Origin of the sequence: Paenibacillus antibioticophila (assembly GCF_000455265.1) — a bacterium.
Classification (GTDB): domain Bacteria; phylum Bacillota; class Bacilli; order Paenibacillales; family Paenibacillaceae; genus Fontibacillus; species Fontibacillus antibioticophila.
In genome coordinates this window covers 561,500-618,903 of the sequence record NZ_HG005141.1, presented here as the reverse complement: position 1 = coordinate 618,903, position 57,404 = coordinate 561,500, and the positions used below count along the sequence as shown (strand labels likewise).

Below are 57,404 nucleotides of genomic sequence, written 5' to 3'. Positions count from 1 at the left end.
GATCACTTATCCTTTTCGTTTCCGCAAAAAGAACTATATAAAGATATTTCTTTTACGCTTGAAGAGGGACAGCATTGCGCTTTTATAGGAACAAGCGGCAGTGGGAAAAGCACACTGATCGATATACTGATGGATCCGGAAAGATATTTGTTTGAGGGCAGATTAGAGATAGACCCAAATTGCAGAATCGGACATGTCAGTCAGTTCCCGCAAGTAGACAAAGCTCAAGAAACAACCGTTTTTGAATATATAGGAGAAGAATTTATTAAGCTGCAAAATGAAATTACATCGATTTGTACGGAAATGGAAACATCATCGGATTTGGACTCGTTACTGGAGAAGTATCAACTGGCTTTAGATGCATTTCAATCTATGGGTGGCGATGATTTTGAAAGCAGTATAAATAAGAAGCTAAATCTAGCAAACCTCATGAAGCTAAAAGATCAAAGGGTATCCGATTTAAGTGGTGGGGAACTCAAGCTCATTCAAGTGATGAAAGAGATGCTTAGTAGTCCAGACTTAATGATTATGGACGAACCCGATGTATTTTTAGACTTTGAGAACCTAAATGCGCTTAAAAAACTCATTAATTCCCACAAGGGAATCCTGCTGGTTGTTACGCACAACCGCTATCTGTTGAATCATTGCTTCAATAAAATCATCCACCTCGAAAACATGGAGCTCCAAGAGTTTGATGGGCGGTATATCGATTATAACTTCTCGCTGCTTCAGACCAAGATCGAGCTGCAAGAAATCGCGGTCGCCGAGGCCGAAGAAATCGAGCGATACGATCACCTCATCGATAATCTTAGAGAGATCGCAACGAATGTTGCAGACCCGTCCGGAGGCCGAGCGTTAAAAGCCAGAGTCAAGCTCCAAGAAAGACTGGAAGCGCGTAGAATTAAAGCGCCGTTTGTTGATATTAAGCAGCCGAATATTAGCTTTGGTATAGATCATGAAATGGAAGACACCATGGTTGTAAAGGTCAATCATTATCGTGCTGCCTTTGATGAGCTGCTTTTACACGAAGTTAACTTTGAAATAAAATCGACAGATAAAGTAGCCATTATCGGTGCGAACGGTACCGGAAAAACGACTTTACTCCGAGACATCTTCAAAAATAATCATGATTCAATTGAAATAAATACCGATATGAAAGTGGCTTATTTATCTCAACACCAAGGTGAAACGTTAAAGGATTCGAATACCATACTGGATGAATTCATCGATGCCGGATTTAACGCTTATGATGAGATTAGATCGTATCTTTCAGACTACGGCTTTGAAGGAGAAATCCTGAATCAAAAGATCAAATCTCTATCCGGTGGAGAGAAAAATATGCTTCAAATCGCTAAAGTTTCTGCCAGTCAAGCAAACGTACTGCTTCTTGATGAACCAACAAGCCATTTAGACATCTATACACAGATCGCACTGGAGAAAGCCATTCAAGACTACAAAGGTGCAATTCTTATGATTTCGCATGATTTCTATTCTGTTGTAAACGGTATGGATTATGTTTTACTCATTGACGATAAGAAGATTAGAAGAATGAGTATGCGCAAATTCAGACAGATGATCTATGCCAGTCATTTTAATAGAGATTATTTAGAAATCGAGCAGAATAAAAAATCAGTTGAAATGAAAATAGAATTGGCATTAAAAGACAATAACTTTGAACTTACAAAAGTATTGCTAGATGAGCTGGAAGATCTGATTAAGCTGCTTTAAAGAGCCCTGCCCTTTAGCGCGGTCTGAGTGTTACCTGAGAGCCTTTTCCACTTGTCTGAATGCCTGTTTCCTTACTTCCGACTTCCTTAAGTTCACTCAATAGTTGCTCCAGCACTTTCTTGGCTGCTGCTCCCTCCTTCGCGCCGGAGGCCTTAACTACAAGCTGTACTGGCTTGCCAGAGCGCAGATGCTTATCCGCTTGCCGTAACTTCGTGTCGTAATCATGCTGTTCGATATGAGCGGTGAAGCGCAGCTCCTTGACCTTTTCTTGTCTACCATTACCGCCAGCTTGCTGACTTTTACCTGATTTGCGTGCAGTCGCTGACTCTTTCTGTGCTGTTGCTTTCACTTTGCCTTTAGCCATCAGGCTGCAGGGCGGGGGACTGCTCATCAGTGAGGTGCAGACCAGATCAACCTTTTTGGACCGGGCCATAGCCAGCGCCTCCTCTCTGGTGACAATGCCGATGGCCTCACCGCTCAGTCGGGTAAGCATTACCTCGGACGCTCGAATTTGTTCGTTCATTAAGACTGCCACTGTAACCCAACCTCCTGTTGTATAAATCCTCATATGGTTTATCATATACGGAAGCTGCTGGGGGTTCAAATTATGCCGAGAGCATTCAGGAGGAGATGAGAAGCTGATGAATATTAACGGAACCCTTAGTGAATTTATGGCTTGGGCTACGCAGTAGCCTGCCCGAAACTTTTTTTTATAAAGGGAAAAGTTCACAAATGACGAATGTAGTCATTACGACAATTCGAGGAGTGAACCCATTTTGCGTAAACTGATCAAACTTCAATTAATCACTGTACTTGCTTTCTTGCTAAGCATCGTTTCTATTTCATCCGCATTTGCAGAGACCTCCCTGATCTCAGACAAAAATTTGGAACAAGCGATTAGAGTCGAGCTAAAGAAGCTGACTGGCCCCATTACCAAAGAGGATCTACAAACCATGACGTCGCTCTATCTCAATGGTCCAGAGCAGAAAATTAGCAGTTTAAGCGGACTAGAGCATGCTGTTAATGTAGAGAGCCTGATGCTCCCGGATCTTGGAATTACCAATATTGAACCGCTTAAAAATCTGCATAAAGTCACCTTTCTAGCTCTGAATGACAATCAAATCACTCAAATTGAGCCGCTAAAAGAGTTATCCCAACTGGAGCAGCTCATTATCGATTCGAACAACATCGAGAAGCTTGATGCAATAGCGGGATTAACCCATTTAACGGACTTGTTAATCGGCCATAATCAGCTTAAGGATCTGTCACCGATCCAATCCTTAGTCAAACTGAATTGGCTGGACATAAGCAATAATCAAATCCCGTCTCTTGAACCTCTAAGAGATCACCCGGAACTGGAACATTTATACTTTGAGAATAATCAAGTCCAAGATATCAGCGTCTTAACAAGTCTTCCGAAGCTCAAAGAGGTTTCACTCAGCAATAACCCTCTGAATGGGAGTGCAGAGAAAATTCTGATTGAACTCGCTGCCAAAGGCGTCAAAGTGTTTAAAGATGAAGATGAACAACCGGTATCACCTTCAGATCCTGACGAAATCATGGTGCTGCTGAATGGGGAGATCGTTACATTCCAAGTCCCACCCATCAAGCAAAATGGATCTGTACTTGTTCCGTTCCGCGCTATTTTCGAAGCATTGGGATTGAAGGTTGACTGGGATTCAAAAACCCAAACGACCACGGGAAGTAAATCGGGTACGTCTATCAAGCTTAAAGTAGGTTCAACTACTGCTGAGATCAATGGCAAGCAGAAGAAACTGACAGTAGCCCCTTCTACCATCAAGGGCAGCACCTACGTTCCATTACGGTTTATCGGCGAAGCAGTGGATGCGAAGGTGAACTGGTTTTCTGAGATTCAAGCAGTCACAATTTATACGTTGGATTAGATCGCATGATCGTTTGGCTAATTATTTCTAATTTAGTGGAATCATATTGCGGCTTTAAGTAATACGCTGCAACTTCATACGATAACCCAGATATTCTCGATTCCTTACTTCATAAAGTATAAATCGGACTTTAGAATCAATTTCCTGGCCCAACTTGCATGAATCGTGCGGCGTACTCTAAAGTAGAGGGAACGACATACGAACGGAGTGGTAGGGAGAAATGGAGAGCGAACGCGTTAGAAACACGATGCGGGAACACGGATACTGTGTCGCCAGACGACGCATTGTCGTCGTTTGCCGTAGAGGCTTATAAAGTAGCCTATCAGGAGGGAGAGCTGCCGGCTCAGGTTATGATGGCAGACGTTACTCCGTTTAATCAGGAGACGATTACCGACATGGAGCGCACTCAGTTTTGGACAATGCCGGATGCGGAGGATGTTCTGCAGGAATGTCACTATATTGATTTTGATGGAGCCTGTAAAGGCAACTGAAAACTAGGAGCACAAATAGCTAAACAGAATAAAAACGGAGTCGGCTAAATATAGCTGTCTCCGTTTTTTATTTACACAGAACCGCAGCTCGCAGACCGGGTACCGTATCATTCTGGTTCAGAGTCATCTTTAAAACTTTTCTTGTGAATACTTTCCGTCCCTGCATTTAATGCAGTCTTGTAATATGAGCATTTATGCTCGATCAGCTCCATGGTTTTCTTCAGTTCTTCCATTTGTGCCTCTACCGTAGCTTTTCGTTCCATGAACATGTCATATCTTTGCTGTAACGTGGAATCCCCCTCTGAGCACCAATCAATGAAGTTCTTAATCTCCTTAATGGGCATCCCGGTTGATTTTAGACATTCAACAATTTTTAAAGCTTCGATATCGGATTCCTTAAATATTCTCGTTCCGCTGGGAGCGCGTTCTACAAAAGGCATCAGCCCCTCTTTGTCATAGTAACGCAAGGTATATGCTGTCAGATTCAATGCTTGGGCGACTTCGCTGATCGAATAGGCTTTCATCATATGTCTTCCTTTCACTTCGATATAAACCTCGAGCTAACTCTAAGTATAAGGAAAGTGTATCACGGTGTTTGCCGGATATCAAAGTCATTATAATTCCCATTTGACCTAGAGTTAACTCTAAGGGATATGATGCTGAATAGGCCTATTTCTTTAGAAAAATTTATTAGGAGGTATTATTTTTATGATAACTGCAAAAGCAAGAGCTGTAGATGGTCCGGACAAATCGTTTCGAGCTGCTGAGATTAAAAGACGTGATCTTGATTCCCATGATGTTCTGATTGAAATTAAATATGCGGGCATCTGCCATTCCGACATTCATACTGCTCATGGAGAATGGGGTCCGGTTAACTACCCGCTCGTGCCTGGACACGAGATTGCCGGGGTTGTTACTGCTGTAGGCCCTAATGTATCAAAGTACAAGGTGAGTGACCGGGTAGGCGTAGGATGTATGGTTGGTTCCTGTGGCGAGTGTGAGAACTGCCGTAATGGAGAAGAACAATATTGTCTCAAAGGAAATATACCAACCTATGCGGGTGTGGATCAATACGGCGAGCCTACACAAGGAGGCTATTCTACTCACATTGTCGTAGAGGAAGATTTCGTACTGCGGATTCCGGATCATATTGAGCTTGACGTGGCAGCACCGTTGCTTTGCGCTGGCATTACGACCTATTCTCCGCTAAAGCATTGGGGAGCAGGCCCAGGTAAAAAAGTAGCCGTAGTAGGTATGGGCGGTCTAGGGCATATGGCGGTAAAAATCGCACATGCTATGGGAGCAGAAGTTACCGTCCTGTCACAAACCTTGAATAAAAAGGAGGATGGCTTGCGATTTGGTGCGGATTACTATTATGCAACAAATGATCCGGAGACATTTAACAAGCTTGCCGGCCACTTCGACTTAATCATAAACACAGTAAGTGCCAATATTGATATTAACGCTTATTTCTCACTGTTGACTCTTGATGGTACCCTGGTTATCGTGGGTGCACCGGGAGAGCCTTTATCGGTCCAGGTGTTCGCTCTTAGCAGTCGGAGACGTTCATTCGCAGCTTCCATGATAGGGGGCATCCGCCAGACGCAGGAAATGTTAGATTTCTGTGCCCAACACGACATTGTTCCTAAAATTGAAGTGATCTCGGCAGATCAAATTGATGAGGCTTATGAACGAGTGTTATCTTCTGATGTGAAATACAGATTCGTCATTGACATTAGTACCATGTGAGCTACCTTGACTTTAGAAACGACATTCATTATAATTTCCAGTAACTTGAATATGCTCAAAAGCTAAGAAGAGAAAGAGTACCTTGGTGACGTCTTTTTTACAGAGAGCTCCGGTAGCTGAAAAGGAGTAAAGAATAGCTAAGGGAATATGGTCTCAGAGCTGCGCATCGAAACCTCATGTGGTTGTAGGCTGCGCCGGAACCCGCACCCGTTACTGTGCTAGGGTATACACGCGAACAGCGTCGTACCTGAAGAGGTGAATGCCGTGAGGCATTTGATGAAATTGGGTGGTACCACGTGAGCACAACTCTCGTCCCTTTGGGATGAGGGTTTTTTTGTGTGCAAAAATGAGGAGGGAATCTCATGGCAAAGGTATTTATTGGCGGGGCATGGCCGTATGCGAACGGTTCATTGCATTTGGGACGATTGGCAAGTGTATTACCGGGGGATGTCGTGGCACGTTATTTCCGTGCAAAGGGAGATGAAGTTTTGTATGTGTCGGGCAGCGATTGTCATGGAACCCCTGTAGCGGTTCAAGCGATTCAGGAGGGAGTCTCGCCAAGTGATATCGCGGATCGATATCATCGGGAATTTGTCGAGTGCTTTGATCGTATGGGCTTTACTTATGATTTGTACACGCGTACCGATCAGGAATTTCATCATCGTGTCGTCCAGGAATTGTTTCTGAAGCTTCTGGAAAATGGTCATCTATATAAAAAGACCGTTCTGCAGACGTATTGTGAGACCGATCAAAGATTCTTGCCGGATCGATACGTTGAAGGGAATTGCCCTGTTTGCGGTCATCGTGCCCGAGGGGATCAATGTGATTTTTGTTCAACAATACTTGATCCGGCAGACTTATCAGAAAAGACATGCAAAATTTGTGGAAATCCTCCTATCGAGCGGCCAACGGAGCACTTTTACCTTGCACTGTCTCGATTCCAGACTGCACTGACTGAATACGCAGAAAAGGCCCAAGGATGGAAAGAAAATGCGGTCCATTTGACACGGAGATACTTGGAGGAGGGGCTTCAGGATCGGGCGGCGACTAGAGATTTAACGTGGGGCATTGACGTCCCGGTTGAAGGATTCAACGAAAAGAAAATCTATGTCTGGGTTGAAGCTGTCAGTGGTTACCTTTCCGCAAGCAAGCAATGGGCAAGTCAGACTGGCAGCAGTTGGGAATCCTTTTGGCTGGACGAAGAGAAGGATCTGACCGCTTACTATGTTCATGGAAAGGACAACATCCCTTTTCACACCCTGATTTGGCCTGCCCTGCTCTTGGGAGTTGGAGGGCTGCATTTGCCGGATCGAATCCTCTCATGTGAGTACATGACACTAGAAGGGAAAAAGTTCTCAACAAGTCGTAACTGGGCAGTCTGGGTGCCTGACATTCTGAAGAGGTATCAACCGGATTCCATACGCTACTTTCTGATTGCAAATGGGCCGGAGAAGCGGGATACTGATTTTTCATGGAGGGAATTCATTCACAGTCACAATGGGGAGCTGCTTGGTGCGTTCGGAAATTTTGTCAATCGAACGTTGGCCTTTATCGACAAAGCCTTTGGAGGACGTATTCCTTCAGGAGAGCTTAGTGAGGAATGGACAAGGGCAACTGAAGATTTGTATCGAGATGCCGGCGTCCTAATTGAAGACGGTCGTCTAAAAGAAGCCATTGAGTTGATCTTTACCTACGTTCGTCAAGCGAACAAATATTTTGATGAACAAAAGCCTTGGGTGCAAATCAAGGAAAGCCGAGAGGCATGCGGACGCACACTATATTCATGTGTTCAGCTGATAGCCAATCTCGCCAATTTGCTTGAGCCCTTCATTCCTTTCTCTTGTGAGAAAATAAGAACCTTCCTTACGCTTGAAAAACCAAGCTGGCAGTTAATCTTTGTTCCGGCTGACTTACAAGTTCAAAAGTTAGAGCTTTTGTTCGAGCGCATTGACGTAAGTCGGATTGAAGAAGAGCTGAGTTTGCTGGAGAAGCAATAATTACCGTTACAGACAATGTACTGAGCCGTATTCTAAATAAGGCAAGCTTCTCAGACAAAACAAAGCATCCGCGGACAGGAATCTATTCGGAGCTTCTTCTAAACTGAAAACAGAAAGGAGTTGGAAGCGAGTGGAGGCACTTCGATTACTTCGGCAGGCGATTGATTACATGGAAGAGAATTTGCAAGCGGACATCAAAATCGAGGACGTGGCTAGAGCTGCGATGTCATCTAAGTATCATTTTCAGCGAATGTTTCATGTATTGACGGGCTTTACGGTGACCGAATATATCCGCAATCGTCGACTTACGTTAGCGGCGGAAGAATTGGCAGGCACGGACGGCAAAGTCGTCGATATTGCCCTGAAGTATGGTTACGAAAGCCCGGAGGCATTCGCCAAAGCCTTTCAACGGATCCATGGCGTAACGCCGCTTGCGGCGAAGAAAAAGAACGTGAAGCTCAAGGCGTTTCCTCGGATCTCCTTTCAAATTCAGATTAAAGGAGAGACTGAAATGAACTATCGTATCGTTGAAGAACAGGCATTTAAGGTCATTGGCAAAGAAGTCATTATTAAGAAAGACGCATTTACGGAGATACCGGCCTTCGTGGAGGAAATTTGGAAGAACGGCACGACTGCACGGATTAATGAGTCGGCAGGCAGAGAAAGCGACGCCTTGCTGAACGGCTATCACTACGATTTTAGAGAAGATGGAACCAGACGTTATCTCTTTGGGGCCGTTCTGCCGGACGAAAATGCGGTCCGCCCTGAATTTAAGGTGTTGGCTATCCCTGTCCAGACTTATGCCGTATTTGATAGCCGTGAGAAAGCGCCTGAGAATGAAGAATTGGGCCTTGAAGTTCTAAATGTCTGGAAACGTATTTACTCGGAGTGGTTTCCGTCAGCGAGCTTCGAGCAGGTTGAAGGACCGTGTTTAGAGAAGTATAGCTGGACGGACGAAAGCCAAACGGATTCGATTTGCGAAGTTTGGATCCCAGTTAGAAGAAAGGCGTAATTCGAATTACTGGCTGCCATCTTGGCGGCCTTTTCCTATAATGAATGCAAAATTGAATATTTGGCATAAAGGCGCCTATCGGGCGCCTTTGGATGGTGTCTACGCATTATTCATTGCACTCATAAAGCCAATCACAAACGAGATAACAAAAGCAAATACATTGAGAGCCGTCGCGACGATTCCGCATACCAATCCTGCAATGGCCATACCGCGTCCTCGCACCTGTACTCGCTTGATTTCTTTAAACGCTAAAGACGATAACACAATCGCAACGATACCGCTGAAGAAGCCAATGGTTCCAAGGAATATGATTCCTTCTCCTAACGGCAAAGTAATTAAGGATACGATACCTAGTATTAAAGAGGTAATTGCTTTGCCGCTCGTCTTCGCCTGTGCCGGAACGTAAGATTGATTTGGCGGAGAAAATCCGTATTGCGGGTCTTTGTAATTGTTATCCAAGGAATACCCTCCTAATTAATGAGTCATTATTTCCATTATACTTCGCGTAGTAAATTACTGTAAGGCTATCCCGTAAATTAAAATTTTTTCCCCGAACCTTATACAACGCCCTCTAACTCACAAGCAGTTTGTATGTAAAAGATCATGGAAATTAATTACAAGCTATTTATAAAATACTTAATAATAAGACAGAAACTAAACGTGAAAGGTGATTTCTTTCTATGAATGACAACCGGCGAATCTATTTGGCCAAGGTGAAAATGTTGATTGTTAACTTTTTACTGCTTGCACTGATTGTTGTACTTGCGGCTTGCGACAGCTCTTCCGTGAGTAAGACAGCAAATAAGTCTGGACAACCGATCAAGGATACAACTGTGATGACACAGGCATCCAGCCATATCTATCTGTACGGTGAAATACATGCCGAGGCTAAGATTATGGATAAAGAATTTGAATTGTGGTCTGATTATTATCAGAATGAAGGCATGAGACATTTGTTCGTCGAGCATCCCTATTATACTGCCGAGTATTTAAATCTATGGATGCAAGCGGATAATGATGATATTTTGGAGGCCATCTATAAGGACTGGGAGGGGACAGCGGCTCATACTCCACATACCAAGACGTTCTTCAAAAAAATAAAAAAGGAGTGTCCGGAGACTATTTTTCACGGCACAGATGTCGGACATCAATATGCTAGTACTGGAATTCGCTTCTTATCTTACCTTGAAGCAAACGATCTGACTGAATCGGAGCAATATACTCTAACTGCTGAAGCGATCCAGCAAGGTCGTTTGTATTACAGCAAAGAGGACGATGTATATCGGGAAAATAAGATGACCGAAAACTTTATCCGCGAATTTGAAAAGTTGGACGGCGAGAGCATCATGGGTATTTACGGCGTAGCACATACCGGGCTTGATGGAATGGATTACCACACTCAATCCGTCCCTAGTATGGCTAATCAACTACAAGAGCATTATGGAGACAGCCTTTCTTCTGAGGATTTGAGCTGGGTTTTTAGAGATATTGAGCCCCTAAGAGTCGATTACATTACCTTGCGGGGGAAGAAATACGAGGCAGCTTATTTTGGAAAACAGGATTTGACCGGGTTCAAGGATTATGCTTATCGAGAATTTTGGCGACTAGAGGGCGCTTACGAGGACCTCAAGGATCTGACGTTGACGGAAAATGTTCTCCCTTATAATAACTATCCGATGTTGATTGAAATAGGACAGGCTTTTGAGATCAAGTACACCAAAGTAGACAACTCCATAGAAATTGAACACCATCTGTCTACCGGGAAGGTTTGGGAAGGCATGGATTCAACTCAACAGATCATAGTAGAGTGATATTGTAAATGAAAATAAATTTCAAATTGAAACGACACCCAGATCATGAGAGGTGCCGTTTCTTTTTTACCACTTAATTAGCTGTCTTATTGATAAAATCAATCTCATTTCTGATCCCTTTGTGGGCGTCATTCCACAGGCCCTTTGTCAGGCGTATGCGCAGTAGGCAGGTGTTAGGGTCTTCGTCGTTATTGGCTTCGTAATACCATGCGGCGAATATTTTGCGCAGCTTTGTCATTATCTCCGCGTTTTTCTCGTCACACACCCAGCCCAGGTTTTCGCCGATACCATCGGCCGTAAAGTTCTCGACAATGATACAAACGGCCACTTCGGGGTTTTGGGCGATCTGCTGCATCTTGTTTGAGGTCGCATAGGTAACGGTGTAGAACGCGCCGTCCTCATAATAGGCGTCCACAATGCGGGCGGCGGGACGGCATTTGCCATTGGCCCCCGGTTCCAGCGCGATGGTGGACAGCGTGATCAGACCGTCCTTGTTGCCCGCTTGATCTTCCAGCAGCTTCATGGCTTCGTCGTACTTGCTCACTTTATTACCTCCCAAAGTGGAATAAGACATACATTATCAAGCTTATCATTGTAAAGTCCTATTGCATGTGAAGAATAGTACGCTAAAAAAGTGAGCAAGTGACGGTATTTTAATCAGAGGTCCTTCGCATGAACCGGCTTGGCAAGGTACAGCGCAATTCTGCTAAGGTTAACGAGTATTGCTTTCCATGGGGCTGCACGTTAAGATTCATGTAAATACAATCATAGGAGAATGTTTCATGACGAAGACTACTGCCTTGCCTTGGAGAGACGTTCTGCCTGGCGATAAGCTGCATACCATTACCGGTGATGTCAGGGTGATTCAAGCTTTTCCGATTCCTCAGCTGCAGACAACGCGCAGGGTGTGGATCTATCTGCCGAGAAGCTATCATGAAGGTACTCGCCGTTATCCTGTCCTCTATATGCATGATGGGCAAAATGTATTCGATCAAGCGACATCTTGGGGAAACGAATGGGGCGTCGATGAGACGTTGGAGCACATGACAGTCCATGAGCCTGAGCTCGAGGTTATTGTGGTTGCGATAGATCATGGAGACAATGAGCGTAATAATGAGTATAACTTCGCCATAAATTCGGAGTATGGCTTCGGAGGCAAAGGCGGCGCCTATGCCGAGTTCCTTGCGGAGACGCTCAAGCCTCATATCGACAGTTGCTACCGCACATGTCCTGGACCGGAGCATACGATGATTGGGGGAAGCTCGTTCGGCGCATATATTTCGCTCTACACGGCCCTCCGTTTTCCGGATCGATTTGGCAGGGTCAGCGGCATTTCATTCGTGATGTGGCAAGACCAGGGTGCCATGATTCAACTGATTCAGCGGTCGGTTAGTTCTCCTGCGCTGCGCCTCTACCTAAGCATCGGAGAATTGGAGACCGATAATGCCGACTTTAATCGGACTGCCCATGAACACGTTGAGCTGGTAAGACAAACACTGCTTGCTGCAGGAGTAAAAGACAGCCAAATCCGCTGCGACTTCATACTAGGCGGAACGCATCATGAATCGACATGGGGACCGTTATTCACCGAAGCTCATCGTTGGCTGCTCGGGCTGCCGGGATGAGACGAGACCGGTATGCAAAATGTACAAGCCCTTCAGACCTTAGTCGTAATCAACGTATGCTTGGCTGAGGTCGGGCAATGGCAATAAGCGAGTGAAAAGGAGCATAATCCAATGGAAGTAACTGCGCAGGAAGTAGCAGAATGGATGGTCAAGGAGATCAGGTTTAGAGGGTCGCTATACCAGACCGATGCGATTGAATATGTGAAGACCCATTTCGGCGAACAATTCGTATTCGTGAATGAGAACGGAAATTCCTCGCTGTCGAAAGAGGTGAAGAAGGCTTTTCGCAAGCTTCACGGAGGCCGAATTGCTTGGGACCGCGACGGATTCTTTTGGGCTTGGACCTGAAATAAATGACCCGAGAAACCAGCACCTAGGCGTCACTCCCTTTCCGCCGGTGCATATGATGATTATGCCTATTCATTGAAGGGAGCGATCACATATGGGACTTTTTCCATTTCCGGGTACCGGCGGAGGATTTCCGGGATTCCCGAGCGGACCCGGCGGACCGGGTGGGCCAGGGGGATTTCCGGGGGGTGCACCGGGAGGCGTTCAAGCGCCGACAGCTCCCCCGCCGCAATTCGTGCCGCAAATGTCGGCCACTGCATTTGCCATCGACCCCGGTGCGATCAGAGGCTGCCTGTTCCGCAACACATACATTTGGCTGAACAATGGCGAGCAATTCTGGTTCTTTCCGGTATTCGTCGGGCCTAATTCGGTTGCAGGGTTCAGATGGTTCGGGTTCTTCTGGGGGTACTTCGGCATTGATTTGAATCGGATTAGCTCGTTCACATGCTTCTAGGACAGACAGCCAAAGAGGACAGCCGCAGGCTGTTCTTTTTTGTTTTTGTAGGCTTTAGCTGGTTGAGTGCGTGAAACGCGCGAAACAAAAAAACACCCGTTATGCGGCTGGGGGAACAAAGGTTGAACCAACAAGATTATTGCTCCAGTTTATATTGAACCTAGGGTTGCGGTTTAAGTGTAAAAGGTACACCTGATTTCTGAACTTGGGCTCTGCATTTAAACATAGCTGCATAGAGTGCAGTTAGATTCGTAAAAGACTCAGCTACTCTGAAAAAAACAGGCATTTAGCTGTAGGGGGTACACTTAAATCTGTGAAATTTATAAATGGCGAGATTTTAATTGCACTTTATATAATTCATCGACAAGGTGATCCAGCGATCAGCCACAATAGGCTTAAATGAGCTTGATTACCCAATCATTTCCAGCACAGCGTCTTTAGGCGCAGTTTGGCAACAGGGGGTTATACCCCAAGAGCAAACCACCCGTTGGACAGGTGGTCCTGATATGCCTGCTGGATTTGGCGGTTTCTCGGCAATTGAGAATTCGAAATGTAATCGGATCCATGTGATTTATGTGTTAATTAATATGACGCGATTTTTGACCGATTTGTTAACTAAACGCAAAATCGGCAGAATTTGGTGATATGTTAATTGACGCAGTCTTGACGTGAAACTATGATATAAATAAATTTTTACAGTTTATTCAAATTATTCGGGCCCGTTGATTTGGAAAGCTGACAATGAAGGAAAGGAAAGGAAAGGAGAGGGGCGCATGGATTCCGCAAGTGAAGCCGCCAGTTCATTCGTGAATGGGGATGTCGCCAGGCACCCCTGCTACAGCGAAGCTGCGCACCGTTATTTCGCGCGGATGCACGTACCGGTGGCCCCGGCTTGCAATATCGGGTGCCATTATTGCAACCGGAAGTTTGACTGCGTTAACGAGAGCAGGCCCGGCGTCGTCAGCGAGCTGCTGACTCCGGAAGAAGCGGCCCGCAAAGCGGCGGGCGTTGCCGCTCAGCTTCTGCAATTGTCCGTCGTCGGCATTGCCGGTCCGGGCGATCCTCTGGCCAATCCGGATAAGACGTTCGATACGTTCCGCCGAATCCGCAGCGACGTTCCGGATGTCACGCTTTGCTTGAGCACAAACGGCCTGAACTTGATGAAATACCTTGATCAAATCGTTGAACTTGGCATTGCCCATGTCACGATCACGATTAATGCGGTCGATCCGGACATCGGCAGCCAAATTTACGGCTGGGTATATGACGAAGAATCGGGCCGCAAATATGAAGGCAGAGAAGCGGCCAGCTTGCTTATCTCCCGCCAGTTGCTTGGGCTGAAAGCCTTAAGCGACAAGGGGGTGCTGGTCAAAGTCAACTCCGTGCTGATCCCGGACGTCAATGACGAGCATATGCCGGTTCTGGCTGGTATGGTTAAGCGCTTGGGGGCTTTTATGCACAACATTATGCCTTTGATTATCGCTCCGGGCAGCCGTTATGAACAGGAAGGACGCGCGGCGCCGCCGCCGAAGCTGCTGCACGCCGTCCAAGAAGCTTGCGGCGGGGCGGGGGCGCAGATCATGAGGCATTGCCGGCAGTGCCGCGCCGATGCCATCGGCCTGCTCGGCGAGGACCGCAGTGGTGACTTTACGTGGGAGAAGCTCGCGTCGGCGCCGCCGATTGATCCGGCAGCGCGGGAGCGGCTGCAAGCCGATCTGGAGGAGAAGGTGAAGCGTCTGGAGGAACGCCAAGCGGCGAAAGCGGCTGCCGGACGAAAGCCCGGGAGCAAGTGTGCTTGCCCGGCGGCCACCGCTTCGGGAGCACCCGCGGAAGCTGCCGGCTACAGGCTGCGCGCAGCGGTCGCCTCCCGGGGCGAGGGCCGGGTCAACCTGCATTTCGGCCATGCCAAGGAATTTATGGTGTATGAGACCGACGGACAGAACGTCACCTTCCTCGGGATTCGCAAAGTGCAGGCTTATTGTCACGGCAAAGCAAACTGCAACGGGGACAAGGCGGCGACGCTGCGGGAAATTATCGCCAGCTTAAGCGATTGTTCGGTGCTTTTTTCGGCGGGCATCGGTAAAGTACCCGAAGCTAAACTGAAGGCGGCTGGCATCATTCCGGTAGTCAAACCCGGGCATATCGAAGAGCTGATTTTGCAGCATGCCAAATATGACCGTTACCTGCGTCCGCGGCCCGAAGCCCCCGCAAACCCGCTCGCAGGCACGTAACACGTTAACTCATCCCGTCGCTATTTTTTCAACTAAAATCAAATTTCCCAAATGGAGGTCATTCCTATGAGACAAATCGCATTTTACGGAAAAGGCGGAATCGGTAAATCGACGACTTCGCAAAACACGCTGGCCCAGTTGGCCAAAAAATTCAATCAACAAATTATGATTGTCGGCTGTGACCCGAAAGCGGACTCCACCCGGCTGATCCTGAACACGAAAGCGCAGCAAACCGTTTTGCATTTGGCGGCGGAGCGGGGATCGGTCGAGGATTTGGAGCTGGCGGACGTCGTCCAGGAAGGGTTCGGCGGCATCCAGTGCGTGGAATGCGGCGGTCCGGAGCCGGGCGTCGGCTGTGCGGGGCGCGGCATAATAACGGCGATCAATTTCCTTGAGGAGGAAGGCGCCTATGAAGGGTTGGACTTCGTTTCGTACGATGTGCTCGGCGATGTTGTTTGCGGCGGTTTCGCCATGCCGATCCGCGAGAAGAAAGCGGAGGAAATCTACATCGTCTGCTCCGGCGAAATGATGGCCATGTACGCTGCCAACAACATTGCGCGCGGCATTTTGAAATACGCCAACAGCGGAGGCGTCCGTCTTGGGGGATTAATCTGTAACAGCCGGAACACGGACCGCGAGGATGAGCTGATCACTGAGCTTGCCCGCCGCCTGAACACACAGATGATTCATTTCGTGCCGCGGGATAACGTGGTGCAGCATGCCGAGCTGCGGAGAATGACCGTCACCCAGTATAACGAAAGCCATTCCCAAGCCGACGAATACGAGAAATTGGCCGACAAAATTCTGCACAACGACAGGCTGACGATTCCGACGCCGATCAGCATGGAGGAGCTGGAGGACCTGCTGATGGAGTTCGGGGTGATCGAAAACGAGGAAGAGGCCATGAAGCGGATGAAAACCGCGCTTTAAGCACGGCCGTGCGGCTGACTCCAGATTAAGAGATAAATAAAGGAGCGGGAGGTTGGAGAATGGGAACGACGGACGTGATCCAAAAGAGACAACTCATCGAGGAGATCCTGGAGATTTTCCCGGAAAAGGCGAAAAAAGAGCGCATACGCCACTACGAAGTCATGGAGGAGGACAACAAGCAGGATTGCAGTAAATGCGCCATCAAATCCAACGTCAAGTCGCGTCCGGGCGTGATGACGATTCGCGGCTGCGCCTACGCCGGCTCCAAAGGCGTGGTATGGGGGCCGATCAAGGATATGGTCCACATCAGCCATGGGCCGATCGGCTGCGGCCAATACAGCTGGGGCACGCGGCGGAATTATGCCAGCGGCATGCTGGGCATCAACAATTTTACGGCCATGCAGGTGACCAGCGATTTTCAGGAAACGGATATCGTGTTTGGCGGGGACAAAAAGCTGGAGCTCATTTGCCGGGAAATCAAGGAGATGTTTCCGCTGGCCAAAGGAATTACCATCCAGTCGGAATGCCCGGTCGGCCTGATCGGCGACGATATCGAAGCTGTGGCCAAAAAAATGAGCAAGGAACTGGGCATTCCCATCGTGCCGGTCCGCTGCGAAGGCTTCCGCGGTGTCAGTCAGTCGCTCGGGCATCATATCGCCAATGACGCCATCCGCGACTTTCTGATGGGTCGGGCGGAGCTGAAGGAGTGCGGCCCTTACGATGTCAACGTTATCGGCGATTACAATATCGGCGGGGACGCCTGGGCGTCGCGGATTTTGCTGGAGGAGATGGGTCTGCGCGTTATCGGGCAATGGTCCGGCGACGGCACGCTCCAGGAGATCATGACTGCTCATAAAGCAAAGCTGAACCTCATCCATTGCTTCCGCTCGATGAACTATATGTGCGAAGTGATGGAGAATGAGTACGGAATCCCGTCCTTGGAGTACAACTTCTTCGGTCCAACCAAAACGATCGAAAGCTTGCGCGAGATCGCGGCCTTTTTCGATGAGACGATCCAGGAGAATTGCGAAAAAGTAATCGCCCGCTATAAGGACGAAATGGATGCGGTAATCGCCAAATACCGTCCGCGCCTCGACGGCAAGAAGGTCATGCTCTTGATCGGCGGCTTGCGGGCTCGGCATACCATCGGCGCCTACGAGGACCTGGGTATGGAAATCGTGGCGACCGGTTATGAATTCGCCCACAAGGACGATTATTTAAAAACGATCCCCGAGCTGAAACAAGCGACGATCCTGATGGACGATCCGGGCTCGTACGAACTGGAGGAGATCGCCCAGCGGCTTGATATCGATCTGATGGGCGCGGGCGTGAAGGAAAAATACGTATACCACAAAATGGGTATCCCGTTCCGGCAAATGCATTCCTGGGATTACAGCGGCCCTTATCATGGATTTGACGGGTTTAAGGTGTTTGCTCGGGACATGGATATGGCCGTCAACAGCCCGGTATGGAAATTGGTGAAATCCCGGCAGAAAAAGGAGGTGACGGCATGAGCGAACCGGAGACGATTCTGGACCATAACAAGCTGTTCGCCAGCGAAAAATACGTCCGGCAGCGGGAAGGGAAACGCGAGTTCGAAAACGCCTGCCCGGAGGAAGAGGTGCTGCAGACCGCGGTATTTACCAGGTCGCAGGAGTATATGGACAAAAACTTTGCCCGCCAGGCGGTGGTTGTGAACCCGGCGAAAGCTTGCCAGCCGCTCGGCGCGATGATGGCCGCTTTGGGCTTTGAAAAAACGCTGCCGTTCATCCATGGCTCGCAGGGCTGCACCGCTTATTTTCGCAGCCATTTTGCCCGCCACTTCAAAGAGCCGGTTCCCGCGGTGTCCTCGTCGATGACGGAGGACGGCGCCGTGTTCGGCGGGATGCGCAATTTGATCGACGGGCTGGAGACAAGCGTCGCGCTCTACAAACCCGAAATGATCGCAATGAGCACGACCTGCATGGCCGAGGTGATCGGGGACGATTTGTCGGCCTTTATCGGCAACGCCCGGAAGGAAGGCGTGCTCCCGGAGGGGATGCCGATTCCTTTTGCCAATACGCCCAGCTTTTCCGGCTCCCATATTACCGGCTATGACAACATGCTGAAGGCAATTCTTAGTTATCTGTACGAACGTTCCTCAGGGCAAGCCGCCGATCCGGCCAGCAGCGGCAAGCTGAATGTTCTGCTTGGATTCGAGCCGTATACCGGCAACTTCTCCGAACTTAGGCGCATTCTGGAGCTGTTCGGGGCGGACTACACCGTGCTGGGCGATCACAGCGGCAATTTCGATTCCGGAGCGGACGGAACTTATGCGTATTATTACGGCGGAACCCGGCTGGCCGATGTGCCGGACGCGGCGAATGCGCAGGGAACGCTGGCGCTGCAAAAATACAGCCTGCGCAAAACGGCGGAATATATCGGGGAGGCTTGGGGGCATCCGGTCCAGTCGCTGCACACGCCGCTAGGGGTCGCGGCCACCGACCGTCTGCTCGAAACGATCGGCGAATTGAGCGGCAGGCCGGTCCCGGAAGCGCTGCTGCAGGAACGGGCCCGGGTGGTCGACGCGATAACCGATTCCCACAATTATCTGCACGGTAAGCGGGTGGCGATGGCCGGAGACCCGGACCTGCTTTTGGGCTTGATCGGCTTTTGTCTGGAACTGGGGATGGAGCCGGTTCATATCGTTTGCTCCAACGGTGACGCCGAATTCGCACAGGAGGCAAGCTTGGCTTTATCGTCCAGCCCTTACGGCGCGGAGGGTAAAGTGCATATCGACCGCGATCTTTGGCATCTGCGCTCCCTATTGTTTAATGAGCCGGTCGATCTGGCCATCGGCAGCAGCCATCTGAAATACGCGGCCAAAGAAGCCGGGGTGCCGCTGCTCCGGGTGGGCTTTCCGATATTCGACAGGCATCATCTGCAGCGCTATCCGATCATCGGATATCAAGGTACCTTAAATTTGCTGACCTTATTCGTAAATACGGTGCTAGAGCGGTTGGATGAAGACGCTCCGGCCCACAGCTTTGACCTTGTGCGTTAACGCACAGGGTCAAACGGTTATTCGCCGGGATGCCGGGACAGGAACATTTCGGATAGCAGGAGGGATCAGAACGGATGGAAGCGATCAGTATGACAGGTTATGCCGGAATGGGTGATTCCTGCGGCAAAGAGGAACCGCAAAGCAAGCTGTGTCCAAGGCCCAAACCCGGTGAAGCGGCGGGCGGCTGTTCGTTTGACGGAGCGCAAATTACACTTGTCCCGATCGCGGACGCGGCGCATCTGGTTCACGGTCCCAGCGCATGCGCCGGGAACAGCTGGGGGACAAGGGGCAGCTTGTCGAGCGGCCCCCGGTTGTCGGCGTACGGCTTTACGACCGATTTGGGCGAACATGACATCATTTTCGGCGGAGAGAAAAAATTGCGCGCGGCAATCGAATACATCGCGAAGCAATTTTCGCCGTCAGCAGTTTTTGTATATTCAACCTGCGTCTCGGCGCTTACGGGAGAAGACATCGATGCGGTATGCAAGCGGGCGGCCGCCGAGCTGGGAATCGCCTGCATTCCCGTCAACAGCCCCGGATTTGTCGGCAGTAAAAACTTAGGCACCCGCCTGGCCGGGGAGGCGCTCCTTCAATATGTGATCGGCACCGCAGAACCTGTCGAAGTCCTAGACACGGCCGTGAATCTGATCGGCGAATACAACATCGCCGGCGAAATCTGGGATATTGAACAGCTGCTGAATCAGGCCGGCATTCACATTCATGCCAAAATAACGGGGGACGGAAGATTTAAGGAAATTGCCGAAGCGCACCGGGCCAAAGTCAATATGATCGTGTGCAGCCGGGCGCTGCTGGGCCTCGGGGTCAAAATGGAGCGAAAATACGGGATTCCGTATTTCGAGGGCTCGTTTTACGGGGCTAAGGAAACGAGTTATTCCTTACGGCAGCTAGCCTACCTGCTGGGCAGCCGGGAGGTGGAGCGGCGCGTCGACCGCCTGGTCGAGCATGAGGAAGCCCGCGTGATGCACGAGCTGGCGCCGCTTCGCAAACAGCTCAAAGGCAAACGGGCGGTGCTGTATACCGGCGGCGTCAAAAGCTGGTCGGTGATCTCCGCGCTGCAGGAGCTCGGGATCAAGGTGGTTGGCGTCGGGACGAATAAAAGCACCGACGGAGAGATCGCCCGGATTGCCGAACGTGTCGGAGACGACGCGGTATACATTTCCGAAGGGGGAGCCGGGCGCATCCTAAAAACGGTGCGCGAACGCAAGGCCGACCTGGTCATCGCCGGCGGACGTAACATGTACATGGCCTTAAAGGAGCAAATTCCATTCGTGGACATTAACCAGGAACGGCATACCGCGTTTGCGGGTTATGACGGGTTAATCCGCCTTGCGAAGCAGGTGGCGTTTGCTCTTGAGCATCCTGTGTGGAACCTGGTGCGGACGCCGGCTCCTTGGGAAAGGGAGGGACATGATGACGATTAACCAAACAAACAAGCCGTTAAGCTGCAATCCCTTGAAAATCGGCCAGCCTCTCGGCGGAGTGCTGGCGCTGCAGGGCATCTACCGTTCGCTGCCGATCATCCACGGGGCGCAGGGCTGCACCGCGTTTGCGAAAACGCTGCTGACGCGGCATTACCGCGAGCCAATCGCAGTGCAGACAACCGCGCTGCAGGAGATGGACGTGATTTTCGATGCCGACCGGAATTTGGAGGAGGCGCTTGAGACGGTGCTGGCGAAGCATCGCCCGGACTGCGTAGGTGTCATTAGCACCGCGCTCACGGAGGCGTCGGGCGCGGATTACGCCGGAAGAATCAAAACGTTCCAGCGCAAGCGCAATCTCCGCGACACGCTGCTGGTCACCTGTGCGCTGCCCGATTACCGCGGTTCCCTGGAGACGGGGTACGGCGCGATGGTCGAGTCGACTATCGACGGGCTGCTGGAGCAGGCGGGGCGCAAATCGCAACGGCCGGTAAAACGCCAGGTGAATTTGCTGCCCGGTTCTTTTCTGACAGCAGTGGACGTGATGGAGCTTAAAGAAACGATCGCTTCGTTCGGACTGGAGGTCATCGCCCTGCCCGATGTGTCCACCTCGTTGTCAGGGCATCTGCTGACCGGCTTTTCGCCGCTCACCCGCGGTGGGGTGCCGCTGGATTCCGCCCGGCAAATGTTCCGCTCGGAGCTGACGATTGCCATCGGCTCCAGCATGGAGCGTCCCGCTCGAAGACTGCAAAATGCGGCGGGCATTCCTTACCGGGTGTTCGACGGCGTATCGGGTCTTGCGGCCAGCGACGAATTTTTTTATTTTCTGCAGGAATTCAGCGGGGAACCCGTCCCTTGGCGTTATCGCTGGCAGCGGGAAAATCTGCTCGACGGCATGTTGGACGCCCATTTCAATTATGCCGGAGTGACGGCGGTCGTTGCCCTGGAGCCGGATCACCTCGTTTCGGTGGTCTCCTGGCTGAAGGAGATGGGCGTCGGACTTCAAGGTCTGGTCGCCTCCTGTGAGACGCCGTCTTTGCAGCGGCGGGACGAGGAAATCTGGATCGGCGATTTGGAAGATGCCGAGCGGCTGGCGGCCGGGGCGGACCTCTGGATCAGCAATTCGCACGGAAAAAGCGGGGCCGAACACTGCGGCGCGGCGTTTATGACGATGGGTTTTCCGGTTCTCGACGAGCTTGGAGCCTACATGTCCCTGACGGTGGGATATCGCGGGACGCTGGATCTGATCAATAAAGCGGGCAACCGGCTAATTCGAAGGGAGGAGAACCAGCATGCGCGTAGCGTTTGCCACGGATGACGGCGTTCATGTGAACGCCCATTTCGGACACAGCCCGATGTTTGCTGTCTATGAAGTCCGCCCCGGGGACGCCAGGTTTATCGAAAACCGGACCGTTCCCACGCAAATTTCCTCGGATGAAACGGGAAAAATCGATGTGCGGATATCCCTGATCGCCGATTGCACGCTGGTGTTCCTGATGCAAATCGGAGCCTCGGCCGCGGCGCGTGTGACACGGCGGAAAATGATGCCGGTAAAGGTGCCGCCCGGCGTTCCGATCGAGGAACAAATCGGCAGGCTGCTGGAAATGCTGCGCGGCAAGCCGCCGATGTGGCTGAGCAAAGTGCTGCTTGCCGAGGAGGAGGCCGCTTCGGAGCAAGAAGTGGAGGGCCGCAACGAGGGATAAACAAGGAGGGGGAGACATGAAAGAAGCCAAACGATGGGAAGGGCGAAACACTGAATATATAGGGGAAAGGGACCGGCGATTGTTATCGGCATTTAACCGGTCTCTTTGTCAAATGATCGATGCTTACGATTACTTCGGCAAGGGCAGCGGTCTAAGCGAGGAAGACAAGATCGCCCGGCTGCTGTTATTTACTCCGGAAGAGAAGCAGGCGCTAAGTCAGGATTGCACGCCTAACTCCAAGCTGCGGTTACAGGTCGAGCATGTGTTTCAAGCAATGGCGGTGACGCTCGAGGTGGAGACGGAGCGGCTTATGCAAAGTATGGTGGAAATGAACGGGGAAGGGTTCGGAAGGGCCATCGTATCCAGCGGCCGGTTGATCCTCTCCTCGGTCACGCTGCGGGCCGGGCTGCGTTTTCCGTTTACTTCCGCGGCGAAACTGGAGAAATTTGCGTTAAGCCAAATGCGGGAAGCGCTGGACTGGCTGGGTCGGCATCAGGAAGTCGCGGTTTCGCGCTAACAAGGACATCTTTAAGTTTTAAAAAAGGGAGGGGGGACGACGTGCCGGGAACTACGGAGCAAAACGCGGTGGAGAAGATGGAAAGCCCGCAATACGCGGAGGAGAACCAGCAACTTGTGAAGGAGCTTTTCCGCTATGACCGCCAGCTCAAACTGCTGGGGCGGGAGGGGCAACGCAAACTGAAGGAAGCGACGGTGCTGGTTGCAGGCATCGGCGGGCTGGGCGGAACGGCGGCGCTCTATTTGGCGGCAGCCGGAATCGGCAAGCTGATCCTGGCGCATGAAGGGATAATCCAGCTGCCGGATTTGAACCGGCAAATCCTGATGGATTCCGCCCGCGTGGGCGAGGAGCGGATGGCTGCGGCAGAGGAGAGCTTGAAGCGAGTTAATCCGGAGGTGATCATTGAAGGGCATAATGCCCGAATCACGCTTGCGGAAAGCGGCTCTTGGGTAAGAGCGGCCGATATCGTGATCGACGCGAGGTACGATTTTCCCGAACGGTACGCTTTGAACCACCTATGCGTGACTGCCGGGAAGCCGATGGTCGAGGCGGCTATGTACGGGTTTGAGGTTTCCTTGACGACGATCGTCCCGGGAGCGACGCCATGCCTTGCGTGTTTGTACCCGGAGCGCCCGCAGGAATGGGAACCCCTCGGATTTCCCGTTTTGGGCGCCACCTCCGGCCTGGCCGGCTGCCTGGCCGCTTTGGAGGCGGTCAAGTGGATTACCGGGGTTGGCCGTCCGTTCATCAATGTCATGCACCGGTTCAATACGCTGAATATGAGCAATTATGTCGTTTCGCTCCGCAGCAACCCCGACTGCGTGTGCTGCAAAAATGTTTGAGGGTTTCGGGTACGGGAGGAGGGTAACCTTTTATGAAAAACTTACGGATTTGCGACACGACGCTGCGCGACGGGGAACAGGCGGCTGGCGTGGCGTTTACGGCTAAGGAAAAACTGGAAATCGCCAAATGTCTCGCCGCCGCCGGAGTCGAGCAGGCCGAGGTGGGCATCCCGGCCATGGGCGAAGACGAATGCCGGGCCATCCGCCGGATCGCGGCACTGGGGTTGCCCATGCGGCTCCTGGCCTGGAATCGGGCAAGCTGCGCCGATATCGACGCTTCCCTCTCGGCGGGCGTGGATGCGGCCCACATCGCCCTGCCCGTATCGTCGATCCAAATGCGTGCCAAGCTGGGGGCGGTGCCGGCCCAAGTCATCGATATGGGCAAACGCACCGCATGTTATGCGCTGAAAAAAGGGCTTGCCGTATCGATCGGTTTCGAGGATGCTTCGCGGGCCGATTTTGCTTTTTTGCGCGAGCTGGTTTGCGGTTTCCGTAAAGAAGGAATCCGGCGCTTCCGTTATGCCGATACCTTGTCCGTTCACCATCCCGGCACGCTGTATGCGAGGGTGTCCGCGCTGCTGGCCACCTGCCCGCCCGACATCGAACTGGAGATCCACTGCCACAACGATTTTGGCTTAGCCACGGCAAATACGCTGGCCGGTATCGAGGCGGGAGCCAAGTGGGCCAGCACGACCGTGCTCGGCATCGGTGAGCGCGCGGGCAACGCCGCGCTGGAGGAAGTGGTGATGGCCTGGAAGCACTTATACCGAGGGGAATGCACGGTGCGTCCCGACAAGCTAAAGCCTTTGGCCGAGCTCGTCGCCCGTGCGGCCGGCAGAGACATCCCCGATGCGCGGCCGCTGGTGGGGCGGCTCGCCTTTGCTCATGAATCCGGGATTCATGTGAACGGCCTGATGAAAGACCGCCGGACGTACCAGGCGCTTGATCCTTCCGAACTCGGCGCGGATCACGTCATCGTGTTGGGCAAGCATTCGGGGCGCAGTTCGGTGCGTCTGGCGCTGGACGGGGAAGGGCTTAAGGTGAGCGAAGGAATTATCGAGACATTACTGGAGCGGCTGCGGCGGACGGCGGGGGAACGCAAATACCCGGTGGACAGCCAGGAAATCGGGGAGTGGGCAAAGGAGGAATTGGCGAAGTAAAGAAGCTGTACTGCTTCTCCCCATGCCGGTTTTGAAATAACGGCGCTGTGGCTGGCCGCCTTCGAGTCATAGACAGCGAAAACCCCCTCTTCTCGTAAACCAACTGGCGGCTTACTGAGAGGGGGTTTTCAGCTTGTGCTGTGAAGCGCACTCTAGTCGCTATTAAATCTGGAAGAGAGCATCAGCAGCAAAAACGACAGCAGGATCATGCAGCCCGTGAGCGCCCAGGCGAGCGGCATATTGCCGGCATCAACGGCGAAATAAATGGCTGTCGGGATCGTTTGCGTCCGGCCGGGAATGTTGCCGGCGACCATCAAGGTGGCGCCGAATTCGCCCAGCGCGCGGGCGAAGCCGAGAATAAAAGCCGCTTGCAGCGACCGCAAGGAGAGCGGCAGCACGATATGAATAAGCACCTGCCACTCGTTGGCCCCTTGCGCGCGAGCCGCCTCCTTGACGTCTTTTTTCACCGACTGGAACCCGGTTTTCAGCGTTTGATAGATCAGCGGAAAGCTGACGACGCTGGCGGCGACGATCGCTCCGAGCGGCTGAAACACAAAGGACAGGTTAAACCAGGCGGAGGCCGCCTGACCGATCCAGCCGTTTCGGCCAAGCAGCACGAGCAGGATAAAGCCGACGACGCTGGGCGGCAGCACAAGCGGCAGCAGGAACGCCGTCTCCAGCAGCGATTTGCCGTAAAAAACCGCGGCCGCCATCCGCCATGCCACCACAAGTCCGAGGAGAAATGCAATCACCGTTGCGGCAATCGATACCTGAAGCGACAACAGGACCGGCGACCAAAAATTTTCCGACACGAATAATGAATTCATTACGGGCCGTTACTCCGCCGGGTTAAATCCGTATTTTTTAAACACTTCCATCGCCTCATCGGTTTGCAAAAACTCGTAAAAAGCTTTAGCCTCGTCCGGATGTTGGCTGCCCGTCAGCACGCCGGCCGGATATTCGATCGGGTCATGGCTTGCCGGGTCCGCGGTTAGCGCAATCTTCACTTTGTCGGAGACGGCGGCATCCGTTTTATATACAAAACCCGCATCCGCATTGCCTGTCTCCACATAGGACAACACCTGCTTCACATCTTTCGTCAAAACCAGCTTGGGCTGCAAACTGTCCCAAAGCTTAAAATAGGAAAGAGTTTGCTGGGCATATTTGCCGGCGGGCACGGATTCGGGTGTCCCGATGGCGATGTTTCCGGCCTGCTCCAGGTCCTCCAGCGCGTTAATTTGAACGGCAGAGTTCCCCGGAACGATGAGCACCAGGTCATTGGTCAGCAGGTTTACCGATAATTCTGAATTGATAAGTCCTTTATCCAGTAAAGCGTCCATCTGCTTCTTTCCGGCCGACAAAAACAAATCCGCCGGCGCGCCTTGCTCGATCTGCTGCTGCAGCGTCCCGGATGCCCCGTAATTAAAGGTAAGATTAACATCGTTGTGGGCGGTTTCGTAAATTGTTTTTAACTCGTCCATACTCTCGGTAAGGCTTGCCGCGGCGGAAACGAGCAGTTCGACTTTTGGGGAAGCGGTTGAATTTGCGCTGGACGCTTCCGCCTGGGCTGCGGTATCCTTATTGGCCGATGGGGCGTTGTTTCCCGCGCTTCCGCAGCCGGAGATGACCAGCATAAGCGCGGTCATCATCGCGGCCAGCAAAGGTATCATTTTTCGTTGAAACATGAATCTTCCTCCCTGGTTATAACTAATTATATCTAGATTATACTAAACATAATGAAGTGTATAGAGATTTCACGCACATTTCAATAATAAAATTCGCCCTGACCGCGCCGTTCATTGAAATATAGCGGGAACATCAGTAAGATAAGTCTAGCTGGAACAATTCATAGATGACGTGTACAAGGAGAAACTTATGACCGAACCGATCTCTTACACGACCGAAGAAATCGCCAAATTACTTAAAGTATCCAAATTAACCGTTTATGATCTGATCAAAAAAGGAGAGCTGCCCGCATATCGCGTAGGCAAACAAATGCGGGTGGATTCCACGGATCTCGAAGCGTATAAACTTAAAGCGAAAAGCGGATACACAGCCGGCGGTACTGCGCCAGGCCGGCTTGGCGGCGGACCCGTTGGCTTCGTTGCCGCGGACGTCCGACTAACGCCGTTGACTCCCGTATCGCTGCCGGTCAGCAGTGCTGAAGCCAATGACGGAGTAAAACCACTGGTCATCACGGGGCAGGACCCAGGCCTTGATTTGTTGGCGAAAGCGCTGGAAAAGCGAAGCTCCAAATTCCGGCCGCTGCGCTCCTTCGCCAGCAGCATGGACAGCCTGGTGGCCATGTATAACGGCGGGGCGGATATCGTCAGCACGCATTTGTACGATGGCGACACCGGGGAGTACAACCTTCCGTATATCCGTAAATTGTTTATATCATTGCCGTATCTTGTGTTTCATTTCGTGACGCGCAAAGCGGGATTTTACGTAAAGCAGGGGAACCCTTTGGGAATCACTACCTGGGAGGACCTGGCGCGTCCGAATATCCGTCTGATCAATCGGGAAAAAGGCTCGGGCGCCCGGGTTTTACTTGACGAGCAGCTGAGACTTAGGGGCATCGTCCCGTCGTCCGTTAACGGCTACGAGCAGGAAGAAACGACCCATATGGGTCTTGGCGGCCGGATTGCGCTGGGAGGGGCCGATGTCGGCGTCGGAAGTGAGCGTCCGGCCCGCATCGCTGGCTTGGACTTTATCCCGCTGATCGCGGAGCGGGTTGACCTGGTTGTGCTGAACAAACCTGAAAACCGGGAATGGATTGGCCTGCTGCGCGAGGCGCTGCTGTCTGCGGAGCTTCACGATGTGCTTTTTTCCTTGGGTGATTACGATTTGTCCTCAACCGGACAAGTGATCGCCAGCAGCGAAGCTGGATTGTGATATAAAGCGCGTGAAGGGACAAGCAGGAGGGGGATCATGAAATATCGGCGTCTTGGGAACATACTTTTTGCAAAAAAAAAGAGACCACCTGGAACGTTGAATTCACAACGCTTTAGGTGGTTCTGTTGTTTATGATTATAGAATAAGGGAATCACAACAACTATCAGACGAATGTAGATCTTCCTAAATATATACCGGTTCAATCGTATGTGAAGCTGATATTAATTCGAGAAGGAGACGGAAATAACATGAACTTTAAAGAAGAGGTAATACAATTGCAAAATAGCAAGGCAGAGTTATTTGACGCGGATGTTTTAAATATTTTAAATGGACAAAGCATGTATGATGAATTTCATTCAAATAAAATCATGGGGAGCTCGGATTATGTTCCATTCAATGAAGCCATGTGTGTGCATCCGGCGGCAAAGCCCATCTTTGATGATCGATTTATTCAGCTTCGTGCAGAAGGGCATCAAAGCTCCGTAGAAAGCTACAAGAAAATAGTCATAGAGCCATTAAAACCTTTATTTCAAAATCACTATAATTACATCGTTTTATGGTTTGGGGAAGATGTATTTTGCCAAATGAATCTTTTGACCGTACTAGCTTATCTGGAACAGTCTAACTATAAGGGAAAGGTATTTTTAAACAGCTTTCGGGACGATGAATTTAAGGTCAATCAAACCGAGCTCTTTTTGGGCAGCTATCTAAATGTATATGAAGAAGTGCTCATGCATCAACAGAAGCCCTCGTTAGCATTATTACCGGTCATGTACCAAGCGATTGAACTGCATTTAAGTATGCTTGCTGAAGACAACAGCGTAACGAAATATATCAAGAACCACACTCATCTATCCGAAGCGGAATTGGTGAAGCAGCTCATTTCTGTATTTCCGACACTTGGATATGGGGATCTGCAATATATTGAACTCATTAGGCAAGTGCGCAAGGCTTAAAATTCAATCCTCAGTGAGCAGGTTGTTTAAGCTCCATATACGTTCAACGTTTTCAGGATTTGCAGCATAGCTGGGATAGCTGCTTGAGCCGAAGATATTCTTCAATTGAGTGAAGCCCTTCTCGGTTGAGGCTGGTTTAACAATTTCTCTCTCGTGATTGATTAGCTGCCCAGTAACATCCTTGAATTCATCCGAAGTGGTAATCTGAAAATAGTTGTCCGCCATGCCTGCCGGTAAAGGGTTAGTGATATTTTGCGCCCATGCCAATACTCTCCAAAATGACTTCATTTTTTTAATCGTCTCTTTTGAAAGTTTTACTCGATTAATTTGAATGGCATTGACCTTGATCCCCCTGCTTTTAAATTCCTCTGCTAGTCTGAAGGTGAGCATTAAGAGGGCCATTTTCGAGTCTCCATACATCTTATACGTGCTGTAAGGCCGGGTGTCCTTCAGTTCTCCGCGCAAATTATCAAACTCGATGGTTCTTTTAGGGTCGAAGAAGTTTTTGATGTTTGTTGTGCAAGCATTGAGCACTCTGGGGTCTTGGGATTGTGCAAGATGATCGGCTAGCAGTCGCGTCATCAAAGTGGGGCCGAATGCGTTCGTAGCGAAAGACAATTCGATATGATCAGGGCTGAGTTTATACTCTTTTTCCCCATGATTTAGGTAGGCAGCATTATGGATCAGGATGTCCAGAAGCGGATATTTCGCTTTAAAAGCTGCACAAAAATTACGAATGCAATCAAAGGAGGAAACGTCGAGCTCCATCAAATCTACCTCGTTACTTTTTGTGGTTTCAATGATTTCCCTTTGTACGGCCGCACTGATCTCCATATTGCGGCAGGCCATGATCACACGATATCCTTCTGCTGCAAATTTGAATGCGGCTGCTTTACCAATCCCCGAATTTGCCCCTGTGATGATGACGATTTTACCGTTCATCTCAAACCTCCTATTTTCGGCTAATTATCTTTATTCTAATACAAAATTAGTTTAGTTTGGGGTAATTGACTTCATAAGCTCTCCGTGATATATTGTGCATACACAACATACACAATTATAGAAGGAGGTATAACATGCTGGCTTTAGATATTCGAAATTTAAATAAGAAATACCCGAATTTTCAATTAAGGGATATATCGTTTCAATTAGAAAAGGGCTATATTATGGGGTTTATCGGTGCCAATGGCGCAGGGAAGACGACCACGATCAAATCGATCCTGAATATGATTCATATCGATAGCGGAGAAGTGCGTATTCTGGGCAAGGATATCGCCGAACACGAAACCGAATTGAAGCAGGAAATCGGATGCGCTTTTGGCGGCGTTGATTTCTACACCCGCAGCAAGTTAAGAACATTGACCGAGGTCATTAGGAAGTTCTACAAGAACTGGGATCATGACACCTATTACAACTATTTGAAAAGATTCAAATTGGATGAGAACAAGAAAGTAGCTGAATTGTCGGCAGGAATGAGAGTAAAATATAATCTGGCTATTGCTTTATCGCATGGCGCGAAGCTCCTCATTCTTGATGAGCCGACAAGCGGACTCGATCCGGCGGCAAGAGACGACCTGCTGGATATTTTTCAGGAGCTCGTCATCGATGGTGAAATCAGCATTCTTTTCTCGACTCACATTACATCGGATCTGGAAAAGTGCGCGGATTTTATTACCTTTATCGACAATGGGCAAATCGTCGCCAGTTCAGAGAAAAATGAACTCTTGGAGTCCTATCGCTTACTGAGCGGTAGCGAAAGCCAGCTGAACCAAGTCAAAGATAAAATGATCTCCTACAAAGTAAACTCATTCGGTTTTACCGGATTGATCCCTTCCGGAGACTTTGATTCCTCTTCCGGTATTAGAGCAGCTACGCCGAGTCTAGAGGAAATCATGATCTATTTCGCGAAAAAGGAGGATATGTATGTATAACTTGGTGATGAAGGATTTGAAATTAGCGATCAGTCCCTTTTTTCTGATCCTCCCTGTTCTTCTAGGCGCCTTAATGCTAATTCCGGGTTGGATCTATTTCCTTGTCATACTCTATTTTTGCTGGATCACGGTACCTGTTATGTTCGGACAATTTAGAGCGCAGAACGATTTGTTATTTACCTCGATGATGCCCATCACCAAAAAAGATATCGTGAAAGCAAGGGTGATCGTTATGGTCATTCTGGAATTATTGCATGTCGGAGTGGCTATGATCTTTAGTGTGGTCAATATTTACTTATATCCGGATCTGACCCATTTTTTCTTCGGACCGTACATGGGTTTTTGGGGCCTGTGCTTTATCATGCTTGCGATCTTCAATGTGATCTTTATCTCCATGTACTACAAGACAGCGTATAACTTCGGCGGGTCAGCGCTTGTATCCATTCCGGCCGCTATGTTGTTTGCCGGAGTTGCCCAATGGATCGGAATTGCCAGTCCGGTGGTGTCCGACATTTTCAACGGTTCCGGGGTCCATAATACAGAACTGCAAATATCTATTCTGGCCGCAGGCATCGTGATCTTTGTTGCATTGAACATGATTACCTATCGGATTGCGGTTAAGCGATTCCTCAAAGTGGAGATTTTATGAAATGAACGTATCGATCTCGAATACATCGGAAAAACCGATCTATCAGCAGCTTTTCGAGCAGATCAGCGCCCTAATTCTGAAGGGGGAGCTCGAAGGCGGCTATTGCTTACCGCCGATTCGGCAGGCAGCCCAAGAGCTTCGCGTTAGCGTCATTACCGTAAAGAAGGCTTGGGAAGAACTCGAACGAAGCGGATTGATCAACACCGTCACAGGTAAAGGCTGTTTTGTAGCCGAGTTCACTTCCGACGAGATACTGCAAATCCGCAACGACATGGTGCTGAGCCAAATGAAAATCGATACCTCCTACTACAAATCCTTTGGACTTACCCTGGATGAGGTGATCGAGCTGCTGAGAAAGAATTATTAATGCTATGTCGGACGATTGCAGGTAAGGCTGAACAAAAGGCAACCGCTCTCTCGTAACAAAGAACCTTTTACGCTGCCAGTACAGACGTAGTAGTTCCATAGAGGGTGTCTCAAAGTCCTAATAAGACGGAGAGGCGCCCTCTTTTTTCATGATAGAGTAAATCCGCTTCCAGAATTCAGGTAAAAAGGAGGTGGTCTTAGGGCAAACGAACACTATAATGGAAATAAGATACAAGCACTATAAGCTAGTCTATTGAGCGATGCGGAGTGGGTCCCGTTTGAGGAAACGCTCAGAGAACGGTTTGTAAAGTATGAATTCTGAAGGGGCGCTGGCAGTAAAGATCGCCGAGGCGGCGGAGTAAGACAAAAGGAGGTTCGCGAATGCGCAAGAAATGGAAAAGAAGAATTCTGATCAATAATCCTGCTACACTGGACCGGGTACAGATCAAGCAGGACTTGCGTGATGGGAACCAAGTCATTGTCCAGTTCTCTCATCCGGACTTCTATGGCTCCATTTTGGAGGAAGTAGACGAGCTGTGCGCGTCTTTGGATGAAAACTTCGGAGTACGGTTCTATGCCCATTATTCCCTCTCGTTCGACGGCCGTACACTCCTGAGAATTCCCCATGTCAAAATGCTGCATCTCGATAGTCTTGTCCAGGCGCATCACACCGAAACGTTGGCCGTGCTGGAACACTTATGCAGTTTGCATCTGGGTATATATGAGTTAGAGAACACGGATATTTTGGGATTTGACTCGCTGCGTTCTTTAAGGGATTTGGTGATTATTTCTGATAAAAGGGTGCTCAACCTGGAGTATTTCAAAGCGTTCTCCCAACTGGAACATTTGCATGTCGGGGGCAAGGTGAAAAACCTGGATGCGATAGGCAATCTGGAAGATTTGAATTACCTCGCGCTGCATTCGATCAGCAAATTGCCGTTACATTTTGTAAACCGGTTGAAGAAGTTAAAGCAGCTTCGTATTCTGCTTGGAGGTAGAGAGCATATCCAAGAAATTGAAGAGAATGAATTTGACCACTTGGAGATTTGCAGAATCCGCGGTTTTCATGACCTGAGCAATATTACGAATTTCCGAGCCCTGACAAGCCTAATGATCGAGGATCAAGCTCAGCTACGAGATATTAGCTTCGACCGGCGGATGGAGGCGCTGGAGGAGATCACCATCTCGAATTGCAAAGGTCTGGCTCGTTTGTCGGGATTGGAGCAGTTGCCCTCACTGCGTAAGCTGCGCATTTCCAGAACGGCTGTTGATTTTGATTCTTTTATCCGGCAAAAGCTTCCGGCGGCATTGTCCGAAGTGGAATTCATGACCTCCAAAAGCAAAGCGGATCAGGAAATACAAGATTCCTTATTAAAGATGGGTTTTCAAAAATGGAGCATCTGAATCATATAGAGCAGTGGCTCTTGTCGAAAGGTTGCGAAACGATATCCTAACCTTAGGTTTATATATGTCTGGAGTGAATGACTAATGAATGGAATAGCACGTACACCGGAACCCCCTTATTATGCCGTTATTTTTACCTCTGAAAGAACGGATGGGGATCAAGGATATGCAGAAATGGCAGAAGAAATGGAGAAGCTCGCATATTCCCAGCCTGGGTTTTTAGGAGTAGAAAGCGCCCGGGAAGGCTTGGGGATTACGGTCTCCTATTGGGAGTCGCTCGAAGCTATAAAGAATTGGAAACAGAACGAACGACATTTGATCGCTCAGCAGCGGGGGAAGTCGGATTGGTATCTCGAATACAAAACGAGAATTTGTAAAGTCGAACGGGATTATGGGTTTGAAAAGAATGCTGAACCGTTTCACAAGTAATGCCGCCCATCTGACTTTTTCGTGCAGAAACTGCACGGCATTCATTTCCTATCTGCCATAAAGTTGATGTTGAAGGGAGGGAACACGATGGATTGGTTGGACAGGATGAATAACGCCATGGAATATATCGAGACAAATCTGGCGGACAATATCTCATATGATCAAATTGCCCAGATCGCCTGTTGCTCTACTTATCATTTTCAAAGGATGTTTCCGTTCATTACGGGAGTATCGTTATCCGAGTACATTCGGCGCCGGCGGTTGACTTTGGCAGCTTTTGAACTGCAGACGACAGATGCCAAGGTTATTGATGTGGCTATGAAATATGGGTATGATTCGCCGGAGGCATTCTCACGGGCGTTTAAGAATCTTCATGGGATCATTCCGATATCGGCGCGCGATAAAGGGGTTTCTCTTAAGGCCTATCCTCGAATGTCCTTTCATATTTCAATAAAGGGAGATGTCGAAATGAATTATCGCATAGAACAAAGAGGGCCTTTTGAGATGTTCGGAGTGTATGGCCTTATGAATTCAAACAGACAGACCGCATTTGCTGAAGTTCCGGAGTTTCGTAAAAAGTGTGATGATGACGGCAGTGTGGATCTAATGAACGAATTGCTGGGACGGTTTGGCGACACCCTGTTGCACGCTGCCTTATATGATGACAATGGGGAATCCTTCAAATACATGATTTGTTATCATCTGCCCAAGGGGCTTGAAATTCCGGAGAGATTTACAAAGCTCTCTGTCCCGGCATTAACATGGGCTATCTTCCCGGAACCGCAATGTGACCTGCAAAAGCTGTGGGACCGGATCTATTCCGAATGGTTTCCGACATCCGAATACGAGCAGGTTGAAGGGCCTAGCTTCGAAATGTACTATGGAATGGCCGGGTATGAAGCAGGGGAGATATGGATACCGGTTAGGAAAAAATAATTTTTACTTCCCGTTTGTCAGCGACGCATTTTTGAAGGCTGCCGAAGACGGAGAGCTTGCTATCTAGCAATATATGCACAAAGGGCCTTCCAGAAGGCAATCCTAACCTCTGTTTTTCTCCATCCAAGCAGCTGCCCAGTCCACCAACTGCGGTTGGTCCAGAAACCGGACTTCGGCGTTTCCGACTTTATGAATCTTGATGTTCATTTCTTTATCATATTCTTCTCCCAGGCGGATAAAGTCTTCATCGTCCACAGCTTGGGTTTCATAGGTTACCCACTTGCGCGTTCCGTTCTCCATAATTGCACTGCTTTCATGGACAAACTTCTTGGAAGGAAAACCAGCTATAGTTTCAGCCAAGTGCAGCGAAGTGTTTTTATCATAGCCGACGCCGATCAGGAGGACGTGCCCGTGCAGTCGATACAACTTATCAAGCGGGGAGTCCTTCCCGAAAATGTTGCACAAATCATGGTTCTGCGTCAAATATTCCGCATGCTTACCCACTGCGGCGATCGACCGAGCCGGATGATCGGATCTTTTGGCTTCCGGCCACTTGCGGAACACTTCAGCAACGACGCCCATGCCGATCGCGGGAGTTATTTCCTTATCGTAGGGCGGCCAGTTCTCCCGAATGATCGGCCACCATTCCATGGGCACATCGCCATGTACTCCTGTGGAAGGGTCGAGATTCTTCCAGGTTTGGGAGGGCATCATCAAAGTCCCTTCTTCACCAACAATTTCGAGAAGGGATTGAATTAAGGTTTCGGCTCCGCCTACTACAAAGCCTAATTTACTTAAAGACGTATGGACAAATATATGCTGCCCTTCCCTTAATCCGCATTCTCTAAAAGCACGGACCAGGTCTTCTTTCGTTAATACGGCCCTTGTCGCTTGCAGTTCGGTCATGTGGCTCCCCGCCCCTTCTTTTATTAAAAAAAGCCCTGTAATTGCGCGCTTTCCCTGAGATGTCACGTAACAGTTCCTTCAATTGATTCTATACTATATCAGCAATATTCTTTGGCAACAATAGCTTTATTAGCTTATGCCAACCGTGGAAATATTTCCAGAATTATGAGACAGATTCATCGCCTACAATATGGAGGAGTCGGGGGCAGGCAGTGATCGGCAGGGCGTTAGAGTCAGCTTAAAGCTGATTCTTTTTTTATGTATTTATGAAATGTGACGGCAAGCACAAACGATATAGATACGTCCGTTAGAATTATAGACAGAAAACAAGTTGGAGGTGATATAAGTGGCAAATATCCGCATAGAAAAAAATGAACTGCTGCTCGAGGCAGACATTGAGGATATTGAGACGATCGTTAAGGAAGCCGTCAGCAACATCGATCAATACAAGGAAGAAATTGCTGTAATTTATGATAAGATGCCGAAATTCGAGTATAAGCATTTTTGCTTCTATGCCTATTCAACGTATCGATTATTGGAGAAGGCACTCAACTTTTCGTGTGATGAGGTCGGTCATTTCAGATTAGTTGCGCCGGAACCATTTTATTATGCCTTCTTCGGTGTAATCTCAACACTTTATCACGAACATTGTGAAAAATAAGACTTTTCAGGAGGAATGAACAATGGAAAATTTCAAAGCTACAGTCGTTGCACCCGAGTACCCGCCGCAAATTAAGCATAAGGTTATTTTTGAAACCTTTGATACATTGAATCCAGGAGAAGATATGCTGTTGATCAATGATCATGATCCGAAGCCGCTCTATTTCCAATTTCAAATTGAACGGCCGAACAAGTTCACTTGGGAATACCTTGAGCAAGGACCGGAAACCTTCCGTGTAAAAATTGGACGTGTCTAAAAACTCGCTTGTTGTAAGATGGCAACCGGTTTGTCATGTGCCTCATGGATATCGAAGGGTTTTTATAGTATCGAATCATCATCGTCAGGTACAATATGTAATTGTAGTATCCTTCATGGGATATGAGGATGTGTACAACATCAAACAGATGGTACAGACCCATGAGATCCAGGATCCGTCCCTGTTATGGGGACTTTCCGTAGTAAAGTCTCTTATTGATACGGAGGCCATCGAATCAGAGGACGGATATGTAAGTGTGCGGCCCAGACCGATACAGGGAGATGGACTTTTGCCCATCGACGCATTTCTGAAGGCAGCCGAAGACGGAGAGCTTGCAATTTAGCAATTATAACGCCAGATTCAAAAAAGGAGAGGCCAATTGGTGCAATCGGCCCCTCCTTTTTCATGGGTATTCATATGCTAGCATCAACCAACGATTAGATAATTCCTTAAAGGAATTTTTGCAATGATATTGACAGTATAAATAAAATAGGCTAAATTGAAATGGTATCGATACCAAATTGTAATGGGGAATTAACGATGGCGAATGCAAATATTAGTGATGTTGCCGCATTGGCAAAAGTTTCAGTGACGACAGTTTCTAGAGTCTTGAATGAAAGCGCTTCAGTAAGTCACAAGACGAGAGTCAAGGTCCAAGAGGCCATTGAGACACTCAACTATAAACGCAGTGATTTGGCTAGAGGCTTGAGGATTAATGAAACAAAGACCATTGGAGTTATCATTTCCAATATTCTTAACCCATTCTTCACCCGTATGGTCAGAGGGATCGAAGATGTCTCGCAAAATTATAACTATAATATCGTTTTGTGCAACACTGATGAACAACCTGAAAAAGAAAGAAAATGTCTGGACATGCTGTTGAGCAAAAATGTTGATGGCCTAATCATTGCGGGAACAGGCGGCATGAATGATTATACTCGCCTGGAGAATGGCTTCCCAACGGTGTTTGTTGACCGAAGACCGGACGACAAGTACAAGGGTCGCTTCGACACCGTGTTGGTCGACAACATTAATGGCAGCGCGGAAGCTGTTGAACATCTTATTGACTCTGGCTACAAGAGAATTGGAGTCATCGCGGGCTCCAATGAATCTACTACCGGTTATGAACGTTTTCTGGGTTATAAAAAAGCACTTAAAAAAAGAGGCATCCCAGAGGACGAAAGCCTGATCAAGTATGGCAACTTTCTTGGCAATATGGCTGATCAGCTCACCAAGGAACTGTTGGAGGCGAACTGTGACTCTATTTTTGTAACCAACAATATGATTATGCTCGGTGTTCTTGAAGCGGTGAAAAAGTTAGGCATGAGGATTCCAGATGATGTGGGTTTGGTCGTCTTCGATGATGTGGAGTGGATGCAATATATTCAACCAAGCTTCACCGCTGTGGCTCAACCTACCTATCAAATCGGTTTGACCGCCATGACTGTGCTTATGGATCGTATTTTAAACAAGAATGAAGAAGCACCAAAGGAAATCGTACTGCCTGTAAGCTTAATACAGAGAGAATCGTCCAGAAAAAAGAATCAAAGCATTGTATAATACAATGCACTTTTTTATATAATAATGAAACCGCTGTCATTTTATATGTATAAATGGTATCGATTTCATTTTTATAAATAAATCAAAAGGGAGAGTTCAAAATGCACAAGAATAAGTTCATGTCGCTTGTAGCCGTTGTCATCCTCGCACTTCTTACTGTCAGTTTATCCGCTTGTGGCAACAAAGCATCCGATCCGAACAGCAACGCAACGGGCGGGTCTGATTCACAAAAACAAATTGTCATTGGTGTATCGCTCATGACGCTCAATAGCCCATACTTTGAAGCCATGAAGCGGGGGTTGGAAGAAGAAGCGGCTGAAAAAAATGTCAAGGTTGTCGTTACGGATGCACAGCTTAAAGTTGCAGATCAGGTTTCAACGGTAGAAAACCTGATCGCTCAAAAGGTTGACGTTATTTTGCTAAATGCTGTCGACTCGGCGGCAGTCGCACCGGCAGTAGAAGCGGCCAACAATGCCAATATCCCGATTATCGCACTGGATGTGGCTCCGTCATCGGGTGAAGTCGTGTCGCTTGTCGCTTCGAACAACAAGACGGCAGGGGTCACAGCAGGAGTTTATGTGGCTGAAAGACTGGGCAGAAAAGGCAAGGTGGCCATCCTTGGCGGGCCTCCAATCAGTTCGTTTACAGATCGGATCGCCGGATTTAAAGAAGAAATGGCCAAGCATCCCGACATTGAGATCGTTCGCGAGAAAAATGTGGTTGAGAACAGCACCGATAAATTTATGGAAGCGGCAGATAATATGTTGACGTCCATACCAGACCTTGATGCCATATTTGCGGTCAACGATTTTGGCGCTATAGCCGTTGACAGCATCGTAGCGTCCTCTAAGAAGGAGTTCAAAGTGTTCTCCATTGGTGTGGATGGTATGCCGGATGCTATCAAAGCAATTATGGAAGGTGAGGTTGTTGGAGGCTCGGTCGCCCAGCAGCCTGCCGAAATGGGCAAGTTAGGAATCGATACCGCGCTTGATTATTTGAACGGAGAAACACCGCCATCCGTTATTGATGTTCCTGTTAAACTTCTGACGAAAGATAATGCGCAATTCTTTGCATGGTAATTATGGTTTTACGGGTTATGCGGCTGTCTAAGCTGCCGCATAACCTATTTCCCGAGATGAAATGAGGTGATCATGGTGAGGGACCAAATGCTCAAAATGACCGGCGTAACCAAAAAGTTTCCTGGAGTAACGGCATTATCAAACGTCAATTTTCAGCTGGGAAAAGGGGAGGTTCACGCTCTGGTAGGGGCTAACGGTGCTGGAAAATCAACCTTGATTAAAGTGCTGGCAGGAGCCCATCGGCCCGAGGAAGGCACCATTGAATTGAAAGGGGAAGAGGTGTATTTCGAAAATCCGTCCGATGCCAAAAAAAGAGGGATTGGCGTCATCTACCAAGAGTTCACCCTCCTCCCGGAGCTGGATGTTGCCAAAAATATCTTTTACGCATCGGAGCCGACTTATGGAGCAGGTTTATTTGTAAATTGGAAAAGGGTTTACGAGGATGCCAGGAAGTTGATTGACAAGTTCGGTCTGAATTTAGATGTGACGGCCAAAGTATCTTCGCTGAGTACGGCTGCACAGCAAATGGTTGAAATCGCCAAAGCTCTGTCTCTTAATGCCGAGGTGCTGGTCATGGATGAGCCAACAGCTACGCTGACCGTCCACGAGGTTGAGCGGTTGTTTGAAATCATCAAGGATCTGAAATCCAGAGGGGTATCCATCATTTATATCTCTCACAGACTGGAAGAAATTTTAGAAATTTGCGATAAGCTTACGGTTTTGCGAAGCGGTACCATGGTAGGCGGTATGGATATCAAGGATGCCACCAAGGACAATATCATCAGTATGATGATCGGTAACGCGATGCAGAAGCCGGAAAAACCCGGATATTATGTGCAGGACGAGACGGCACTTGAAATTAAAGGACTAAGCAATGAGAATGTCACGGATATTCATTTGAATGTCAGAAAAGGCGAAGTGATAGGATTGGCCGGATTGGTAGGAGCCGGCAGAACAGAGCTTGTACGCGCTTTGTTCGGAGCTGATCCGATTCGGGAAGGCCAAATTATCGTCAATGGGAAATCCGTAACGATATCGAGCCCGCGGCAGGCCATTCAACACCGGATCGGGCTGCTGCCGGAAAGCAGAAAAGAGCAAGGCTTGCTGATGAATTTGAATGTCCGCCGGAATACCACGTTTGCGACGCTCAAGAAGTTTTCAAGGGGACCGTTTATTTCGAAGCAGCGGGAGAAGCACCAGGTCAAGGACTATATTACCAGGCTGAAGATCAAGACTCCGGATACGGAGTTCATGGTGGTCAATTTAAGCGGCGGGAATCAGCAGAAAATTGTTCTGGCCAAATGGCTTTGTAATGAATGCAACATTCTCATTCTGGACGAGCCGACCCGGGGGGTTGATGTACCGGCCAAAGAAGAAATATTCCAGGAAATCAATAATCTCGTGAAAAGCGGAAAGTCGATCATATTCATTTCTTCAGAGCTGGATGAAATTCTGCGAGTCAGCGACCGGATTTATACGATGTATAAAGGCCGGATCACGGGTGAGCTTGACCGCGAGAGCGTGACGATGAACACAATGATGCACTTGATAACGGGAGGAGATCAACATTAAACGCGATGGCAAAGAAGAGCGGAAGCAGGAGCCTGCTGCCATGACAGCTTGGCTTCAACTGACCAAACAACGTGAATTTGCTGCTTTTGTCGGCTTGCTTGTATTAATTGTTGGATTCAGCATAGCGAGTCCGGATTTCTTTACGACATACAATTTGATGAACATCATGAGACAGGCCTCGATTATTGCCCTCTTGGCTATTGGCATGACGTTCGTCATCATTGCGGGCGGGATCGATCTGTCCGTTGGCGCTATCGCTTCCATATCGGGAACCTTGGCGGCCCAAGTCATGATATCCTCTGGCGGGGGAGTGTTCGTTGGGGTGTTGACCGGATTAGGCGTAGGGATCGCCGTGGGTTTCGTCAACGGATTGATTATCTCTAAATTCAAGGTCCCGCCCATTATCGCCACGCTTGCATTAATGAGCGTTTCTCAAGGCTTGGCACTGGCAGTCACCGGGGGTTATCCCGTCTCGGGCTTGCCGGATTCCTTTGCTTGGTTGGGTAGAGGTTTTGTCGGGGCAGTGCCGATTCCGGTCATCATTTTGCTGCTTATGTACATTGTTGCCCATATCATTCTCAATCACACAAAATTCGGTGCCTATGTATTCGGTCTCGGTGGAAACGAGGAAGCGACGAGACTTGCGGGGTTGAACGTCAACAAGATCAAGATTTGGGTGTACGTTGTCAGCGGGATTACGGCTGCTGTCAGTGGCTTGATTCTGGCATCCAGACTAGGCTCGGGACAGCCCCTTGCGGGACAAGGTATGGAGCTTAATGCCATTGCCGCAGTTGTCATCGGCGGAGCAAGTGTAGCCGGGGGCGTAGGCGGGGTGATCGGAAGCCTGATCGGCGCGCTGATCATGAGCGTATTGAACAATGGGCTGGATCTCATGAACATCAACTCTTACTATCAAATGATCTTCACGGGGATCATATTGGCTCTTGCCGTAGCCTCGCAAAGCAAGAAGCGGAAAAGAGGAAAATAAGATGGGCGGAAGCATCAGACAACAAATAGATCATTATTTGGCGGATAAAAAAGAGGACCATGTGAATTTTTTAAAGCAATTAGTTGGCTTTGACAGCCGTATCATTAACGATGGCCTGACAGGCAAAGAAGGGGATATTCAAAGGTTTATTGCCAATAAACTATCCGAAATAGGCGCGGACGAGCTCGATATATTCGAGCCCGAGAACGATCGAATCAAGGATTTACCCGGGTTCAATCCAAATCATGATTACACGGACAGACCCAATGTGGTCGCTATTTTCAAAGGGAGTGGAGGTGGAAGGTCTCTCTTGATTAACGGTCATTGCGATGTAGTAGATACGGGCAATGAGAGTCTCTGGACAAGCGGGCCATTCTCCTGCGAGGAGAGGGACGGATATTTGTTCGGAAGAGGCACGGCCGATATGAAAGGCGGTCTGGGGGCAGCCATCTTGGCGCTTGAGGCAATTCAGAAGCTGGGCATCAAGCTGGCGGGAGATGTTATCTTCACCTCGGTTGTTGACGAAGAAGCTGGCGGAAACGGTACATTGGCCTGTGTGGAGAAGGGCTATCGCGCAGACGGGGCTATGATTATGGAGCCGACCGGCCTGGAGGTTCACGCCGCGAACCGAGGCGCCTTCCTGGCGGAATTCAAGGTCGTCGGAAGACCGGTTCACGCCAGTCTGAAGGGATTCGGTGTCAATGCGATCGACAAGGCGTACAAGCTGATCAATGCTTTGTATGAGCTGGAGAAATCCTGGCTGCTCACGAAGAAACATCCGCTATTGTCAAGTCCCACGATTAATGTGGGCCAGATTACGGGCGGAGACGGCGCGTCGATTGTAGCAGGCGAGTGCACTGTACGGTTTGATGTCGAGTTTTTCCCGCGTGAGTATGATGTTGAGGGGCAAGAATCAATTGTTGATAAGAACCAGGTAAAGCAAGAGGTGCAGGATTGGCTGACAAGGGCATGCGAGGGTGACGAATGGCTGCGTGAACATCCCGTTCAGATCCATTGGTACCAGGATACTTCGGCATTCCAGACCGACTTGGATCATCCCTTGGTGACCACCGCGTTGGAATCGATCAAGCGTTCACTCGGCCAAGTAACCTTGTCCGGCTTTCCGGCAGGCTGCGACGGAGTCTATCTGGCCAATATAGGCCAGATGCCGGTTATTATTTTCGGCCCGGGCCGCATTCATCAAGCGCATACCATTAACGAATATCTCGAAGTTAAGCAATATATAGACCATATCAAGGCGACAGCCAACTTTATTATCGATTGGGTAGGAATTGCAGGAGGCGTTGAAATTGATCAGTAAACAGCAGTATGAAGCAATCAAAGAACAAGTGCTGGGGTATTTAGCCCAGGCGAACATCGCCGTTACCAAGGAAGAAAGCGATCGGATCGAAGTGGCCGACTTTGGACTTAACGATATTTATAATAATGGCTTGCAGCTATTGGAGTATGTCAACACAAGCAGAGTATGCGCGAAGGAGCTCGTAATGCTGCCCGGTCAAGCTTGTCCGGAGCATCGCCATCCTCCTTTCGGTGATTACATGGGGAAAGAGGAAACCTTCAGGTGCAGATTCGGCAAGGTTCATCTGTTTGTCGAGGGGGGGGCCACAGCTCATCCACAGGCACAACCGCCCGAGAATGGCAAAGAATATTTCACGGTTCAACATGAAATTATTTTGTACCCGGGAGATCAATACACCATCCCTGTTGACACGCTTCATTGGTTTAGAGCCGGGGAAGATGGAGCGGTTATTACGGAGTTCAGTACAACAAGTTACGACGATTACGATATTTTTACAAACCCTGAAATCAAGAGAATTCCTGTGGTGGAGTAGCACTCATTCACTCTTTAAAAATACAGTAAGACTTATAGGAGGATTTATCTATGTTTAGTAGTGCGTTATGGAAGAAGCAGGCTGATATTGTTGCTAAGGTACTTGAAAAAGCACCGAAATTTGATAAAGATTACCGGCTGCCCTTGGAAGAATTCGCAGAGCGGCAGCAAAAGGTATGGCAGGCCGTCAAGGCGGCTGGCTTTGATTGCGGCATCGTGTACTCGGATGAGCATTATTGCGGAGATGTTCCCTATCTTGGGGGGAATAACAATATCATCGTGGAGCCGATCGCAGGCGTCATTACGGAGAGCGGTTTCCATTTTATCGCTGGTCTGGAGAGCGGAACGGTAGCAGAGCAATTCTATCGCCGTTCAGGGGCAAAGATGAATCGAGTGGATATCTTAAAGATTGACGATCCTCACTACCCTGAGGGCTTGGTCCGCCCTGAGCAGATTATTGAAGCGGCCTGTGGCAGGAAGCCAAAGAAAATCGGGCTGCTTACCACCCGGTACGTGTTCCCAGTCAGCCTGTACAATGTGTTGCGAAACTATGTAGGTGAAGAGAACATTGAGGATATTTCCGAGAAATATCACGAGATCAAATATGAGAAGTCAGAGCGGGAGATGCGTCTGATCGAAGAAGGCAGTAAAATGTGTGATGCGATGATGGAGGGCATGCTTAGAATTCTGCGCCCGGGGATGTATGAGACCCAGGTAGCACAGTGGGGCTACGCGATTGCCCATGAGCTTGGTGCCGAAGAGATGGGATTCAAGGTGATGGTCACCGCAGGAGACTCCAATAAAACGATGGTAGGCCGCGCATCCAACAATATCATTAAGGAAGGGGATATCGTCCATATCGGCGTGTCTCCGAAGCGGGATGGCTTGTGTGCGGCGGAGCGGGCATCGGTCGTCTGTGTGAAAGACCCATCGCTGGTTCCTGTTAATCAGAAGGTATGGTTTGATTTTCTGGAGGGGGCGTTCCATGAAGGAGTTGCGCAGTTCCGTAAGATCGCTGAACAAGACCTTCCCGGAAATACTCATGAGCAGGCCATGATTGACTATTATAAGAGTAAGGCGGAGGAGATGAGCCAAAAGACGGGCATTGTCTTCAAGGATTTTGCTGAGCTTAAGGGCTATGTGACCACCCATAACTCCGGTTATACGGAATGTCAGGAATTCTATGGTGCCCTTTCACTTGATTTCAACAAGCCGCTGGCCAACAGAATGGTCATGATGATGGATACGGGAATCAAAGGCTATGGAAGCAGCTGGAATGATACGGTAATCAAGGATATTGACTATCTTGTCATTGAGAAAACATTAGGCAAATACGGCAAAGAGGTTCGGATTCTGAATGATCTTCCGGTTAATCTTCAACATTTGGTCGGCGAGGCGTTTTAAAGAGACGACGTTATCAATTATGATTGATTGTCCGTAGTTAAATAGCATAGCTGTTCGGAAGAGGGTATCTCAAGGTCCTAAAAAGACGGAGAGACGCCCTCTTTTTTTAGGATGAGATATAGAGATAGTTATCAGGCGAACTGATTTTGCTGGAATTTACAAAAATGCTGAATAAATAACACAGGCTTTACACTTCGAGTCGCAACGGTCTGTATAATGAAATGTAATTTCTGTATGTTTCATCCGTACTGCTGTTGCCAAGGAGTGATTACAGATGGGCGCAAGAATTAAAGATGTAGCTGAGCGGGCGGGGGTCTCTGTTACTAGTGTATCCAGAGTGCTGAATGGAGAAAAATATATTAGCCAACGTATCCTGGATAAGGTGAACCAGGCGATCAAGGAGCTGAACTACTCCCCAAGCCAGATTGCCCGCAGTTTAAAAAAACAGAAGACCAATACCATTGGGGTTATTGTTCCCGATTTCACGAATTATTTCTGTTCAACGATATTAAGCAGTATCGAGGAAAGCGCCAGCGAATATGGCTATAATCTGATCGTCTGCAATATTGCGGAGAATCTGGATAAGGAATTGAAGTATCTGCAAGCCGTGCAGGAGATGCGGGTAGACGGAATTATCATCATGCATCAAAAGACGGACGAACGTATTCTTTCTTTTATAGAAAGCGCGTCTATGCCCATCCTGTTCTCTTGTGTCCGTTCCCCGCTGCCGGATAGGTTCTCTGTGCTGATTAATGACTATCAGGCGGCATGGGATGCCACTGAATATCTCATTGGCCTTGGTCATCGCCGAATTGCCTTCCTGGGCGGGGATCTGGAGGATGTAACTTCAGGGCAAAGCCGCTATCAGGGTTATCTGGATGCCTTGAGCAAAGCCGGTATTCCGCTAAATCCTGACTTCGTCAAGTTCGGCAACTATAAGCAGGAGAGCGGACGAATAAGGATGAAGGAGATTCTGGAGCAAGGAGCAGGAGAGCGGCCTACAGTTGTTTTTGCCGCCAGCGATGATATGGCCGTAGGGGCCATGAACTGCATCCTTGATCATGGACTCCGTATTCCCGAGGATATATCGATCATGGGCTTTGACGATAGTCTGATCGCCAAGGCAGTCCGACCGATGCTTACCTCCATGCATCAGCCTGCCCGCGAGCTTGGACGGACTTCGCTTGAATATCTGCATAACTTGATTGAGGATCGGGGGCAGCCATGCTGCAAGGAAATTTACCTGCCGCATCGGATCATGGAGCGGGCAAGCTGTAGAAGAATATAATACGAACCAACCCTATAAGCAGGTCTGTCCAAGTTGACGGGCCTGCTTTTTCTGTCTGTTCATCCCGAACCTATCAAGCGGCTAGATTTAACATAAATCGACTAAAAATCAGGAGTTTATTTAACAAGCAATGATTATGCTAGTGTTGTTCAGGTATCGATACCATATCGATGAATACAGCGAGAAAGAGGTACAGACCCATGCCCAAAGACATTATCGCGGTGGAGGGGAAGCTTACTCCGCTTAGCTCCAAAACCCATATTACTTACCAGTTTCATTTGGAGCATGCCTTGTCATCACTGGAGATCGACTTCAGGTATGCGCCCAAGCAATTTTTAGACAGAGAGGCATCCAAGCCGCTTATTTTAGAAGCTATCGAGAACTTCGCCGATCCGGCATGGGCGGAGCTGTATAAGAAGCAGTGGGAGAATTATTATCCCTTGCAAAATTTGCTGACCCTGTCTCTGGACAGCCCCTCGGGCTTTCGCGGTTCAGCGCACCGGCATGCTCCGGAGCAGCGGCATATGATCTGCCCCGATGGCAGCAAGACCTCTCCCGGATTCATCGCCGGGGACGTTCCTTCCGGAGTGTGGAAGGTAACCATCAGCGTGCATTGTGTGGTTACACCCGATTGCCGCTACGAATTGTTGGTAAGGGGGACGGATCAATGAGATGGCTTCCATTCGAGCTTCATACCCATACGCCCCATAGCGACGGGACGCATTCCCTGCTAGAGATGTGCCGGGTAGCCGCAGAGCTTGGGCTTGAAGGCATCGCTCTTACAGACCACAACACCGTATCGGGACTGGCGGATGCCGAAGCCGTCAGCAGACAGACAGGCATTGCCATTATTCCCGGCATGGAATGGACGACCTTCTACGGACATATGCTGACCCTTGGCGCTCCTTATTGCGAGTGGAGAGATCTTGGCCCGGACGATATTCATAAGGGCATCGCCCGCGTCCATGAGCAGGGGGGCATCGTGGGCATTGCCCATCCCTACAGCTTCGGCAGTCCGATCTGTACAGGCTGTCATTGGGATTATACCGTAAGCGACTGGAATCAGATTGACTATATGGAGGTATGGCATGAGACGATGCCTTCCATGAAGAATCATAATGTGCCGGCCTTCAGACAATGGACCGAGCTGCTAAACCAAGGGTACCGGATATCCGCTACAGCCGGCCGGGATTGGCATAGATCGGATCCGGCCGACCCTCTGGCCGCTTACACGTATATCGGCCTGCCTGATGCACCCTTGCCACATTCATTAACCGATCTTATTGCGGCAATCCGGCAGGGAAGGCTTTGCCTGAGCATGGGGCCGCTTCTGGAGGTCAGTCTCAACCTGGGAGCCGATCAGTACGGTCTTGGGAGCGTGGTTCCTTTGCCTGTCAGGGAGGCTCATCCTGAAGCCGAGCTGACCGTGAAGATTACAGGCTCACCCCGGCCAGAGCGTCCTTGGGGAGCGGAGGGGGGCAGCCTGATCATCATCGATTCGAATCTGGGGGAGCTGGCAAAAGTACCGGCGATCGAGTACGACGGGTTGCCGATTCCCCTGACAACCGCAGGACTGCGCTGGCTGCGTGTCCGGCTGTTCGGCACCATCAACGGAATCCTGACCACCATAGCCTGCACCAATGCGGTTTATTTTGCAAATGAGCAGCAGCATGAAGAATAACTGCAAGAGAGAGGGCGAAATGCAGCAGCCAGGGCTAAGCAACCCTGCCCCTCTGACCCTGCTGGGTTTGGCCGGACCGTTGTTTCTGAGCCAGCTCGTGCAGACGGTCATCCTCACCATCGATACTTTGATGCTTAGCCAATATTCTGATCTTGCCGTTGCCGCGGTAGGGACGGTCTCGCAATTGCTCACAACCGTCAATTTGCTGTTTGGATTCGCTACCGTAGGGGCCGGAATCATTATGAGTCAATTAAACGGCTCGGGGAAGCGGGCTGAGGCGGCCGTTGTTGCCCGGACGGCCATTATAGCGAATTTGCTGCTCGGAGGTATAGCCAGCATCGTATTGTTTTCGTTCCCTGAACCGATTCTTCATGCCATCTCTTTGCCGAAGGAGTTAATGCAGTACGGTACGGTGTATCTATCGGTTACAGGACTAGCCTCTATTGCCACGGCCTTTATTATGACTGCGGAAATGACCCTGCGCATGAATGGCATGGTCAAACGGATGCTCTTGCTATCCTTCACGATGGTTTCTCTCAATACGCTGGGCAATTATCTGGTGCTATTCGAACCCTTCGGCCTGCCTTCCTATGGGGTCGAGGGTGTGGCGTGGGTGACCTTTGGAAGCAAGCTGCTTGGCGTGGCGTTGGCGGTGGTGCTGTTGATTCGTGCGATGGGTCAAGCCTTATTCCGTGTTAAGGGGCTCTTGTTCCGGCTTGCTGATGTGAGAGAAATCTTCAAGCTAGGCATTCCCTCTGCCGGGGAGAATCTCTCCTATTCTGCTTCTCAGGTAGTCATTATGATGATCGTGACGCTCCTTGGGACTACGGCCATCAACACCAAGATATACACACAGACGCTTACCGGATATATCTTTCTGATATCGGTCTCTATCGGTCAAGCGACCTCGATCATCATTGGCCATCTGATTGGAGCGGGAAAACCGGGGTCGGCCAAAACCGTCGGGCTTCGACATCTTAGAATAGGGCTTCTCATCAGCTGCTCTGTCAATCTGCTCCTGTATCTGTTGTCCAAGCCGCTGCTGGGTTTGTTTACAGCTGACAGCCATGTTATTAACATGTCCTCCAATCTGATCCTGCTGTCCGTCCTGCTGGAGTCCGCCCGCGCCTGCAATGTCATTATGATCGCTTCGCTGAATGCTAGCGGTGAAGTGAAATATCCTGTCATGCTGGGCCTTATCATGATGTGGGGAGTAAGCGTTCCTGCGGCGTACTTGTTCGGAATCGTATGGGGTTATGGGATATACGGCATTTGGCTGGCCTTTATTATAGATGAATGGATTAGAGCCTGTCTCATGCTACGGCGCTGGAAATCAGAGAAGTGGCGGGAAATTCGTTTGTCCGCTCTCGATCCCAAATACAGATACTCGGAATTGCAGTCCGATGTTGAAGCGGGTTAGCGTTAACTTTTTGAACAATCTCTAAGATGATTAATTTTCGAAATGAACAGCAAGGAGGATGGTTCCCTTGTCCAACCACATGTCAAAAGCTACAACGCTAGGCGCCTTGGATCAAAGCCTGCTGCGTAAACGCAATAAAAGGATCCGGAGGCAGCCTGTGCTTGCCTGGTATCTGTTTCTTCTGCCCACCTTGCTTGGTATTGCGGTGTTCATGATCTACCCGCTGGCGGAGTCGCTGCGGCTTAGCTTCACCAAGGGGGCTGACGAGCGGTACGTTGGGCTGGAGAATTACATGAGCGTACTGGAGTCCGGCACCTTCTGGTATTCGGTGTACAACACGCTCTACATTACGGTCTTCCAGCTTCTGATTGCCATTCCGATCGGGTTCATCATTGCTTGCCTGATCAACAATTTACGCCGTGGCTCTAACTTCTTTAAGGTGCTGTTCTACCTGCCCAACGTCACTTCTATTGTTGCAGCTGCCACTGTCTTTCTGGCGCTTCTTCATCCGGATGGACCGCTCAACTACGTGGCGCAATTGTTGGGCTTTGAGAAGGTCGTATGGTTATCACAGCCGACTTCTGCGAAGTGGGGGGCGATTATTCTCTCGGTCTGGCATTGGCTGGGCTTCGTCATCATTATTAACCTGGCCAATCTGCAGGCGATATCAAGCGACTACTACGAAGCGGCTTCCATAGACGGGGCATCAGGCTTCAAGCAGTGGCTGTACATCACCCTGCCGAATATGGTCGGAAGTCTGACGGTCTTGTTCATCATTGGCTGGATTGGCGGCTTGCAGCGGTTCACCGATGCTTATATGCTCGGCGGTCTACAGGGAAGTCCGGCGCGGTCCTTGCATACGGTTGTCGGCTTCATCTTCGAGCGTGGGTTCGGTGGCCACGAATATGGTCTGGCCTCTGCGGCGTCCTATATTCTGTTCCTCTTTATTCTGATTCTCACGTATGTCAATACCAAAGTCACGAAGATGAAAATATAAGGGAGGACTTGTAAGATGTTGAGTGCAACAGGAAAAGGGAAATTGCTTAACACCGCGTTGTTCCTCCTTCTGCTTGGATTGGGTGTGCTGATGCTGTATCCCTTCCTCTGGATGATCAGCGTCAGCCTGGAGAGGACCAGCAATATAGCTGTTCCATTTCCGCCGCGGCTGATCCCTGAGGATTTCTCTCTATTCAACTATAAGCTGGTATTCGAGAATGGGGCTCTGTTCAAGACCTATGCCAATTCGTCAATCATTGCACTATTCAGTGTCCTGCTTAGCGTGTCTTCTGCGCTGCTGGCCGGGTATGCCTTCTCCAAAGGGGAATTTCGGGGGAAGAAGCTCTTATTCTTTGCAGTTCTGGCTACTATGATGATTCCTTTCGAGGCCAGACTGATTCCGATGTTCAGTATGTTCAATGACCTCGGAATGATTAATACCAAATATCCGCTGATCTTTCCGGCGATCATTAATGCGCTTGGCATTGTGCTGGTGAAGCAGTATTTTGATCGTCTTCCCGAAGGACTGCGCGAGTCAGCCAAGATTGATGGGGCCAATGAGTTCACGATCTTCTTCCGTATCTTTGCTCCTCTGACGGGGCCTATTACAGCGACACTGGCCATCCTGGCCTTCCAGGACAGCTGGAATTCCTTCCTGTGGCCGCTCGTTGTCATTAACGATCAGGATATGAAGACCGTACCGTTATTTCTGTCCAGCTTCTCTTCAGAGAATGGCACCCGATTGATGGGGGTAACGATGGCTACAGCGGCAATGAGCATTCTGCCGATCATCCTAGTTTTTCTATTTTTACAAAAATACATTATTCGCAGTATTGCCCTCAGCGGCTTGAAGGGAGAGTGATAGCCGGAGGTTGCGGGGTACTTAAAGAGGCGGGACTGGTAAGCAGGTAAGCGGCTATTTTAAAAAATATAATGGAGTTGGGAGAGCTAATCATGTTTAATAAATTGACCTTGAAGTTGATAGGAACGCTGCTGGCGTCCACTATGATTCTAAGCGCATGCGGAACAAACGGTAATTCTAACGGGGCGGCGAAGAGCAACAACCAGCCGGCACCAACGGAAAGCACCAGTAATGCAGCAGTGGAGACGAATGATAAGCCGACCGGAAAATTGAAGGTGCAGCTTGTAGGCGACTTCTCGCTGGAAGACAAGACCGATCCCGTCTCCGGCCAAACCTCTAAGGGCGTAAAGGTACTGAAGGATGAGTTCGAGAAGCAGTATCCTGACACCGAGGTCGAATTCATTCTTATGGGCTGGGATAACTATAACGAGAAGACACAAACGATGCTTCAATCCGGGGCGGCCGATGTATATCAAGTGCCGGGGATTACGACGTTCGTAGAACAAGGCTTGCTTGAGCCGTTGCAGCCCTATATCGATAAAGACAGCTTTGATCTGGGCATTTACCTGAACGGACAGGTAGAGGGCTGGAAGGCCATGGGACCGAGTGATCAGGACCTGCAGGTCTATGGCCTGCCTTTTATCGGTGATTCGCGGGTCATTGTATACGACCGTCAGCTGTTCGATGATTGGGGTGTAGAATACCTGTCCGAATCTCCGACGATTGAGGAGGTTTTGGAGAAGGCCTCCAAGATGACAGGTAAAAACCCCAAGACGGGTGAACAGAACTACGGTCTGACCTTCAAGGGCGGGGACGCAGCCGATACGGTCATGAATATTAATGAATCCCTGGGCGGACAGTGGGGCACCGGGTTCCTGTGGAAGGATATGAAGCTGGAATTCGACAGCGAGACCATGGTGCAAGCAACCGATATGCTGAAAGAAGCGCTCAAGTATGCCCCAGAGGGAACCATGGCTGGACAAGGCGCCGAAAATTTCTTGACGGAGAAGAACAACATTGCGATCAACTTGCGTCAAACTCCGGGTTTCATCAATTCGCTGGCCAACCTCGGGCTCGAGGACCGCTACCAGGCAGCTTTACTATTTAAGAATCAGACAACAGGAATGGGCGGCATGTTCGCCGGAAGTCCTTTCTCGATCGGAGCATCCAGCAGTAATAAGGACCTGGCCTGGGAATGGCTGAAATTCAGCGGCAGCGAGTTCTTCCAGCAATATATGTGGGATGAACAGCGTTCACAGAGTATGCCGGTGATCAAGGCAGCCGAGAACTGGTCTTCTGTGAAGGAGATTGGACAGATGGATATTATCCTGCAGTCCATGAGCCAGCTGTGGACACCGCGTTATCCATACCGCTCCGGTCAACCGCGTTACATTCTGTCAGAGAATGTGGAGCGTGTGATGTTAGGTGAGCTAAGTGCAGCCGAAGCAATGAAGAAGGCCCAAGAGGAAGGGACCAAGTGGTTGGCTGATCAACAGTAAAGTAGCATAATAATTAAAAAAACCAAGGAACTGAAGCGGTCTATTCTGACTTCGTTCCTTGGTTTTTGACGTTGACTGCGTTTCTTTGGTGCGAATTGGTGAGAAAATCCGGTCTTTACCTGACCGTGATCCACGCCGAGTGTATAGGTAGCTGCAGTGAACAAAAGGACATTAAATTTCAGAAAAATCGGCCTTGAGCACCTCTAGTGAAATTTTTGACCTTAGATTGGGATGAAGCAGGAAAATCGATCATTATTGGAAATGTAAGCGAAGATTTTTCACTAAAATGGGGTTTGAGCGTCAAATGGCGAATGTAATGGAAATAAATTCACTACGGTAGACTGTGTCCCTATTAAGAGTTTCAGACACGCCCTAATCAACCAACTCCGCTCAAGTGAAGGATCTCGCCAAATCCATTTTTTGAGCTAACCCTCAGCAATCAAAAAGGGCCCCCTCCAGGTAATTAACCTTTGGGAAAGCCCCTTATCATTGTTTGACGTTGACTTCAATTTAAGCAGTTGTGCCCTTTACGGAACGTCATTGCTGATCTCTGTCAGGAAGCCGTTCATTGCGGCGGTGTCGCTGAGCTGGCTAATATCTCGACTTGCTTTGTAGTTAAACATATACCATTGGTTTACATTCGCTTCATAAATAAAAACCTCGGGATCCTGATCCACATCATCCATTGATCGAACTAAAGTATAAATGTCAAAACGTTTTATGCTATTCCCTTCTTGGTCTAAAAAGTCATATTGCCCACTTTTATAGTAGTCGCCAGGTGAGAGGTGACTACTATTCCAGGAGTAATTAGAAGGTTCTTCGACCACCTCTCCTTTGTTTTCCACGAAAATATTATATATTGCTTCATGATAGCCATGCCCATGGATTTGATTTACAATGCCGCCCAGTATCATATGGTGTTCTTCTTGAAAGGCTTCTACTTCTACTCCATCAATGACCAGGGGCTTTGTCTCGACAGTTACGACAAAGTTGCTGTAGCTGACATTGGACTCAAACATCTCTGCAATAAAACGAAGTGGAACCATCGTGCGATTATGCTTTAGATAAGGCTTGGCATCAAGCGGCACGCTGTTCCCATTTTTCATTGCTGTAGTGCTATTCAGCCGCAAGCTTACCTTTACATCCCCTTTAGTGAGCACGATTTGTGAATCGGACCAGTTGACCCTGGCCCCCAAATTCTCACTGATCACTCGCAGCGGGACCATGGTTCGATTGTTCTTCATTTCGGGCTTCACATCGGAGGGAATCGTAACACCATCCACTTTTATTTGTATGTCTGCCGCCTGTGTAGGTAATGGAGTAATGGAGAAAATCAAAACAGTGAAAATTCCTGCCAGAAGCTTTTTCATTTTAGTTCATTCCTTTACAACGTATTTTTCTCACCCATACTATATACGAGAACAATGATGTAATGTTGCATTAGAACACTTGTTACATATATGCACTGGAAGATCCGTACTGTAAATGATGGGGAGTCGCGTTCATTAATAGGATCAGACCTTAATCAATAAACAGTTCTATTTCATATATTTGATATTTGACCTCATTATTCCTTTTAATTCAAGTTATTTCTATATATTAGCACCAAAAAAGGTCTCCCGACGCTATTCGGGAGACCTTTTTTTGAATTTTTTATTTTATTTAGAAGTTTTTCAAAGCCCCATATACTTCAGCGTTACCGATCCATGTCTTATCTACAATATACTTTTTACCGTCAGGTGTGGCTATATTTAAAGGCCACTCTTCTGTCATTACTTTGTTCCCCATGGTAAAGGCAACCCAATTATTTGAGCTGTTTTTATATTTCATTTCAAAAGCTCTCACCTGGTCATGTAGAACAGTCCATGGTTGTAGTGGTGGTTTATATCCGGTATCTTGATTAGAAGCAAATACTAATCGTGCCGAGTTAACAACCTCAGTGACTTTATCGTTGAAAGCTCTCATAACCACATCATTAACCTTATATACAACCTTATTTTGAGCGTTTAATTCAATTGAAAGTGTGACGATGTCACCATCATTATATTTGTTCCCATAGTGTGGCGTACCTTCTCCATTTGCAAAAATGCGCCATTTTCGCACGCCATTAACCTTAAACTCATCACGATTTGCAGTTGAAATACCACATTCATAACCATTAATGCCTACATAGAAATTAATATAGTCCCACTTTCTTGGTAAGGTTGCACTGCTTGGTAACTTTATTTTTGTTTTGAACCCTCTGTCACTCAGATTGTCAGTTTTGATTCTTACAAGCTTTGCATACTCATTATTAAATGCCATAGTTACCTACTCCCTCTCATTTTTTTTGATAGCACTCTAACGTGTTATCTGTAATCTAAAGAGGTATTGAAAGCTGATTTTACAACCTCTTTTGAAATCTTTTAAGAGAGTCCTCTTTTATTCAAATCGTTGTATAACCTCTAACATAGATACATACAGCTCTTGTTTTAGATCTTCCCGATACTCATAGGGAACTTGACGTAGAGAAGCATTTATTTTTGGTGAGAACGTTTCGATTATTTCTAAAGCAGCAGATTGACCATCTATCTCTTTTGCTTTTTGTAGTAAGTCCGAAATCATAAACTATTCCCCTCTCTACTTTGTTTTCTTTTGAATCTCGTCCTTTAACCCATTAATTGCTTCAGAAAGATCAATAATTTTCTTCTCAAACCGAAGAAGTAAATACGTCGTGATAGCAATTGGAAACCCTAAATTAGCTATTAGTCCCATCCATTCCGTTTGTTCCACGTATCCTCTCCTCCTCACTCTTCTGCAACACTTCACGCAATTTTGAAATCGCTTTCAATCTATGTTTGGATATATTTTGTTGTGATCCGCCCATGATTATTGAAATTTCCTTATCGTTCAAATTTTGTACATAAAAAAGGGATAATATCGTTTGTTGTTTTTCTGATAATGCTGTATAGGCTAGGAAAAGTAACCTGTCGGTTATGTGGTCTTTTAAATCAGAAGGTACGAGCGCTGGATCATAACAGGATATTTTAACTGAATCCAATCTTTCATCGTCATTTAGAACTAGGGGATATCGCTTGGCCAAAGCTTGCCTCTTCTTGTCATAGTTAATGGAGTTGTAATGAATCAAACTCGCCATGTATTTGATGAAACGAGCTGAAACGCAATCTATATCGGAAATAATAACCCCTCCTTTTTTTGAGAAATTATCCCTTTATTAGTAAAGAGGTGGTGAACAGAGAATTTACAACCAAATATAGTAAGAACTCTAGTTCTTATTATATTGCAACGCTTCTTTATTTACAGATTGTTCCATCACACTAGTTCTTCTATATTAGAACAGAGGGTATATGCATATTAGAAATTTTGCTCATTTAGGATATATCCAAGTGCTAAATGCTTTTACAAGGTGATGTAGACACCTTTAAATCCTGATCTTCAATCCACGAAATACATCATGAAAACACAAAAAAGCCTCCAATCCGGGATTGGCGACAATGTAATTCATTGAGCAGTTTTTTTATTTGGAATCTCTTCGAAAGCTAAAATAAGTTATCGTTATAAATCTTGTGTATCGTTAGTTCTATTCACATTAAAGTAGTACAAAAAGTAAGGCGTATAGGGTGTGAGGTGAGTTTTTGAATTAATGAAGGGGAAATAATATAAAGAATATTGAAGTGAGGATAGGGAGGATGATCCGTAGCCTCAATGTGTCAACAGTTTCATGAGAGCATCAGTAAGTATGCAGTTGTTCAAACAAGACCTCATGTCTTTTATTCACGCAAACTCCTCCTAAAATCAAAGATATATTTAAACAGTGGACAAATCATTGAAAAATCCTCCCCCAAGTTTTCACAGAGATTACTTTGCGATGAATCAGCGATTATGATGGCGTGTTACTTTGGGGATAGGTATTGAGAAAGGGAGTGGCTAAATGAGGATAGCTGTTTTTTCAGACACGTTTGTCCCTCAGGTCAATGGCGTCGCACTAACCCTGAAGCGTTGGACCGAGTACCTGTCCGCCCGGGGGGATGAATGCAAGCTGTTCGTTCCGACGGAACCGGAGCCGGTCTATGAGGATCTGGTGTTCCAGCTGGCTAGCATCCCGTTTTGGGCTTATCCGGGGTATCGATTCGCTATTCCAAATTTGCTGCGTATCCGCCAGGAGCTTTCTCTATTCAAACCAGATATTGTTCATGTTGCCACCCCATTTAGCGTAGGCCTCGCCGGTATGTCTGCCGCTCAAAAGCTCCAAATCCCCATCGTTGCCTCGTATCACACCCATTTCGATCAGTATCTCGAGTCTTACTGGTTTCCGTTCGCGCATTCCTGGTATTGGTCCTATATGAAATGGTTCCATCGGCATTGCCGCGCTATTTTCGCCCCTTCACAGGAGACGATTCAACTATTGCAATCCAATGGATTAAGTAATCTAGAGCTGTGGTCGCGGGGGACTGACTGCAACAAGTTCACCCCCGCCAAGCGTTCCGGCCTTGTTCGCGAGCTTTACGGCATCAAGGAGCAATATCTTCTGCTATACGTTGGCCGACTGGCTCCGGAGAAAGACCTGGATGTACTGCTTCAATTAATGCATCGGTTGCCGGAGCGCATAAACAGTCAAGTGCATTGGCTTGTCGTCGGCGATGGCCCGATGATGGAGCAAGGTCGCAGGGAGGCTCCACAGAATGTCACCTTTACCGGCTATCGGAGCGGGGAAGAGCTTGCTGCTTTGTATGCATCCTCTGATGTATTCGTCTTTCCCTCCGCTTCAGAAACCTTCGGCAACGTTGTGTTGGAGGCGGCCGCCTCCGGTCTCCCTGCTATAGTAGCCGA

Annotated in this window: 58 protein-coding genes, 1 pseudogene and 1 other annotated feature (2 of these 60 running past the window's edge); of the genes and pseudogenes, 46 read left to right on the top strand and 13 right to left on the bottom strand. The window is 48.7% G+C overall.

Annotated features, from left to right (window positions below):
• Positions 1-1,728, top strand: partial view of an ABC-F family ATP-binding cassette domain-containing protein gene (locus TX85_RS19835; RefSeq protein WP_044481495.1) — the 3' portion only. It extends 12 nt beyond the left edge of the window; 1,728 of the gene's 1,740 nt are visible here — the last part of the coding sequence; its start codon lies beyond the left edge, outside the window; the stop codon is at positions 1,726-1,728.
• Positions 1,729-1,741: 13 nt separating this feature from the next.
• Here the strand turns inward: TX85_RS19835 and infC are convergent, their stop codons facing one another.
• Positions 1,742-2,263 carry a translation initiation factor IF-3 gene (gene infC, locus TX85_RS19830; RefSeq protein WP_044481493.1) on the bottom strand — a complete coding sequence of 174 codons (522 nt, stop codon included), beginning with the start codon at positions 2,261-2,263 and terminating at the stop codon, positions 1,742-1,744.
• A 241-nt stretch (positions 2,264-2,504) separates the two neighbouring features.
• Here infC and TX85_RS19825 point away from each other — a divergent pair, with 241 nt between their 5' ends.
• Entirely contained in the window at positions 2,505-3,632 is a 1,128-nt protein-coding gene (locus tag TX85_RS19825; protein ID WP_049895092.1) for a stalk domain-containing protein, read from the top strand.
• A gap of 266 nt (positions 3,633-3,898) precedes the next feature.
• Entirely contained in the window at positions 3,899-4,123 is a 225-nt protein-coding gene (locus tag TX85_RS19820; protein ID WP_044481492.1) for a hypothetical protein, read from the top strand.
• A 107-nt stretch (positions 4,124-4,230) separates the two neighbouring features.
• Here the strand turns inward: TX85_RS19820 and TX85_RS19815 are convergent, their stop codons facing one another.
• Positions 4,231-4,647: a MerR family transcriptional regulator gene (locus TX85_RS19815; protein WP_044481490.1), complete on the bottom strand. Its 417-nt coding sequence runs from the start codon at positions 4,645-4,647 to the stop codon at positions 4,231-4,233.
• A 184-nt stretch (positions 4,648-4,831) separates the two neighbouring features.
• Between TX85_RS19815 and TX85_RS19810 the strand changes: the two genes are divergently transcribed.
• The 3 genes from TX85_RS19810 to TX85_RS19800 all read left to right on the top strand — a co-directional run bounded on the left by TX85_RS19810 (position 4,832) and on the right by TX85_RS19800 (position 8,881).
• On the top strand, positions 4,832-5,872 hold the full coding sequence (locus TX85_RS19810) for an NAD(P)-dependent alcohol dehydrogenase (protein WP_044481489.1): 1,041 nt from the start codon (positions 4,832-4,834) through the stop codon (positions 5,870-5,872).
• Positions 5,873-5,927: 55 nt separating this feature from the next.
• Positions 5,928-6,192, top strand: a binding site (T-box leader).
• Positions 6,193-6,234: 42 nt separating this feature from the next.
• Complete coding sequence (gene metG / locus TX85_RS19805; RefSeq protein WP_044481487.1) at positions 6,235-7,869, top strand: methionine--tRNA ligase; 1,635 nt, start codon at positions 6,235-6,237, stop codon at positions 7,867-7,869.
• Positions 7,870-7,999: 130 nt separating this feature from the next.
• Entirely contained in the window at positions 8,000-8,881 is an 882-nt protein-coding gene (locus TX85_RS19800; RefSeq protein WP_044481486.1) for an AraC family transcriptional regulator, read from the top strand.
• Between the two features lie 99 nt (positions 8,882-8,980).
• Here TX85_RS19800 and TX85_RS19795 read toward each other — a convergent pair whose 3' ends face one another.
• Positions 8,981-9,340, bottom strand: coding sequence for a DUF4190 domain-containing protein (locus tag TX85_RS19795; protein WP_044481485.1), 360 nt, complete (start codon positions 9,338-9,340; stop codon positions 8,981-8,983).
• Positions 9,341-9,561: 221 nt separating this feature from the next.
• Here TX85_RS19795 and TX85_RS19790 point away from each other — a divergent pair, with 221 nt between their 5' ends.
• On the top strand, positions 9,562-10,692 hold the full coding sequence (locus tag TX85_RS19790; protein ID WP_187375179.1) for a hypothetical protein: 1,131 nt from the start codon (positions 9,562-9,564) through the stop codon (positions 10,690-10,692).
• A 73-nt stretch (positions 10,693-10,765) separates the two neighbouring features.
• On the opposite strand, the gene TX85_RS19785 is transcribed toward TX85_RS19790, so the two are convergent.
• The gene (locus TX85_RS19785) at positions 10,766-11,236 is read right to left on the bottom strand and encodes a pyridoxamine 5'-phosphate oxidase family protein (RefSeq protein ID WP_044481484.1); all 471 of its coding nucleotides are present in this window, start codon (positions 11,234-11,236) and stop codon (positions 10,766-10,768) included.
• A 238-nt stretch (positions 11,237-11,474) separates the two neighbouring features.
• Here TX85_RS19785 and TX85_RS19780 point away from each other — a divergent pair, with 238 nt between their 5' ends.
• From TX85_RS19780 to TX85_RS19720, 13 genes are all read left to right on the top strand, one after another.
• A complete protein-coding gene (locus TX85_RS19780) occupies positions 11,475-12,317 on the top strand; it encodes an alpha/beta hydrolase (RefSeq protein WP_044481483.1) in 843 nt (280 codons plus the stop codon).
• Between the two features lie 111 nt (positions 12,318-12,428).
• On the top strand, positions 12,429-12,665 hold the full coding sequence (locus TX85_RS19775) for a DUF6953 family protein (protein ID WP_044481482.1): 237 nt from the start codon (positions 12,429-12,431) through the stop codon (positions 12,663-12,665).
• A gap of 94 nt (positions 12,666-12,759) precedes the next feature.
• A complete protein-coding gene (locus TX85_RS19770) occupies positions 12,760-13,119 on the top strand; it encodes a hypothetical protein (protein WP_044481481.1) in 360 nt (119 codons plus the stop codon).
• A gap of 773 nt (positions 13,120-13,892) precedes the next feature.
• Positions 13,893-15,350, top strand: coding sequence for a nitrogenase cofactor biosynthesis protein NifB (gene nifB / locus TX85_RS19765; protein ID WP_044481479.1), 1,458 nt, complete (start codon positions 13,893-13,895; stop codon positions 15,348-15,350).
• A gap of 66 nt (positions 15,351-15,416) precedes the next feature.
• Complete coding sequence (gene nifH / locus TX85_RS19760) at positions 15,417-16,280, top strand: nitrogenase iron protein (RefSeq protein ID WP_044481478.1); 864 nt, start codon at positions 15,417-15,419, stop codon at positions 16,278-16,280.
• A 59-nt stretch (positions 16,281-16,339) separates the two neighbouring features.
• Positions 16,340-17,794, top strand: a complete 1,455-nt coding sequence (gene nifD / locus TX85_RS19755) for a nitrogenase molybdenum-iron protein alpha chain (RefSeq protein ID WP_044481476.1) — start codon at positions 16,340-16,342, stop codon at positions 17,792-17,794.
• Positions 17,791-19,323: a nitrogenase molybdenum-iron protein subunit beta gene (nifK, locus tag TX85_RS19750; RefSeq protein WP_044481475.1), complete on the top strand. Its 1,533-nt coding sequence runs from the start codon at positions 17,791-17,793 to the stop codon at positions 19,321-19,323. The genes nifD and nifK overlap by 4 nt, the downstream gene beginning before the upstream one ends.
• A 74-nt stretch (positions 19,324-19,397) precedes the next feature.
• Positions 19,398-20,765, top strand: coding sequence for a nitrogenase iron-molybdenum cofactor biosynthesis protein NifE (gene nifE / locus TX85_RS19745; RefSeq protein WP_044481474.1), 1,368 nt, complete (start codon positions 19,398-19,400; stop codon positions 20,763-20,765).
• Positions 20,755-22,080, top strand: coding sequence for a nitrogenase iron-molybdenum cofactor biosynthesis protein NifN (nifN, locus tag TX85_RS19740; RefSeq protein WP_049895091.1), 1,326 nt, complete (start codon positions 20,755-20,757; stop codon positions 22,078-22,080). Before nifE ends, nifN begins: the two co-directional genes overlap by 11 nt.
• On the top strand, positions 22,055-22,465 hold the full coding sequence (locus tag TX85_RS19735; protein ID WP_044481472.1) for a NifB/NifX family molybdenum-iron cluster-binding protein: 411 nt from the start codon (positions 22,055-22,057) through the stop codon (positions 22,463-22,465). The genes nifN and TX85_RS19735 overlap by 26 nt, the downstream gene beginning before the upstream one ends.
• Positions 22,466-22,481: 16 nt before the next feature.
• Positions 22,482-22,982 carry a DUF269 domain-containing protein gene (locus TX85_RS19730; RefSeq protein WP_044481471.1) on the top strand — a complete coding sequence of 167 codons (501 nt, stop codon included), beginning with the start codon at positions 22,482-22,484 and terminating at the stop codon, positions 22,980-22,982.
• 41 nt (positions 22,983-23,023) lie between these two features.
• A complete protein-coding gene (locus TX85_RS19725; RefSeq protein ID WP_233500804.1) occupies positions 23,024-23,824 on the top strand; it encodes a HesA/MoeB/ThiF family protein in 801 nt (266 codons plus the stop codon).
• A gap of 32 nt (positions 23,825-23,856) precedes the next feature.
• On the top strand, positions 23,857-24,984 hold the full coding sequence (locus TX85_RS19720) for a homocitrate synthase/isopropylmalate synthase family protein (RefSeq protein ID WP_044481470.1): 1,128 nt from the start codon (positions 23,857-23,859) through the stop codon (positions 24,982-24,984).
• Positions 24,985-25,136: 152 nt separating this feature from the next.
• Here TX85_RS19720 and modB read toward each other — a convergent pair whose 3' ends face one another.
• Positions 25,137-25,811, bottom strand: coding sequence for a molybdate ABC transporter permease subunit (gene modB, locus TX85_RS19715; RefSeq protein WP_044481465.1), 675 nt, complete (start codon positions 25,809-25,811; stop codon positions 25,137-25,139).
• A gap of 9 nt (positions 25,812-25,820) precedes the next feature.
• A complete protein-coding gene (modA, locus tag TX85_RS19710; RefSeq protein ID WP_044481463.1) occupies positions 25,821-26,669 on the bottom strand; it encodes a molybdate ABC transporter substrate-binding protein in 849 nt (282 codons plus the stop codon).
• A 190-nt stretch (positions 26,670-26,859) separates the two neighbouring features.
• Here modA and TX85_RS19705 point away from each other — a divergent pair, with 190 nt between their 5' ends.
• A complete protein-coding gene (locus TX85_RS19705; protein ID WP_044481462.1) occupies positions 26,860-27,879 on the top strand; it encodes a helix-turn-helix transcriptional regulator in 1,020 nt (339 codons plus the stop codon).
• A 191-nt stretch (positions 27,880-28,070) separates the two neighbouring features.
• Positions 28,071-28,835 (top strand): annotated as a pseudogene (locus TX85_RS19700) (AraC family transcriptional regulator); the annotation flags it as partial.
• 3 nt (positions 28,836-28,838) lie between these two features.
• On the opposite strand, the gene TX85_RS19695 reads toward TX85_RS19700, so the two are convergent.
• Complete coding sequence (locus TX85_RS19695) at positions 28,839-29,777, bottom strand: SDR family NAD(P)-dependent oxidoreductase (protein ID WP_044481460.1); 939 nt, start codon at positions 29,775-29,777, stop codon at positions 28,839-28,841.
• Between the two features lie 134 nt (positions 29,778-29,911).
• On the opposite strand from TX85_RS19695, the gene TX85_RS19690 reads away from it, so the two are divergent.
• The 6 genes from TX85_RS19690 to TX85_RS19665 all read left to right on the top strand — a co-directional run bounded on the left by TX85_RS19690 (position 29,912) and on the right by TX85_RS19665 (position 34,550).
• The gene (locus TX85_RS19690; protein ID WP_044481458.1) at positions 29,912-30,766 is read left to right on the top strand and encodes an ABC transporter ATP-binding protein; all 855 of its coding nucleotides are present in this window, start codon (positions 29,912-29,914) and stop codon (positions 30,764-30,766) included.
• Positions 30,759-31,415 carry an ABC-2 transporter permease gene (locus TX85_RS19685; protein WP_044481457.1) on the top strand — a complete coding sequence of 219 codons (657 nt, stop codon included), beginning with the start codon at positions 30,759-30,761 and terminating at the stop codon, positions 31,413-31,415. Before TX85_RS19690 ends, TX85_RS19685 begins: the two co-directional genes overlap by 8 nt.
• A 1-nt stretch (position 31,416) precedes the next feature.
• The gene (locus TX85_RS19680) at positions 31,417-31,782 is read left to right on the top strand and encodes a GntR family transcriptional regulator (RefSeq protein WP_044481456.1); all 366 of its coding nucleotides are present in this window, start codon (positions 31,417-31,419) and stop codon (positions 31,780-31,782) included.
• Positions 31,783-32,162: 380 nt separating this feature from the next.
• Positions 32,163-33,185, top strand: a complete 1,023-nt coding sequence (locus TX85_RS19675; protein ID WP_044481455.1) for a leucine-rich repeat domain-containing protein — start codon at positions 32,163-32,165, stop codon at positions 33,183-33,185.
• An 84-nt stretch (positions 33,186-33,269) separates the two neighbouring features.
• Positions 33,270-33,614 (top strand): antibiotic biosynthesis monooxygenase family protein, encoded by a 345-nt coding sequence (locus TX85_RS19670; RefSeq protein WP_044481454.1) that lies wholly within the window; start codon positions 33,270-33,272, stop codon positions 33,612-33,614.
• 87 nt (positions 33,615-33,701) lie between these two features.
• A complete protein-coding gene (locus TX85_RS19665) occupies positions 33,702-34,550 on the top strand; it encodes an AraC family transcriptional regulator (protein WP_044481452.1) in 849 nt (282 codons plus the stop codon).
• Between the two features lie 102 nt (positions 34,551-34,652).
• Here the strand turns inward: TX85_RS19665 and TX85_RS19660 are convergent, their stop codons facing one another.
• Complete coding sequence (locus TX85_RS19660; protein ID WP_044481451.1) at positions 34,653-35,456, bottom strand: aminoglycoside N(3)-acetyltransferase; 804 nt, start codon at positions 35,454-35,456, stop codon at positions 34,653-34,655.
• 346 nt (positions 35,457-35,802) lie between these two features.
• Between TX85_RS19660 and TX85_RS19655 the strand changes: the two genes are divergently transcribed.
• The 17 genes from TX85_RS19655 to TX85_RS19575 all read left to right on the top strand — a co-directional run bounded on the left by TX85_RS19655 (position 35,803) and on the right by TX85_RS19575 (position 52,574).
• The gene (locus tag TX85_RS19655) at positions 35,803-36,117 is read left to right on the top strand and encodes a hypothetical protein (protein ID WP_044481450.1); all 315 of its coding nucleotides are present in this window, start codon (positions 35,803-35,805) and stop codon (positions 36,115-36,117) included.
• A gap of 22 nt (positions 36,118-36,139) precedes the next feature.
• Positions 36,140-36,373 (top strand): DUF2249 domain-containing protein, encoded by a 234-nt coding sequence (locus TX85_RS19650; protein WP_044481449.1) that lies wholly within the window; start codon positions 36,140-36,142, stop codon positions 36,371-36,373.
• Between the two features lie 130 nt (positions 36,374-36,503).
• Positions 36,504-36,716, top strand: a complete 213-nt coding sequence (locus TX85_RS19645) for a hypothetical protein (RefSeq protein ID WP_148444389.1) — start codon at positions 36,504-36,506, stop codon at positions 36,714-36,716.
• A gap of 197 nt (positions 36,717-36,913) precedes the next feature.
• The gene (locus TX85_RS19640) at positions 36,914-37,933 is read left to right on the top strand and encodes a LacI family DNA-binding transcriptional regulator (protein WP_044481447.1); all 1,020 of its coding nucleotides are present in this window, start codon (positions 36,914-36,916) and stop codon (positions 37,931-37,933) included.
• Between the two features lie 101 nt (positions 37,934-38,034).
• Positions 38,035-39,012: a sugar ABC transporter substrate-binding protein gene (locus TX85_RS19635; RefSeq protein ID WP_044481446.1), complete on the top strand. Its 978-nt coding sequence runs from the start codon at positions 38,035-38,037 to the stop codon at positions 39,010-39,012.
• A 75-nt stretch (positions 39,013-39,087) separates the two neighbouring features.
• On the top strand, positions 39,088-40,584 hold the full coding sequence (locus TX85_RS19630) for a sugar ABC transporter ATP-binding protein (RefSeq protein WP_044481687.1): 1,497 nt from the start codon (positions 39,088-39,090) through the stop codon (positions 40,582-40,584).
• 40 nt (positions 40,585-40,624) lie between these two features.
• Positions 40,625-41,572, top strand: coding sequence for an ABC transporter permease (locus TX85_RS19625; protein WP_044481444.1), 948 nt, complete (start codon positions 40,625-40,627; stop codon positions 41,570-41,572).
• A gap of 1 nt (position 41,573) precedes the next feature.
• A complete protein-coding gene (locus tag TX85_RS19620; protein ID WP_044481443.1) occupies positions 41,574-42,893 on the top strand; it encodes an ArgE/DapE family deacylase in 1,320 nt (439 codons plus the stop codon).
• Complete coding sequence (locus tag TX85_RS19615; protein WP_101781194.1) at positions 42,883-43,425, top strand: cupin domain-containing protein; 543 nt, start codon at positions 42,883-42,885, stop codon at positions 43,423-43,425. The genes TX85_RS19620 and TX85_RS19615 overlap by 11 nt, the downstream gene beginning before the upstream one ends.
• A 50-nt stretch (positions 43,426-43,475) precedes the next feature.
• Entirely contained in the window at positions 43,476-44,828 is a 1,353-nt protein-coding gene (locus TX85_RS19610; RefSeq protein WP_044481442.1) for a M24 family metallopeptidase, read from the top strand.
• A 274-nt stretch (positions 44,829-45,102) separates the two neighbouring features.
• Entirely contained in the window at positions 45,103-46,116 is a 1,014-nt protein-coding gene (locus TX85_RS19605; protein WP_044481441.1) for a LacI family DNA-binding transcriptional regulator, read from the top strand.
• A 200-nt stretch (positions 46,117-46,316) separates the two neighbouring features.
• Complete coding sequence (locus TX85_RS19600; RefSeq protein ID WP_044481440.1) at positions 46,317-46,787, top strand: hypothetical protein; 471 nt, start codon at positions 46,317-46,319, stop codon at positions 46,785-46,787.
• Complete coding sequence (locus tag TX85_RS19595) at positions 46,784-47,797, top strand: CehA/McbA family metallohydrolase (RefSeq protein ID WP_044481438.1); 1,014 nt, start codon at positions 46,784-46,786, stop codon at positions 47,795-47,797. The genes TX85_RS19600 and TX85_RS19595 overlap by 4 nt, the downstream gene beginning before the upstream one ends.
• A complete protein-coding gene (locus TX85_RS19590) occupies positions 47,787-49,217 on the top strand; it encodes an MATE family efflux transporter (RefSeq protein WP_233500803.1) in 1,431 nt (476 codons plus the stop codon). The genes TX85_RS19595 and TX85_RS19590 overlap by 11 nt, the downstream gene beginning before the upstream one ends.
• Before the next feature lie 79 nt (positions 49,218-49,296).
• Positions 49,297-50,214 carry a carbohydrate ABC transporter permease gene (locus TX85_RS19585; RefSeq protein ID WP_044481684.1) on the top strand — a complete coding sequence of 306 codons (918 nt, stop codon included), beginning with the start codon at positions 49,297-49,299 and terminating at the stop codon, positions 50,212-50,214.
• A gap of 15 nt (positions 50,215-50,229) precedes the next feature.
• Positions 50,230-51,075 (top strand): carbohydrate ABC transporter permease, encoded by an 846-nt coding sequence (locus TX85_RS19580; RefSeq protein ID WP_044481435.1) that lies wholly within the window; start codon positions 50,230-50,232, stop codon positions 51,073-51,075.
• A 92-nt stretch (positions 51,076-51,167) separates the two neighbouring features.
• Positions 51,168-52,574 carry an extracellular solute-binding protein gene (locus tag TX85_RS19575; RefSeq protein WP_044481434.1) on the top strand — a complete coding sequence of 469 codons (1,407 nt, stop codon included), beginning with the start codon at positions 51,168-51,170 and terminating at the stop codon, positions 52,572-52,574.
• A 527-nt stretch (positions 52,575-53,101) separates the two neighbouring features.
• Here TX85_RS19575 and TX85_RS19570 read toward each other — a convergent pair.
• From TX85_RS19570 to TX85_RS26020, 5 genes are all read right to left on the bottom strand, one after another.
• On the bottom strand, positions 53,102-53,944 hold the full coding sequence (locus tag TX85_RS19570) for a copper amine oxidase N-terminal domain-containing protein (protein ID WP_044481433.1): 843 nt from the start codon (positions 53,942-53,944) through the stop codon (positions 53,102-53,104).
• 292 nt (positions 53,945-54,236) lie between these two features.
• On the bottom strand, positions 54,237-54,878 hold the full coding sequence (locus TX85_RS25480) for a hypothetical protein (protein ID WP_049895087.1): 642 nt from the start codon (positions 54,876-54,878) through the stop codon (positions 54,237-54,239).
• Positions 54,879-54,995: 117 nt separating this feature from the next.
• On the bottom strand, positions 54,996-55,178 hold the full coding sequence (locus TX85_RS19560) for a helix-turn-helix domain-containing protein (protein WP_044481432.1): 183 nt from the start codon (positions 55,176-55,178) through the stop codon (positions 54,996-54,998).
• Positions 55,179-55,193: 15 nt separating this feature from the next.
• A complete protein-coding gene (locus TX85_RS26025) occupies positions 55,194-55,328 on the bottom strand; it encodes a YvrJ family protein (RefSeq protein ID WP_101781193.1) in 135 nt (44 codons plus the stop codon).
• A complete protein-coding gene (locus TX85_RS26020; protein WP_262362704.1) occupies positions 55,312-55,719 on the bottom strand; it encodes a sigma factor-like helix-turn-helix DNA-binding protein in 408 nt (135 codons plus the stop codon). The genes TX85_RS26025 and TX85_RS26020 overlap by 17 nt, the downstream gene beginning before the upstream one ends.
• A 786-nt stretch (positions 55,720-56,505) precedes the next feature.
• Between TX85_RS26020 and TX85_RS19555 the strand changes: the two genes are divergently transcribed.
• Positions 56,506-57,404: the 5' portion of a glycosyltransferase family 4 protein gene (locus TX85_RS19555; protein ID WP_071784226.1), read on the top strand. Its footprint extends 277 nt past the window's final position; only the first 899 of its 1,176 coding nucleotides appear in the window; it begins with the start codon at positions 56,506-56,508; its stop codon lies off the right edge, out of view.

Excerpts from the sequence above, each read along its gene's own strand:
- TX85_RS19815 (WP_044481490.1), bottom strand. The coding sequence starts at position 4,647 with ATGAAAGCCTATTCGATCAGCGAAGTCGCCCAAGCATTGAATCTGACA.
- TX85_RS19810 (WP_044481489.1), top strand. The coding sequence starts at position 4,832 with ATGATAACTGCAAAAGCAAGAGCTGTAGATGGTCCGGACAAATCGTTT.
- metG (WP_044481487.1), top strand. The coding sequence starts at position 6,235 with ATGGCAAAGGTATTTATTGGCGGGGCATGGCCGTATGCGAACGGTTCA.
- TX85_RS19790 (WP_187375179.1), top strand. The coding sequence starts at position 9,562 with ATGAATGACAACCGGCGAATCTATTTGGCCAAGGTGAAAATGTTGATT.
- TX85_RS19780 (WP_044481483.1), top strand. The coding sequence starts at position 11,475 with ATGACGAAGACTACTGCCTTGCCTTGGAGAGACGTTCTGCCTGGCGAT.
- TX85_RS19775 (WP_044481482.1), top strand. The coding sequence starts at position 12,429 with ATGGAAGTAACTGCGCAGGAAGTAGCAGAATGGATGGTCAAGGAGATC.
- TX85_RS19770 (WP_044481481.1), top strand. The coding sequence starts at position 12,760 with ATGGGACTTTTTCCATTTCCGGGTACCGGCGGAGGATTTCCGGGATTC.
- nifB (WP_044481479.1), top strand. The coding sequence starts at position 13,893 with ATGGATTCCGCAAGTGAAGCCGCCAGTTCATTCGTGAATGGGGATGTC.
- nifH (WP_044481478.1), top strand. The coding sequence starts at position 15,417 with ATGAGACAAATCGCATTTTACGGAAAAGGCGGAATCGGTAAATCGACG.
- nifD (WP_044481476.1), top strand. The coding sequence starts at position 16,340 with ATGGGAACGACGGACGTGATCCAAAAGAGACAACTCATCGAGGAGATC.
- nifK (WP_044481475.1), top strand. The coding sequence starts at position 17,791 with ATGAGCGAACCGGAGACGATTCTGGACCATAACAAGCTGTTCGCCAGC.
- nifE (WP_044481474.1), top strand. The coding sequence starts at position 19,398 with ATGGAAGCGATCAGTATGACAGGTTATGCCGGAATGGGTGATTCCTGC.
- nifN (WP_049895091.1), top strand. The coding sequence starts at position 20,755 with ATGACGATTAACCAAACAAACAAGCCGTTAAGCTGCAATCCCTTGAAA.
- TX85_RS19735 (WP_044481472.1), top strand. The coding sequence starts at position 22,055 with ATGCGCGTAGCGTTTGCCACGGATGACGGCGTTCATGTGAACGCCCAT.
- TX85_RS19730 (WP_044481471.1), top strand. The coding sequence starts at position 22,482 with ATGAAAGAAGCCAAACGATGGGAAGGGCGAAACACTGAATATATAGGG.
- TX85_RS19720 (WP_044481470.1), top strand. The coding sequence starts at position 23,857 with ATGAAAAACTTACGGATTTGCGACACGACGCTGCGCGACGGGGAACAG.
- modB (WP_044481465.1), bottom strand. The coding sequence starts at position 25,811 with ATGAATTCATTATTCGTGTCGGAAAATTTTTGGTCGCCGGTCCTGTTG.
- modA (WP_044481463.1), bottom strand. The coding sequence starts at position 26,669 with ATGTTTCAACGAAAAATGATACCTTTGCTGGCCGCGATGATGACCGCG.
- TX85_RS19705 (WP_044481462.1), top strand. The coding sequence starts at position 26,860 with ATGACCGAACCGATCTCTTACACGACCGAAGAAATCGCCAAATTACTT.
- TX85_RS19695 (WP_044481460.1), bottom strand. The coding sequence starts at position 29,777 with ATGAACGGTAAAATCGTCATCATCACAGGGGCAAATTCGGGGATTGGT.
- TX85_RS19690 (WP_044481458.1), top strand. The coding sequence starts at position 29,912 with ATGCTGGCTTTAGATATTCGAAATTTAAATAAGAAATACCCGAATTTT.
- TX85_RS19685 (WP_044481457.1), top strand. The coding sequence starts at position 30,759 with ATGTATAACTTGGTGATGAAGGATTTGAAATTAGCGATCAGTCCCTTT.
- TX85_RS19680 (WP_044481456.1), top strand. The coding sequence starts at position 31,417 with ATGAACGTATCGATCTCGAATACATCGGAAAAACCGATCTATCAGCAG.
- TX85_RS19675 (WP_044481455.1), top strand. The coding sequence starts at position 32,163 with ATGCGCAAGAAATGGAAAAGAAGAATTCTGATCAATAATCCTGCTACA.
- TX85_RS19670 (WP_044481454.1), top strand. The coding sequence starts at position 33,270 with ATGAATGGAATAGCACGTACACCGGAACCCCCTTATTATGCCGTTATT.
- TX85_RS19665 (WP_044481452.1), top strand. The coding sequence starts at position 33,702 with ATGGATTGGTTGGACAGGATGAATAACGCCATGGAATATATCGAGACA.
- TX85_RS19660 (WP_044481451.1), bottom strand. The coding sequence starts at position 35,456 with ATGACCGAACTGCAAGCGACAAGGGCCGTATTAACGAAAGAAGACCTG.
- TX85_RS19650 (WP_044481449.1), top strand. The coding sequence starts at position 36,140 with ATGGAAAATTTCAAAGCTACAGTCGTTGCACCCGAGTACCCGCCGCAA.
- TX85_RS19640 (WP_044481447.1), top strand. The coding sequence starts at position 36,914 with ATGGCGAATGCAAATATTAGTGATGTTGCCGCATTGGCAAAAGTTTCA.
- TX85_RS19635 (WP_044481446.1), top strand. The coding sequence starts at position 38,035 with ATGCACAAGAATAAGTTCATGTCGCTTGTAGCCGTTGTCATCCTCGCA.
- TX85_RS19625 (WP_044481444.1), top strand. The coding sequence starts at position 40,625 with ATGACAGCTTGGCTTCAACTGACCAAACAACGTGAATTTGCTGCTTTT.
- TX85_RS19620 (WP_044481443.1), top strand. The coding sequence starts at position 41,574 with ATGGGCGGAAGCATCAGACAACAAATAGATCATTATTTGGCGGATAAA.
- TX85_RS19610 (WP_044481442.1), top strand. The coding sequence starts at position 43,476 with ATGTTTAGTAGTGCGTTATGGAAGAAGCAGGCTGATATTGTTGCTAAG.
- TX85_RS19605 (WP_044481441.1), top strand. The coding sequence starts at position 45,103 with ATGGGCGCAAGAATTAAAGATGTAGCTGAGCGGGCGGGGGTCTCTGTT.
- TX85_RS19600 (WP_044481440.1), top strand. The coding sequence starts at position 46,317 with ATGCCCAAAGACATTATCGCGGTGGAGGGGAAGCTTACTCCGCTTAGC.
- TX85_RS19595 (WP_044481438.1), top strand. The coding sequence starts at position 46,784 with ATGAGATGGCTTCCATTCGAGCTTCATACCCATACGCCCCATAGCGAC.
- TX85_RS19590 (WP_233500803.1), top strand. The coding sequence starts at position 47,787 with ATGAAGAATAACTGCAAGAGAGAGGGCGAAATGCAGCAGCCAGGGCTA.
- TX85_RS19585 (WP_044481684.1), top strand. The coding sequence starts at position 49,297 with ATGTCAAAAGCTACAACGCTAGGCGCCTTGGATCAAAGCCTGCTGCGT.
- TX85_RS19580 (WP_044481435.1), top strand. The coding sequence starts at position 50,230 with ATGTTGAGTGCAACAGGAAAAGGGAAATTGCTTAACACCGCGTTGTTC.
- TX85_RS19575 (WP_044481434.1), top strand. The coding sequence starts at position 51,168 with ATGTTTAATAAATTGACCTTGAAGTTGATAGGAACGCTGCTGGCGTCC.
- TX85_RS19570 (WP_044481433.1), bottom strand. The coding sequence starts at position 53,944 with ATGAAAAAGCTTCTGGCAGGAATTTTCACTGTTTTGATTTTCTCCATT.
- TX85_RS25480 (WP_049895087.1), bottom strand. The coding sequence starts at position 54,878 with ATGGCATTTAATAATGAGTATGCAAAGCTTGTAAGAATCAAAACTGAC.
- TX85_RS19560 (WP_044481432.1), bottom strand. The coding sequence starts at position 55,178 with ATGATTTCGGACTTACTACAAAAAGCAAAAGAGATAGATGGTCAATCT.
- TX85_RS26025 (WP_101781193.1), bottom strand. The coding sequence starts at position 55,328 with ATGGGACTAATAGCTAATTTAGGGTTTCCAATTGCTATCACGACGTAT.